Origin of the sequence: Scytonema hankhaensis NUACC26 (assembly GCF_045865695.1) — a bacterium.
In the GTDB taxonomy this organism is placed as follows: domain Bacteria; phylum Cyanobacteriota; class Cyanobacteriia; order Cyanobacteriales; family Nostocaceae; genus Scytonema.
On record NZ_BAACAP010000183.1, the window covers coordinates 1 to 56,707 of the forward strand.

Genomic DNA, 56,707 nt, shown 5'->3' on the forward strand with positions numbered 1-56,707 from the left:
TTATGAGATTGAAGGAGCAAGAGATTGTGCGATCGAATTTCGCTCCTTCTCCAAAAATGCAGGCTTTACTGGGACACGTTGTGCGCTCACTGTCGTACCAAAAACTCTCAAGGGTAAAGCAGGCGATGGTTCCGATGTAGAACTGTGGAAGTTGTGGAATCGCCGTCAGTCTACCAAGTTTAATGGAGTCTCTTATATTGTACAACGTGGAGCCGAAGCAGTTTATTCAGAAGAAGGACAGGCGCAAACAAAACAATTGGTTAGCTTCTACATGGAGAATGCCAGAATTATTCGCGAGAAACTGAGCTACGGTGGGTTAGAAGTGTACGGTGGCGCGAACGCACCTTATGTTTGGGTGAAAACGCCCAATGGTTTATCCAGTTGGGACTTCTTCGATAAATTACTGCATACCTGTAACGTTGTAGGTACACCTGGTTCTGGTTTTGGTGCGGCTGGTGAAGGTTATTTCCGCATTTCCGCTTTCAACACTCGGGAGAATGTTGAGGAAGCAATGAAGCGCATTACCGAAAAGTTTAAGGTGTAAGCGAAGGTTTTTGAGTCACAGCCTTTGCTGTTTTAGCTAAACTCAATTTGTAGGGTCAAAAGTTTGTGGTGGGCAATGCCCCACCTATTTTATCCACTACTCAAAATCTAGCTAAGGTATTGGCGGGCGATGCAAAGGAAATAAAGCAGGTAACGAGGTATATCGTAGGGGCTGAAGCATTGTAGCGAAATGCAGCTAGACCTAAGGATGAGGAGTAATTGCTAATATTGTTATCACTCCTTGACCTAGACCGTAGTACCAAAACACTCGAAATACGGCTGATGTTTTATTTTCCACATATGCTTCAAATACTTCTTCCCCGTTAGGTCCAGATAAACCATCAAATTTGTGAGTTTGCAAACCAGGATGACGGAGATTAGTTTCCATAAGTACCGGGTTTTTAATACTTTTCGATATTTTTTGGAGTCTGTTTGCTCCAAATTAGCTAAAGTATCCCTGGCTTCAGTAGAGTATTGCAGCCTGAATTGCATTTAATCATCAATCTCCAAGTCTGCATACTGAGCAAAAGAACCTAAGTCATGAACTTCTCCAGAGGCTGCTTGTTGCAAACCCCGTTGTACCATAGCCATCGCTTCTGGATTTTGCCACAGCCATCGCTGATTTTCGGGAATACTTTTTAAATCTATGGGATCTAGCAAAATTTGCCCTGCATCATTGATTAGCACTCGATAGACTTTTCCTTTAGTAGCTTCTCCTATTACTAATTCTCCTACTTCATTCGATGAAACGGCATTTTTAATCACTTGAAAATTTTGACCAGTAATCATAGATAAAAATTTGGTATTTTTTCATCTAATATTGTATCATTACGTGCGTTAACACCAGAAGCAGGTGCTACGGAAGTTGTGAACGGAAACCGTATCAAGGAACAACAGCAGATAGATACTTGGTTGGCTTCTTGGAAACGAGTCGCAGAAGATAATTTATTTACTCAAAGTTAAGTAGTTTATCTTGGCTTTACGTATTCTTTAATGACCTTGACACATAACTTGTTTGCCATGACATATAATACATTAGTATTCCTTACTCCATAGTTGATTATGGTGCAAACAATTCAAGCGAAAGATATAACTTTACTAGAATTAGAAACTTTATGGGGACTACAGCTAATCCGCGATCGACAATTCTTTCGAGAATGGCAAGATGATTTACCAGAAATTACTGAACTAGAAAAACAACAATTAGACAAAGTTCAAGCAGGATACTTTAATTTACTAAGGTATCCGCCAATGCTGGAAAATGTTGTTAAAATGTCAGTTTTAGATCCACTTTTATTTATTGGTGACTTTTATCTATCACCGTTTTACGTCAAATCGGAAAAATCTATAGAAATTTCTGTGGCAGATGAAGATATTATTATCAAGGGTAGCTTAGATGCCTTAGTTTTAAAAGAGCAATTTTGGGTAATGGTGATTGAATCCAAACAAGTAGCTTTTTCTATAGAAGCTGGAATAGCTCAAATTCTAACTTATATGTTAGCAAATCCTTATCCAGAAAAGCCTAGTTTTGGGATGATTACCACAGGAGGAAGTTTTACATTTCTGAAATTAGTTAAAGGAGACACTATACAGTATGCTACCTCTAAAGTTTTTGAACTCCGAAATCCTGACAATGAACTATACGATGTTCTACGGATTTTAAAACGTCTGAGTCACTTAGTCATTTCCTCAACGAATTAAAGAGAGATGATAATCCTAAATCATTTATAAACAATCTTAAGTATTGTAGCAATGCCCACCAAAAGACTTGGTGGTGGGTATTGCCCACCCTACGTGTATTTTATAAATCAAATAGGATTGCTATAGTAACATCACATACTATGAAACCCCTAACTCCTTACGGAGACGCTATGTGCAAGGCACATACTTCGCAAACGCGAACGGGTTCGCCAGTTGCGGTGAAGCAGGCTCGACAAACTCAGTAAATTAACTTGAAAAACCCGGTTTTTCGCAAAAACCGGGTTTTTCATAACTGGTTATGCTGCTAGTTACTGTTTAGCACCATACTCGAATACAGCGCTGCGAGTAAAATCAATGCGCTGTTCAAAATTCAAACCTTTGACGTTATTTACGAAATCTTGGGTGTTGGAGGGTAGTTGATAATCAGATGGTACTTGAATAACAGTACCATCTTCCATAGCTCTTGCCAATCTGAGCCACAAATCTAATTTAGCGCTAGAGCTTAAAGCTTTGTAAGAACGGCTGATATCGTTGTCAGCACCTGTAACGATGTCTCGCTGTGCTTGAAGTTGCTGTTCTTTGGGCAATGCACGAATGGTATCGTAGAAAGCAGCAGCAGTATCTTGTGCAGAAGTCTGGTTTGCTGGTGTTAATTGATCTTTGATATCTAAGTAGCCAAACCACAGGAGAGCTAGCTGAGTATCTGCGTCAAAGCTGCGAAACTGCTCTACAAGCTGCTTAGTTTTTGGATCTGCGGTGAAAGTCATAGTAATCTCCGATTGCTTTATTGAATGAGTTCTCTTCAGTGTTTTTGAGGTGATTTAGTATCGCCTTCTTTACAATATTTAATAAGTCCACCACCAGAGATTAACCCTGCTTGCGATAGAAATGGTATTTGTAGCGATCGCTACTGAAGACAGATGTAAGCAATACTTTATATAAGTAATACTATTTCGGATTTTAGATACGTGGATTTTGGATTGAGGAAGCTTTGTCAGGACTAGATTTTACACGACTATCTAGCGTCTTCTTTTGGAAACTTAGTATAAGTCGTCACAGATGAAGTTAATAATGGAGGTTTATTATTTGTTGCTCGATCGCTTTTGTTTGCAATCGCAGGATTAACGATAAAAGCTTATTGTTGTAACAAGATGTGATTTTGCAGTTATTTCTGGGAATTATAGGTATGTCCTTAGCAGAATCTATGTTGTTCGGGGTGCATCTACTTTTTTCAAGCCAATCGTCACTTTGCTTTGGCAGTGAGAAGCCGATAGGATGGGGTCGGGTTATTCTTGAGGAACAAAAAGATCCCTGACTTCTTCCTAAAGTCGGGGATCTAGACCTAATATCGTTACGCAGCAATGTCTACAAGCTGAATATCAAAAACTAGGTCTTTTCCAGCTAATGGATGATTGGCGTCTAGTGTCACGTTTTCGTTTGAAAGATCGGTGACGGTTGCAGGAATATATTGTCCGGGACCTTGTTGAATTTGCAACTGTAGACCAACTTCTAAATCGAAATCTGGGGGTAACTGATTGCGATCGACTTGAACTACCAATTCTGGTTGATGCGGACCGTAAGCTCGATCGGAAGGAATTTCTGCAGTTCTTGTCTCGCCTACACTCATGCCAACAACTGCTTCTTCAAATCCAGGAATAATTTCTCCCTCACCAATTGTGAACTGCAAAGGGTCGCTATTAGTAGAGGTATCAAAGACTGTACCGTCAGTTAATTTGCCCTCGTAGTGAACCACTACAGTATCACCATATTTTGCTTGTGTCATTATTATTCTCCTGACATTTTTATGTAGCAAGTGTTTAGCGATCGCTCAGATAATCAGTGACCAGTGTAGCAGTGACCAGTGACCAGTGACCAGTGACCAATGACTAGCAAATCCTCGCACTCAAATAAATTAATTTCTCTTGTTTATCAATAAACTCAGGAGCTTCTACATTAGATATAACCGCTCGTCGAGCGTTGGTCACTGGTCACTGTTAAACTGGTCACTGTTGAACTGGTTACTGGTCAGGTGATTATTTGAACGATCGCATCTACTAAGGTTTCCGGCTCAAGTGGTTTGGAGATGTGCAGCTGAAATCCCGCTTTCAATGCTTTTTGTCGGTCAATCTCCCCTGCATAAGCAGTCAGTGCGATCGCTGGAACCTGTCCTCCTTGTTCTGGTGGCAATGCTCTTACCTGGCGTAATAAAGTATACCCGTCCATGCGAGGCATTCCAAGATCGGCAATGAGGATATCGGGCTGAGTTTGATAGAACAACTGTAGTGCTTCTTCAGCAGAAGACACAGAAGTGACAACAGCACCAGATTGTTCCAGAATAAAGGTAATCAACTCCAAATTATCTGCATCATCATCGACAACAAGCACCTGGATACCTTGCAAAGCCAGTACGTCTTGCATAAAAGCCCCCTACCGATTTATTAAAGTTTGGAGACGGAATTATCAGGAAGCATCATGATAAAAGTTGCTCTCTGTACCTCTCCTAAGCTTTCAGCTTTGATGGTTTTCCCAAGCATTTCAGCAAAGTGGCATACGATCGCCAGTTCTAGCCCCATACCCCCAGAGGTTTTTGTTGTGATACTACCATCACTTGGCCGAAGTAATCGAAAACGTATGGCAAAAACCAGGCTTGATACTAATGCCCGTTTCTTTAACTAAGATTGAGACCTCACAGATTTGAGCCGAACATTGACTCAAACACCTGTAGGGTAAAGTTTACTGTTTAATAGCGAATCAGTAAATAGCAATCCGATTTTTTTGTAAAAGTGTGGAATATTTACACCAGTTTAGTTTTTGTATTAAAAGTTACATATATCCTTCTGCCCTTTGCCCCATCGGCTCTTTCTTCTGGTAAAACCCGATTGTTATTCATCCAACTGAAAACTAATGCAAACTACTGCAAGATGTTAATAACAGTTATATCTTACAAACAGGAATGGAGACCAACAAGTGCAAATTACCAAACGCAATGTTGAATTGAGAGTAGACGACAACTTATTGCGCGTTTATGTTGCAGCCCCTAAACCAGCAGGAACATACCCAGGCATTATATTCTATACGGATATTTATCAATTAGGTGAGCCAATGATTCGTTTGGTAAACTACTTAGCAGGACACGGCTATGTAGTCGCAGCCCCAGAAATTTTTCATAGAACAGAACCCGTTGGTCTAGTTATTGACCCAGATGATATTGGTAGAATGCGGGGTAATGACAATGCTCGTCGAACCCCAGTAGCTGGTTATGACGCTGATTGTCGTGCTGTCATTGAATTCCTTAAGGGGGAAGGTTCAGTAGCCTTGGGTCAAATAGGTACTTTAGGTTTTTGTATTGGCGGACATCTATCTTTCCGAGCTGCTTTCCAAAGTGAAATCAAAGCAGCAGTTTGTTGCTATCCTACTGGTATTCCAAGTGGCAAACTAGGTCAGGGAGTAGCCGATACTATTCACCGAGTGAGCGAAATTAAAGGCGAAATGCTAATTGTGTTTGGTACTCTTGACCCTCACATCCCACCACAAGACCGTCAAACAATTATCAAAACCCTTGAGAATGCGAGTGTTCCTTATCAAGTTTATTCATATGAAGCAGAACATACTTTTATGCGCGATGATGGCGATCGCTATGATTCTGCAGCTACAACCTCTGCTTGGTCTGAAATTATAGCTTTCTTGAAACGTATTTTTGCAACCTAAGTAGGTCGTCGTTGGTCATTGGTCATTTGTTATTAGTCATTTGTATCTGATTTCGATTGGTTTTAGCGGTTTCATCTTGACTCGCTATTTCTTCCTGGTAATATTCTTCTCGGAAGTAGTAACTGTAGCGCTCATTTTTTGGAATCACTCCATTCACGACTTGTCCTAATATCTTCTGACCGGATTTTTCTAAAAGTTCTTTAGCAAGAGTAACATTAACAGAATCAACCATCCCCGGACGAACGACTAACAAAACACCGTCAGACATTTGACCTAAATTAGCAGCATCCGCAGCAACAGTTAATGAGGGAGCATCAATGATAACAAAGTCGTAACTGACTCCAAGCTTGTCAATTAGACTAGCCATTCGTTTTGAGTCAAGGAGCGCTGCAGGACTCGGAGGAATGACGCCAGAAGTCAAAACATACAGATTATCCATAACTTGGTTGATAGCAGTCTTGATTTCAGCCTGCCCAACGATGATATTGCTGAGACCTTGACTATTATGTAGTCCCCAAATGAAATGTTGAACGGGACGATGCAAATCTGCATCTATCAGTAAAACTTTACGCTCTTTCTGAGCCATTGCCATTGCTAAATTAGCTGCTACTGTTGACTTACCTTCTTTGGGTACAGAGCTAGTAACAACAATAACTTTGAGTTCTTTATCAGCACTGACGTATCTTAGATTAGCCCGTAGCATACGAAAAGCTTCACTAACTGGCGAGGGAGGAGTATCTTGAACAAAAAGCGGGCAAGTACCCAATTCATATTCCTCGTTAATACGAGTAGATGTTTTAGATTTACTGAAGGAAGGAATGACGCCTAACAAAGTTAATCCAAGTAATTCTCTTGCCTCATCAACTGATTTAATTGATTTATCTGTTGCTTCCAAAAGTAAAATGGACATGATTGATGCTATTGTCGCTAGTAAAGCAGCACTCACATACCAAATCATTAAAGAAGAAGTAGGCTCTTCAGGTATTTGGGCTGGTGATATGTTACTTGCATTACCTATATTCTGATTCTCTGCAATTCTACTTTCTTGGAGCTTTTGTAGCAGAAGAGAATAGGTAGATTGAGCAGCTTCTACTTTGCGTTCCAATTGGCGTTGTTGTTGCTCTAATTTAGGCATATTTTGAAGTCGTTGTTGATAACTAGCTTGCAACTTGGATAAACTCGCGGCTTCACTAGCTAATCCCTGACGACTTGACTCTAATCTAACAAGTTCTGCAATAAGTTGTTGCTGTAACTCTCCAGTCTGTAGCTTTCCATTTTGTCTGATTTGAGTCGTTGTTCCTGCAACCTGTTTTGTTCGCTGTTGTAATATTTCTTGCAAGGCTGTTAACTTGTTTTCTAAATTAATTATTTCAGGATGCGAGTTCTGGAGAACTGTACGCCTAGCAGCAAGTTGAGACTCTAGCTGCTGAATCTCTTTGAGTACATCTTGTACTCCAGATGATTGATTGAGAGAAGCTACAGTTAGAGCTTCTTGCGAATTCATACCTAGTCGTGTACGTATTTCTTTAATCTGGGAGTTTACATCTGCTAGTTTAGACTGAGCAGTTATATTTTGCTTTTGTATTTCTGTAATAACTTCCACTCCCTTGGTGGCTTCCTCTCGAAGGGAAAGAACTTTGTTCTTTTGTTGAAACTCAGCTAATTCAACTTCTGCTTTACGGACTACTGATTCAGCTTTCGGTAGTTGTTTTTCAAGAAATTTACGAGCAGCCACTACTTCTGTTCTGCGGTGAGATACGTTGTATTCCAAGTAAGTAGCCATTAACGCATTTACAACCCGTGCTGCTCTTTGCGGAACTGTGTCTTTATAGGAAATTTTGAGAATATCAGTTTTTTCGATATCAACTATCTTGAAATTTTCCAGAAAGTCTTTATGTTTTAGTAACTCACCATTTTTGTCTCGTAACTGAAGTTTATCTATGGTTTTTTGTATAACGGGAAAAGAACTAATCACTTCTGCCTCTGTTATAAGAGGATTGCTGTTTTCTTGTGTTACTGATTCTAACTTGTTTAGCTCTGTTCCTACTCCAGTAAGGGATGAAATCTTGTTGATTCTTTCAAACAGCAATTTTCCTTCTGCCTCATATTCAGGCTTTTTTACGGAAGAAGGAAGAGAAGCTGCTAAGAAAACAGTCAAAAATGTTCCCAATGCGGCTAGCCGTCTACGCTTTAGGATTTGCCAATATGTGTCAAAGCTTAAAACAGAATCTTGTGCTTCCATAAATCTACTTTCAATAATTACCAAGTAGCTGGGTACAATTTATCAATCATGAAATTTTGTAAAATTTCAACAAATTCAGAACCGAGCTTGTAATGTAAAGTTTTTATAAAATCCTGGAAAAAGAAATTTTTTGAGTGTTCTGATGAACTGCTGAAATTGCGTTAATCACTCGCTCTAAATCCTCAGTTGTCAAGTTAGATCCAGAAGGTAGGCAAAGACCACGGGTAAATAACTCCTCAGCAACGTCACCACCAGCACACTCACATTCAGCAAAAACAGGCTGTAAGTGGAGTGGCTTCCAAACAGGACGAGTTTCTATTTGTTGTTCGGCAAGTACTAAGCGGATTTGTTCTCTATCTGCGCCAAAAGCCGCAGAGTCTATTGTCAGGCATGTCAACCAACGAGAGGCACGTCCAAAAGCAGCTTCTGGCATGAATTCTATTCCTGGTAAATGTTTCAGTGCAGAGGCATAAATTTCAAAATTGCGCCGTCTAGCTGCGACTCGCTCACTGAGGACTCGTAACTGACCGCGACCTATACCAGCTAAAACGTTACTAAGGCGATAGTTATAGCCAATTTCTGAGTGTTGATAATGAGGAGCTCGATCGCGTGCTTGTGTAGCCAAAAAACGGGCTTTTTCTACCAGTTCTGAATCTTCTGAAACCAACATCCCACCACCGGAGGTTGTGATGATTTTATTGCCATTGAAAGAATAAATACCTACACGTCCGAAAGTTCCAGGTGCTCTTCCTTTGTATGTAGCTCCCAGAGCTTCAGCTGCATCTTCAATTAAGGGAATCTCATATCGCTCGCACGCTTCCAGAATTGGTTCTATATCCGCACTTTGACCATATAAATGTACAACTATAACCGCTGATGGTAATTTTCCCCGTCGATCGCAGTGCTTAAGGGAATCCCACAATAACTCGGGATTCATGTTCCAAGAAGTGCGATCGCTATCAATGAATACTGGTTTCGCTCCTAGGTAAGTAATTGGGTTAGCGGTTGCAGCAAAAGTCAGTGTCGAGCAAAACACCTCATCCCCATATCCGACACCAACTAATTGCAAAGCCAAATGGATGGCTGCTGTCCCAGAACTCAAAGCTGCTGCATGAGGAGCCTCTATGAGTTGACAAAATTCTTTCTCGAAAGCATCTACATGAGGACCAACGGGGGCAATCCAATTCGTGTCAAACGCTTCTTTTACGAATTCTAGTTCGTCAGCGCCCATATGGGGTGTTGACAGGAGAATTTGTTCGCTCATGACTCATTAAAAATATTGGGTGAACGGTATGCTGGAAAAAACTCTGTTTGGAGTATTTTCTCAACGTCAATTTTCAAAGATTTTGCTCGTAATTCGACTAGAGAACGATATTTTTCCTGGTCTGTAATTAGGCGTAGTGTCATGAAGGCATGACTTTGTTTAGAGAAACCTGCTTTGAAATGATAGAGACTATCTTTCGCTCCTCCTACTCCTCCTCCGAGATGAAAAACGTGATTTCCCCGTTCTTTCGCCCAGAATCTCACATAATCAAACATTAGCTTGCTAGGAGCTGGTTTCAAAAAATCTGTTTTTGTACCACCTAGGTGATATTGAACTATGCCACAACATTCTGTAAACAGACCGGCAGATGCTATTTGTTCATTATATTCTACAATACCAATATGAACTTTATCACCTAATAACTCTGCAAATTCTCTTAAAAATTCTATTCCAAAATAATAATCATCTCTAGCATTTACCCGGTTCATCGTTTCTTCATATAAAGTATTAAATTCATTCATAAATTCTTTTGCAGACACCATTCTTGCTGTCAATCCCAGACGTTTACACTTATTGATTTTATTACGGTGTTCCGATCTAGTTTGATGCCAAATTTCTCGAGCATCCAGTCTTAAATCAATAGAAACTGTTGAACCATTGACTTTTAAAGAGCGATCGTCGAGCAATTGATTGACATTCTCGTTAAGTAGAGGATGAAGCCGTAAAAAAGCCGAACATACCTGCTTGTCGCGAAACACCTGTACTAGCGCCTGCATTGCCAAGCTCAAAAATTCTGGCTGACTAGCTGCTGCTTCCGAAAGTAAAAATCCAGGATAGCCATAAGGCGAGACAACATCAAAAATTTCCGGTGTCTTGAACGCGCAGTTAAATAAATCATCACCGCAACGTTGCATATAAGGCAAGAAAAAGACTTTTTCATCCTCGGTTATTAAAATAGCCTCTGGTATTGCTTTAATTCTTTTTGATTCCAAATACATATACTCAGGCAAATGATAAATATCATGATTGAGCTTTTCTAGAGTTTGTTTCCACAAGGGGTGAGTTAAATCAATGACTTGAATGTTCATCATAAAAATGTATGGTGTAAGGTGTAGGGTGGTGTAGGGTGTGACACCCCACACTCTACACCTTGTTCTTTTTAAGTTACTTGAGTTGACCTTTAAATTCTTCGGCTGAAGCATACCCTTCCTGGCTAATTCCATCTTGTTGCAAGACTTTGAATACTGTCAGAAAAAGAATCTTCAAGTCCAGCCAAAGACTCCAATTATCGACATACCAAACATCTAGTTTGAATTTTTCTTCCCAGCTTAGAGCGTTGCGACCTTTAACCTGGGCTAAACCCGTGATACCTGGTTTGACATCATGACGGCGTGCTTGTTCGCAAGTGTAGCGGTCAAGATACCTAACTAATAAAGGACGAGGACCAACGAAGCTCATGTCATCTTTAAGAATATTCCACAACTGAGGGAGTTCGTCTAAACTCGTTTTCCGCAAAAATTGACCAAAGGGTGTGAGGCGTTGTTCATCAAGAAGTAAATTCCCTTGCTCGTCACGTTCATTTGTCATTGTGCGGAACTTGTAAAAGTTGAAAATATGACCATTTTCACCAGGACGGGGTTGGGTAAAAACAAGTGGATAACCCATATGAAAATAAATAGCGATCGCAATTATTAGTATCACTGGAGAAAGAACTAACAGTGCGAGCGCTGCTACAAATTTATCTAATGCCAATTTGATAAATCTGTTATGTTGCTTGGTTAAACCGTCTTTCTGGAAAACTCCACTACTCATAAATACATCCTATCCAGTCATTAAAAAACAGCAAAGTAACACTTTATACAGAAAACTGTATAAAAACAAATTACGTCTTTGTGCAGGAAAAAGCTTTGCTTTCTTTTCTTGAAAAGCCTATATTTACGGTAGATGTTATTCTGGTTCGGTTTTAGTTAATACTTTAAAGACTAAGTATTTTAAAAATATGCACACCTAGCGAAGCAAACCTAGTATTGAAAGTTCCATCAGTAACTGGCACTACATTGTTTTCGAATAAAACAGTAGCTTGTTTAGCCTTTGGAGGAAGTCCTATAAACTTTCCGACAACAGGTTCTTGCGTAGAGTTAACAGCAATCACATAGATGTTGTTATTCCAAACTTTTGTTAGAAAATTGACAGAAGGGAAACTGATTGGCTGAGCCATATCATTAAATTTGAACTGACTTGTCTGTTGTGGTCCAGTGGTGATTTCAAATCTTACATTACGTAACTCCTTACCGTGTAGAATGACTGAACCGAGTTGGTCAGGTCCTGTAATTTGTTGTGCAGCTCGGTTGTACGTTTGCCAAACTGAATCTAAGGATGGATGATCGCGCTTGTGCCAGTAAGAAAAGATAAGAATCCCTCTTGCTCCTGAGACGATAGATTGCCAAAAGTCATGATATGCGCCTTGGCTTGTCATAATTGACTTTCCACCTTCGTAAAAGAGTTCTAAAACTGCAACAGGTGTTTTCTTACCATGAAGATAATCAGAACCTATGTCGGCATGAGCGAGATGAATGCCCTTAAGCGTAGTTTCTATCCGCCATCTAACCCATGCATGGGGCATATTTACATAAGTCGTATATACACTCGCGGGAATAATATCCAAATAAGGGACATATTGCTTGACATCCTCAGCAGTATAGTGGCCGGGAATGTACATATAATTTGGTCGCTTTTTCGGGTCATATTTGCGCGTCCAAGTAGCATAATTGGTTACTAGCGCCATTTCTCCCTTCTCCCAGTAACGTCGTTCCTCTGGGAAATCCCACCATACAACTCGATCGCTTCTAGCAAGATTTGATATCGTCTGTGCAGCTTGAGCCTCTGGGAGAGGTTCTGATTCACCAGGTAGACTTGCAAGAGCAAAAACTTGACTTTCTGCCGCAGTTTTTAGAAAAGAGGGAGTGAATTGGTAGCGGTGAACGATATTCCATCCCTTGCGTCGTACCATCCACATTTCATCAGAAAGGTGTATGGAATATAGACCAAGTGGAAATAGATTGCCTTGCGGATATACACTCTGTGGAACAACAACCTGTGCGTTTTTCGTTACAAAGACTACGTGTAGAACTACTAACCCAAAAATGATTAGTGATATTACTATATAGTATACAAATTTTTTTCTCGTCCTATATGTCTGCTTGTAAAACGTTGGTGAAGACATTGTAAACCGCTCCTAAAAATTTAACTGCTCAATAGTGGTAAGCGGTTTTTTCTATGCATGCTTGTTTTCATAAACCTGGGGTTGTACGGTTTCTTTTAAAACTTTCTGAAAAACAGTTACTAGTTTTTGGTAGAGTAATTCACGGTCAAACTCAGTATCTGCAATTTGTCTAGCTGCAGATCTAGCAGTTTGCAGACGCTCGGAACTATTTAAAAAATTTGCCAATTGAATGGCACCCTCCTCTGGATTCTCACCAGGAATGCTTATACCCGCACCAGATTGTTCAAGAAGCTCTTTCTGCCAACCACCGTAGTTAATAACAACAGGACGACCGGATGCTAGTGCATCGAAAAATTTATTAGCCGAATTGTTCTCCATTTCTCGAATGGGGAGAAATAAAGAGGTTGCAATGGTGCAAGCAGAAAAAAGTGCAGGGATTTCTACCTTGGGAATAGGTGACCACATCCAAAAGTTTTTTTCCAGAACCCCTAACTTCCGACTCTCCTCTCTCACTTCATTCTCACAGGCACCAGAGCCAACTACCAAAAACTTAGCTTCAGGCAACAAATCAAGCATATGCTTAGCTACACGAGCAAAATAGCTGACTCCATTGATATATCCTAAAGTGCCAGTATAAATAATCAACGGACCGCCAGATAATTCTGGGTGTCGGCGTAGAAATTCGACGCCAACTGACTCCGGAACATTAAAACGTTCATTATCGCAGGCATTAGGAATCACTACAACCTTTTCAGAAGGAATACCTTGCTTGATTATGCCTTCCTTCATACCGGGAGAAAGTGCAACAATCTGGGAAGCATTTTGATAAGCTAGCCGCTCCAGTTGATGAGCCAAAAATATAGCTAATGGAGAGCGTATAGCTTTAACAGCAATAGGCATTTCAGGCCAGAGGTCTCTCACTTCAAAAACATAAGGTGTACCTCTTAACCATTTTCGCAATAATGCTGGGATGGCAATAGTCAATGGGGTGCTAGTGGCAAAAACGAGATGGGCTTTTGGTTCTCGCATAACTTGTATGGAAGACTGCACTGCAAAGTTAAGAAATGCCAATATTCTTCGGGAGTAACTCATGTTGTTACTATAGTTTGAAGAAATAGTTTTTAACTGAAATTTGCCTTGGTAATTCTTAAAGAAATTTACAATTTGAGTCCCTGAGATATTATGAATTTCTGAGTCGCTACAAATCATAGAAACCTCCCAGTTATCTCGAACCAAACGAAGAGAAAATTCCCAAGACCTGATTCCACCAGATACAGATGGAACTGTAAAGTATTGATGTAAATAAATTAATTTATATGATGCCATAAAAATCCCTTAATTTTTATTCAGTAAGTTTGTATATTCTTGAAGTAATTGCATTCCAATTTGCTCGCTAGAATATTTGTTTTCAACTAAACTTCTAGCAGCATATCCTTTACTTTGAAGCTGCGATCGCGCTTGTAAAATACAAAGTAAAGTATTAGCAATTGCTTCTGGATTTGGCTCAACTGACCATCCTGCATTAGCGACAGATACTTCGGTTGCTATATTAGTACCTGGTGTCAATAAGCAAGGAATGCCATAAGCCATAGCTTCTAAAACAGCTGTTGGATGTCCTTCAAAACGCGAAGTATGAATAAACAAATCAGCTTGTTGTAAAACTGCGTGCTTGTCTAAACCTAAAATAGGGTTATGTAAATAGACAAAATCTTGAATTTGATAGTTATCAATTATGTTCTCAATAATATTTCTGCTTCCTTTGATATCAGGACCATACAAATGAATTTTAACTCTAGCTTCTCTTAAAGAATTTTGTGCAAGTGAACAAGCTTTTAGAAGTAAGTCTAATCCTTTATGATTGATATCTAATCTTCCTATGAAAACAAATTGTAATTCTTCCTGCTTTCTAGAAAAAGCAATTTTTTCTTTTGGAGGTAATTCTACACTATTACCAACTATAAAAATCGGACGTTTCCATATTTTAACATCAGTAGCTTCCAATTCAGTTAAACAATGTAATGCCACAGCATGGGTTACCATCCAGTTAAAAAACAAAATATTTCCTGCCATTTTTTTCCATCTTTTAACTTGCTGTGCGCCCTTTGTCATGCCACCATGAGGACAAATGACATAGGGTATACCCTGACAGTAGGATTGATAAGCAAGCCAAGCATGATCTGGTATATAAGTGCTGTGAAAAATAATTAAATTAGGCTGATTTAAAGGTTTTGGCATTGCTGAAATTGCAGAATATAATGGTAGCTCTCGAATGTGTACAACTGGATAAGGTTCTATGAGAGTATAAGGATTAGAAAATTCTGTGGTTAAAATCCCAGTTTTCACTCCTATCTGATGAAGTGATTTAACTACTCGTGGTATGGCAACCGTTAATCCTGTAATTTGATTATCTGCAATGGGTGCTATATGTAAGATTGAAGTCGAGCGAACTCGTTCTTCATCCAAATTATTCATACAGGTATTTCCCTCTTTAGTCACTGCTCAAAAATGTTGTTAGCTAACTTCTAATGAAATACTTTTTCTTTTAGAAGTACTACGCTCTTGTTTTTGCACCCAAATAGGAACCATAATTATCATGGTTATAATCGGATAGTTATCGTATAAAGTTCCTGAAACAAGAGAGCCTATATAAATAGGCAATAGAATGATGGTCAAAAGCTTCCAGTTACCAGTTACTTTTCCTTTAAGTAATAAAATTACATAAATAAAAGTAAAGGATAAAAGTATTAAACAGGGAAAAATACCAGAATTATACAGAATATCTAGATAAAGATTGTGAGGATAAGAATATATGTAATTGCTACCCTCTCCAAATAAAAAGTTATCTTTCATTAAGAAAGATGGCAAATTATCTAAAAAACCCTGTCTATCTTTAATAGAGCCTGACGACGCTCCACGGTCGTAAAACCAAAATCCTCTGTAATCAGAACTTAAGGTAGAAAATAATGTGTAAATAACTAATGCAAGCACAAATACTATAACAAAAATACTAACTATCTTTAGCCACTTTTGCTTAATTGATAAGATTGACATAGAGAAATATAATAACAGAAATTGTCCTACTATTGTTGCGCCTCGTGAACCTGTTTTTAATAAAATAAATAAAGAGATGAATAAAGAAATAAAAGTCATTAATAAACTATTCATTGAAGACCATAATTTAAATTTTGCCTTCACACTTTCATATTCTTGTTTGAAAAGAATAATGTGTAATAAAAAGATAGCTCCTATTATTCTGTAATAAACATTTGGGCCAAATAGAAAAGATTGCCTGGAAGAATCTCCGGAAAAACGTTGAGTTAGTACTCCAAGAATTACAATTAATACAAATGGTAGCCATTGAACTACCTTAGCTCCAGGACTATCGCTAAGCAAGCGATTAAGTGTATAGTTAGCAAAAACTAAAGCGTTCACATAAAGGATTGTAGAAAAAGCTGCAAAATAGTATTCAAAATTATATTTATAAAATTGAATTAATATTGGTAGAAAAAATACAATCAAAAAGATTTGTACTAAAACTTCTGTTTTTTGAAATTTAAAGTTTCTTCTTAAAGTAACAATAATGAGCCAAAAAATACCAAATATAGGAACTCCAAATACTTTTGTATCTCCGGAAAAAGTTATACAAAATATGAGAAGTAAATCCAACGGGATTAGGAGACCATCTTCTAAAAATTTTTGAGCACATTTTTGACTAATAACTATCTTGTTCATTTAGGTTCTTTCCTTCTATCTAAATGAAGTTTGAGCTTGCGTCAAGTAAATTTTTTCTAAATCTTTAACCCCAGTCAGAATGTTAAATAAACTTTGCTCGACAAGTCTGAGAGCTTCTATTTGCGAGATTGTTATTTTAGACTGACGGACAGCTAAAATTGCCTCTGCCCAATCGGAAGCTTTTTGAGATAAAGATAGTCGATGTACCAGAGGTTTGACTACATCTCCCTCGTTTGGAATGACATCTGATAAAAAACAAGGTAGTCCAGCAGATTGCGCTTCTAATTGCACAATTCCTTGCCCTTCATATAGAGATGGAAACAGAAATATATCCATAGCACCTCTCATCAATTTAGCAACGTCAGATCGGACACCTGTAAAGATGACACGGTTAGCTAAGCCTAGCTGAACGGCTTTGTGCTCGATATTTGATCGCAATGAACCATCACCTACTAGCAGTAAGTATATTTTCGGTTCTCTCTGAGCAATTTCTCTAATAATGTCCAGAATAAACGTATGGTTCTTAGCTTCAACAAATCTACCTACATGACCGATAACAAAAGCATCCGTCGGAATACCCAAGTGAGTGCGTACAGCAATTCGATCGATTGGATCGCGAAATACAGTCAAGTTAATGCCGCAGCAAAGATGCTTCCAACGCGGATCGGTTTCGCAAACTGACCCAAATAGATCGGCTATTGCGTTGCGATTAACTCCCAAACCAACAGTAGCATAACGGTTAATCCACCATTTTGCTAAGGTATAGTATGCACGTCTAAGCCATCCCGCTCTGGCGTCAATTGAAGAAGTATCGGTATGGGTATGAGCAATACGAACAGGTACACCAGTTTGCTGAGCTAAGCGCAGGATGTAACCACTAAATAAATGGACATGAGTGTGGACGATATCATATGGACCGTTCTCCCGTAAAATTCGCTGGAAATTGGATGCATAAGTCCAAGGTCTTGATGGATGAAGGCAGGGAATAATTCGACTGTTGAGGGCACGAATCTCATCATCATAAGCACAAGGTTCTGTTGTATGAACAAGGAAGTCCATTTGAAAACGCTCGCGATCTATGTGACGCAAAATGCCCATTAGCCAAGTTTCAATACCCCCTCGGTTCATACTTGCAACAACATGGAGGATACGTACTGGATACTTGTCAAACACAACATTTTTTTGGTTAATTGTTAGTGTATTGCTAGAAAATTCACTTTGCATACAAACTATTCCTTATAAATCTTTAGATGCGATCGCTCCCTTAGACTTGAGACAGCGGTTCCGATTCTCGATCGCCACGTCTATTGATTCTAAACAACGCATAAATAATCACGCCTAAACTCAGACCCGCCTGTACGACTGCTGCAATGAGTAACGCGATTGCGGCTCCTCGCAATCCATAATTTGGCAGCAACCACAGGCAAGCTAAAGCTAATGTGCCTGTAACTATGACAAACAAAGGTATTTGGATACGGAAATACCTCGCTGCTGACATTCCATAACCCAGAAAGGAGGAGACATTATTAATAGCTGCTGCTACCATTAACCACACAAATAAATCTTTATGCTGACCGTACTCAGATTGGTAGACAATTGTCAAAATCTCCTTACCGATAACAAGAGTGACTAAAACGACTGCTCCGCCCAAGATAGCACCAATTCCTACTAACTTAAACAGGAGTGCGCGGAATGCAGTTCCATTACCAGAGGCATAATATTTAGCAAGCATTGGAGTGGCTGATTGCCCTAGCGCTGTCACCACCATGTTTCCCAATATAGTGAGATAAGCAAGCGCCGCAAAAATTCCTAGTTCGCGCTCGCCCAATTGTCGCTCAATAAAGTAACGCGGAATGTTGCTATTGAGGGAAATAAGCATCATGACAATACCTAGTGGTAATGTAAGCCTGACTAGCTTCGTGAGTTGTTTCAAGTTCCACTGAGGTTGCACGCCATTTACAGTATTTTGTATTCTTGTTTCTTCACTATGCGGCGTTGCTTGATAATTGAGTATGTTTGTACTAGTACGAATGTCATAACAGAGTAAGACCAAAGCCCAAGCAACAGTTAATCCTACAGTTCCCCAAGTAACACTACTAGACATATAAACACCAATGCCAAGTAGTAAAAGTGATAGAGGTCCTTTAATCATCATCGATATGGCAACCCGATCCATGCGTTCGTATTTCTGGAGCAGTCCATAAAATACGTCACTGATAGACTCAAATCCTTTAGCTAAACCAATTAGAAGAATAATAAGCGATGTCTCCCAACGATACCCAGCTATCAACGTAATCAGCACAATGACTAATAGAGCTAATACTGTTGAGATGACCCGGAGACCAAGATAATCGCCAAAAAGATATTGATGGACAACGTCTGTTGCTTGAACGTGTTGCAGTTGAAGATTTGTCAACATGATTATGGGAGCAGTAACTGCAAGCCCTAATGTGAATTGCCCAACCATCTCTGGACTACCAAGTTTCGCAAGTACTACCAACATCCCCCACTGACAAGCGGCGTAAACAAGATTGCCAATAAAAGTCCAAGAGAAGTTATGATGCAGTGTGAGAGGCTTATGATGTTGCATCTGTTAAAAGTTATACCCTTTTATACGTTTGTAACAACAACTGTTCAATACTCATATACCATAGTCTCCTTGTCTTCACATAAATGTTTTACTCAAAGCTTTTTGATTCATCGCACGTAGTGGTAGTTTAATAATTTCTTTCAATTGATTCAGAATTCTAATTCTATATTGTAATTCGATACCGAAATCAAAAACAATGCGATATCCATCTACACAAGCTACCCATTTTCCTTCGATAATTTGATGAGGATCGATATTATGCATTCCAGTTTTATTCCAACCAAAGCCACTGGCTTTAAGAATTGGATTCTCTCGAACTTCTTTTTCTACGTAAGTCGTTGTTGTTAACTCAGTTATTTCAAAAGCTCTCACTTTACTACCATACAAATGTTCGTCGTCCTGTGTATATCTAAAAATTCTTTCATCATGTACAATCACTCTACCTCCTGGTCTCGCTATATTTAAATTTGCTTCTATTACAGGACTTTTAGGATGTAGAATCCAGTTTCCCATGAAATCATTAGCATAATAAAGATGTAAAACGTCACTTTTTGGTGATGTGGTAAACATCCACCATATCCCTTTGTAATTAAATATAGAAGAATCTACATAATCAGCACCATCAAGTAAAGTTTTTACCAATGACCATTTTTTGGGAAAATCAACTGCTTTGTACAAGCGGATAGAATTTGCTTCATAACTTTCAGGAATCATGTAGTAGTCGTTTTGAAATTTGAAAACATAGGGATAAGACAAGTGAAAAGGCTCATCAAGGACTATTTCCTCGTAACGCCAGTTGATACAATCCTCGCTTGTTGCCAGACCTATATCTCCTTTATTATCAGAAGCATTCAGAACTTCAAAAAACATATACCAAGAGCCATTTTCATAAACCATAAATGGATCGGCAACAAATTTGGCTGGTACATCTGTAACATCCTTTGCAGTCAAAACTGGATTGTTGATATGTTTAGGGGAATCAAACTTAAAAAGAGATTCACCTGTATAGATTCCGATTGACCAATCTCCTTTCCTTCTTATAAAACTTTTTGCCATTCTTTTAGTAAAAGCAACGTATTTCAGTTTTTCTAGATGTTTAATCATTAACTGCCCTCTCCTCTTCAAGTCATGAAATTAGTTCATCAATCTCTTTATTGTATTCCTCTGAAATACAATAAAGAGTAAAGATACTATTTATCTCAATAAAAATCTCTCGCACATTGCCTTCATTCTATCTGACTTGTAAAGCCGTTACAGCATTAACAAACACTTGGTATAACTGTAACAAGTTTATTTGTTGAATCGTTTGTGGATGGATTGTTATGAAAAGATTCTGATTTGTATCCCGTAACTATTTTTTTAAGCAGAAGCTTGATAGAAATCATATCATTTTTATCAGCCACTTTACATAAAATTTCTACAGTTCCAGCCAAATTTTCACAGATAACCCGACTAGCATTATTCACAACAAACAGTTTTTCGTGTTGTGTTCGTTCGTACTCTTCTCCTGGAATAAACAGCTCCTCATATAACTTTTCTCCAGGGCGCAAACCTGTAAATACAATGTCAATATCTTTATTGACTTCATATCCAGAAAGGCGAATGAGTTCTTTGGCTAAATCCACAATTTTGACAGGTTCGCCCATATTCATCATTAGCACTTCACCACTACGTCCAAGTACGGCAGCCTGTAAAACAAGTTGAACAGCTTCTGGAATGGTCATGAAGTAACGGCAGATGTCAGGATGGGTTACAGTTATGGGACCACCAACTGCAATTTGTTTTTTAAAAGTAGGTACAACACTCCCCCGACTACCCAACACATTACCAAAACGAACAGCCACGTAAGCTCTGCCACTTTCTTTTGCCGCTTGCAGTACTAACATTTCAGCGATTCTCTTGCTAGCCCCCATAATATTAGTAGGGTTAACTGCTTTGTCTGTGGAAATCATGACAAAATGTTTAACGTTGTATTGTAGTGCCAAATTCAATAAGTTTTTTGTTCCAAGCACATTGTTTGAAATTGCTTCTGCAGGATTTAATTCCATCAAAGGGACGTGCTTGTGTGCTGCAGCGTGAAAAATCACATCTGGTTGGAACACTTCAAAAGCCTGTTTTAGACGCTCTTGAAAGCGAATATCAGCTATGAAGGCAGACAAACGAGGGGTATGTCTTTGTCCTTTGCTGTCGTTTTTAATGGTTTGGACAGCTTGTTCAAGTTCTTGTTGAATATTGAACACAGAATTTTCTCCATGTCCTACCAGAATCATTTCAGCAGGACAACATTTGAAAATTTGACGGCAAAGCTCGCTACCAATAGACCCACCTGCTCCTGTAATAAGTACTTTTTTGCCTTGAAGAAATTGATACACCCTTTCAATATCTGTCTGTAAGGGTTCGCGTCTCAGCAAATCTTCAATCCTTACGTCCCGAATACTGTCTACTCGCACGCGACCGTTGAGGATTTCATGTATCCCTGGTAAAGTGCAGGTTTGAATTCCTGTTGCTTTACAAATATCTACGATTTCCCGCATGACTTGTCCCGGAACTGTAGGCATGGCAATGATAACCTTGTGGATATCAAGAGCTTTGACTGTATCAGGAATTTCATTGCGATCGCCTACCACAGATATACCCCGAATTCTTGCGTGTAATTTTTTAGGGTCATCATCAATGAAGGCAACAGGATAAAAACCCAGTTGAGGATTGCTTTGCATTTCTTCTACCAGAGAAACCCCTGCACTACCAGCGCCAACTATTAGTACGCGTTCTCGTGGATTTATAGTTGTACGCCATAGGCTAACTCTTTCTACTACCCTAATACTAAAACGCAGCATCACAATGAAAAGAAACGAAAGCATACCATCGATTAATGGCAGCAATTGCGGTACTCCATCGTTCATCAAGTCTCTGTAAACCAAAACATCAAATAACAAGGTTTGGCTCACTCCTGCAACTACCATCAGTATGGCTATATAGACTAATTCTTCAATACTGGCGTAACGCCAGTAACGCCTATAAAAACCAAAACTCCAAAATACACTAATTTTGGCAAATAAAAACAGTGTGGTTACTAACGCTAGCTCTGATGTGTAAGTAGCGATATTAAGATTGCCATCCAAACATAAAAGCAGAGCTAATAATGGTGTACTAGAGAAAATAATGATATCGCAAATGAACAAATGACGGTTTCTAAGTTTCAGCAATGCGCTTAATAAACTGTTTTTTGATTTTTGATTAACGGTGTGAGAAGTCATGAACCACCCTCGAACGCTTTGAAGAAAAACAATACTAACTCTAGCCTTGGAAGCTTGTCTTTATATAGGGTTAAGTGCCTGCGTCAACTATGCAAGCCTTTGAAAAGCGTAATTTACAAAAACCTAAAACACAGTGACAAAATATCTTCTTCCGACACTAGCAACTCATGCGAATTAAACTAGTCAACTGTGTTTGCACCACATATCAAGTACCCTTGTAGTTAGCAATCAAAGGGTTATATGAATCAAGGTATTTTTAGCTAGTACGCTTTGTAGTAGCTAACTTTGATAGAGAAATCAAGGTAGGTGTTCTTGAGGATTTTAAGCGATTGAAGGTAGAAGTGGTGGTGCAGCCTCGGCGTTTCTCAGTAGCTATTTAATTCTCACCCTGTCTTGTACTTTTAAACATTCAAGCTACTAAGAATAGATAGATATCGCCGTCTCTATTATTTATGGCTCTTAACCCTGGTTTAAATCGGTTTTTAAATTTACATCCACACATAAACTTACAATACTTAGAAATTCTCTCACCAGAACTTTATTAAAACATTAAATTTCAGATCTCTATCGACTTACATAAAGCGCAACTAAAATTTCCCAAACATAAGCCTTTGACATATTAAATTACTTTTACTCTTTATAAAACTTTATAAACAACCTATGAAGTAAACCTGTTGTTAACCCTTGATCTTTATAGTTTTCCTTCAATAAAAGAAAATACTGTTTGTATTTGTAACTCGATATGAAGTTCGTTGAGCTCTGTAATTGTTATAGTATTTATAGTATTGCAAAGCTAAAAGCTTACAACTACAGACTTTTAAGTCATTGCACCTCATTCAAGGGAAAAATGGTATAGCGATCGCGATAGAAAAACAGTAAGTCACTGCATTGCTACTATCAGTCATCATCTTAATATCAATCATTGAGCATACTAATAGCCCCCCAATCTCGAACATTCAGTTAGGGGGGTAGTGTTGGTTACTGTAAAATCTACCACTAAACCTTAACTTCCAAAGACTTGAGTAGCTCTGTATTCACACCAGACTCACGAGTCAAAGCAATTTTGCCAGTGCGAGCTATTTCTCTCAACCCAAATTTTTGCAACACCTGGACGATCGCTACCATCTTCCCTGGGTCTCCGACTACTTCTAAAGTAAGAGAATCCTCTGCCACATCTACCACTCTTGCTCGGAAAATCTGGGACAATTCCACAATTTCCGAACGGTTAGTGCTTGTAGCATTGACCTTAAGCAACATCAGTTCTCGCTCTACACAAGGACTCTCAGTCACATCCTGCACCTTAAGGACGTTGATGAGCTTATACAGCTGCTTGGTAAGTTGCTCGATGACACGGTCATCTCCTTGGACAACCATTGTAATTCGGGAAATACCTGATTGTTCTGCCGGACCTACAGCGAGGCTTTCAATATTAAAGCCGCGACGGGCAAATAATCCAGAAATACGGGATAGAACTCCCGCCTCATCCTCTACAAGTACTGAAAGGGTATGTTTCATATTTAACAAATTAGGGCTAGGAGACTGACTGACAGGGTAGCCTTTTATTGTAAACGGAAAGGTCACTACTGAAAATAGGGGCTGGGGATTGGGGACTAGGGACTGGGAAATTAATTGCTACTCCCTTCGGTGCGCTTATGATTACCTATGGGCGTAGGGTGGGCAGTGCCCACCAATATTCAATGGTGGGCACTGCCCACCCTACAAAAATCGGTAATTTTAGAGCCCAAAGGGAGTCATCGCCAATCGCCAATCGCTTTTTCACTTAAGTCAAACTTAGATCCTGTGGTGTATTACAGTTAAACAGCATTTCTGAATTTGGCAATGACAAAGCAAATACGTGATTCTGTTTTAGCCACCCTTGAAACGATCGCCCGCCCTCATCAATATATTTCACCAAACTTGGTAAAGAGCGACGGCGGTAAAAACCGCATAATGGTTCCCACGACTTAGTATAACACAATGCAGCGATCGCATCCTCGTCAACATATTTGAGTTCAGCCACCCACTCTTGCAACACTTCCACCTGCAACTTAGGTAAATCGCAGGCGAGTAGCAATACCCAGTCCGTTTGCACTTGTGCTAATCCTTGAGCAAAGCCAACAAGTGGTCCATGAGGTAGAGATTTATTTAAAGAAATTTCCCGAATAAACTGGATTTTAGGAGTTACTAGGTGCTGATAGCGTTCTTGCCAAGGGGTTACCACATAAATTGTATCCGCACAACTTTCTGCTATTTGACAAATTAATTGCAGGAGGGGTACACCTTGAATTGGAATCAAAGCTTTATCTTGTCCCATACGGGAACTCATCCCCCCTGCTAACACAATTGCACTTAGGTTATTTGTCATTGGTCATTTGTCATTTGTCATTTGTTATTAGCAATACCACTAACCGCTACTCCCTAACCCCTACTCCTTGTTAAACTCTTTTGCAATTGCTGTACAAACTGCTCCATACTCTCTGGTGCTGGTAAACACTTTAATCCTTGGCAAACTAATCCCACACTTCCTTCTGGTAATTTGGATGTTGAGACAAACACTGCACTGGGTAAATACGTTGGCACAAGAGATTTAATTTGTTCTTCTGACGTGCGGATTAATGTACAATTGCGATACCAATCTAAGGCAGTAAACAAGCTGGGACAAGCTTGGGGAGCGCGATTCATTACACTCCTAAAAGCATTTAATCCTTGCTCTGCTAAATCTAAATAATGAAGATCGTCGGTTAAAAGAGCAAGACGGACAAGGTTTGCGAGCGCAATTCCATTGGCAGATGGTGTAGCATTATCGGCATAACTTCGTTCGCGCACAATCAAATCTTGGCTAGCATCACTAGATGTATTGAAGTATCCACCAAGTTCCACACTCCATAGATATTCGTGAAATTCTTCTTGTAAGGCAATTGCTTTTTCCAGCCAGTGAGTTGGGGCTTGGGGCTTGGAGCTTGGGGCTTGGGAAGAATTATGCTCTATTCCTAAAGAGACTTGATGTAAATCTAGCAGTGCTTTTATAAAAAAGGCGTAGTCTTCAGATTGAGCCAATACTGTTGGCTGATTTTCGTAATTGAGACGGTGAAAGCGCCCATTGACAAACTGATTGTTCAAGATGAAATTTGCTGCTTTGCCGGCAATTTCCCAATATTCTTGTTTTTGGAATACTCCATATGCTCTAGCTAAACCAGATATCATCAAGCTATTCCAAGCAACAATCATTTTTGTATCTGTGACTGCAGGAATGCGCCCTAACCAGTTACGAGTTTTTGCTTCTTGATTGTTGCGGGCGGGGGGAAACGTAGCAACAGATGCTGTAGCGGATGTATGTGAAGCTTCATTAGTCCTGTCCGTGGCAAAACCATAACGAGCAACAAACAATTTTCCTAACGCTGTTTGTAAACTTTCACTTAACTTGCCTTGATGACGCCTTTGTAGAACGTTCTTTCCTTCAAAATTACCGTTCGGTGTGACTGTATATTCTTGTTGTAATTCTGTTAGTTCATCTGGAGTCAGCAGTTGCTGCAATTCGCTGTAACTCCAAACGTAAAATGCTCCTTCTTCAGGTTCTTGGTCTGTTGGATTTGAGAAGCTATCAGCATCTTGAGCAGCGTAGAAGAATCCCGATGGGGAGATCATCTCCCGCTTTAACCATTGAACAGTGAGAGCGATCGCATCTTCAAAAGCGGGTTCCTGAATTCCCGCACTCCACAAGTTAGCCAGATACTCTACAATTTGACCATTATCATAAAGCATCTTTTCAAAATGCGGTACTGTCCATGTGGGATCGACTGTATAACGATGAAAGCCCCCTGCTACATGGTCGAAAATTCCCCCCAGTGCCAGATCCAGACCCCTTTGAGCGGATACTTGTAAGCCATCGTAACGAGAATCTTCCCATGTAAATCGAGTTCCTCGCAGTGCCAGTTCTGCATAAGGAATCATTGGGAAGCTATTGCCGTATTGATTGGAGGTAATAATTCCAGTGCAAGTTTCCCAACCTTTGTGCAATAATTCTATATCTTGAGTTTCTGTTACGCCGCCCGATTCCAAAACGGCTGAAGTTAAGAGTGACTCAAGAATCGTAGCTTTGCGATCGCGCAGATCGTCTTTTTCTGTATCGTAATAATGGCGGATTGCTTGCAGAACTTGTAAAAACCCAGGACGACCATAGCGCGGTTCTAATGGAAAATAAGTCCCCGCATAGAAAGGCACTAAATCCTCTGGTGAGATGAACGCATTTAAAGGCCAACCCCCCTGACCGCTCATCATTTGTAAAGCCTGCATATAGATGCTGTCAATATCAGGTCTTTCTTCCCTATCCACTTTAATAGGAAGAAAATTGGCGTTCATATACTCAGCCACTGCTAGGTCGGAAAATGCTTCTCCTTCCATTACAGTACACCAATGACAACTAGAGTAACCTATAGAAAGAAATATTGGTTTATTCTGTACTTTTGCCGTTAAGAGTGCCTCATCACACCAAGGCCACCAATCAATAGGGTTTTCGGCGTGTTTGCGTAGGTAAAGGCTTTTAGCTTGAGCAAGACGATTAGTCATGAGTGAAGATGCATGAGGAAACCTTCTTTGCCCAGTCTAGCTCGTTATAGGTACAGTCATGCATTCTTCTTATATTAACACTGCCCAAGGAGTAAGTCTTAAGTCGGACACGTTATAAATTTTCGATGAATCACTCATCAATACCTTGGCTATTTTACCGCGCAGAAAAGGGGAGTGCATTTGCAACTGGTACTGGAGCGATTGTTGAAAGTTGTTCTACCTTTGTCTCGGCGATACTATTTGGGCTAAGTCCTGCAATGAGGTGCAGTAAGAAAGTGATAACGGCGGCTTGTAAAAGTTTTTCGAGCATGGCGGGCTCCTCTGGCTTTGGGGGGATGGCAATTCTTATTTAGTTTGTTAACCAAATGCACCCTGTATTAAGTATCTACTCGTAATGGTAATTCTATTCCGGAAAAGTACTTGTAAAAATGCAGACAAGTTTAATAGTTCGGGGATTGGGCAATGGGGATTGGTCACTGGTTACTGGTCACTGGTTACTGGTCACTGGTCACTGTTAAGGTTCGGGTTTTGGGACAGCCATCGGGCGTTGCAATCGATAGAATATACGTAAAATAAGTACAATCAGCTTTCATGATTCCAATTGTTATAGAACAATCAGGTCGTGGCGAACGCGCCTTTGATATCTACTCACGTCTGTTACGCGAGCGCATCATCTTTTTAGGACAGCAGGTTGATGACACTGTGGCTAACTTGATTGTTGCCCAACTACTGTTTTTAGACGCTGAAGACTCGGAGAAAGATATATATATGTACATCAACTCTCCTGGTGGTTCGGTAACGGCGGGAATGGGGATGTATGATACTATGAAGCATATCCGCCCAGATATCTGTACAATTTGTACCGGATTGGCGGCAAGTATGGGCGCTTTCCTCCTCAGTGCTGGCACAAAAGGTAAGCGGATGAGTTTACCTCATTCCCGAATTATGATTCACCAACCTTTGGGCGGTGCTCAAGGACAAGCAACTGATATTGAAATTCAGGCGCGGGAAATCCTCTATCACAAGCGCAAGCTAAATGAATATTTAGCCGAGCATACGGGTCAACCATTAGAAAAGATTACTGAGGACACAGAAAGAGATTTCTTTATGTCACCTCATGAAGCTAAAGACTACGGCTTAATCGACCAAGTGATCGATCGCCACTCTGCTGGTAGTCGTCCAATGGCTGTCGTTAACCAGTAATCGCAAACCTCCTAGCTTTTGACCTCGTTCCCAGGCTCAGCCTGGGAATGCCTCCCCAGAGGCTCCGCCTCCAATAATTTAATTTGACGATGCTGGTAAAGATTTTAGCTTAATCGGTCATTCATCCCACACTTCCCCTTCGGGGTAAGATGTGGGATGAATGACCGGGCAAAAATGGCACGTCCCCCGACCTATGTTAATCGACGATTAACGCGGGAGTGGGGTGGAATTAGGCAAGAAAAATGGGGCCAAGTGAAAAATCAGTGTATTCTAAAATAACAACGGTGCTTAGATAAAGGGGGTGAAATCCTTTGTTGCTTAACTATCAGTATCGCGCTTATCCAGATACCAATCAAAAACTAGAATTAAACGAATGGTTGCGAATTTGTCAATACTGGTAAGTAGTTATGCAAAATTAATTATATATTTTCCTCCATACTGACGAAAGATATCTTCTACGGCTTCAACTAAATTTTTCCAACTAGAGTATGCATCTATTTCTAACCATTGATATTTGATAAAACGCCATAATATCTCAATAATATTTAACTCAGGAGAGTAAGTAGGCAAAAAGAACAGGGTTAATCCTTTCTCTTTCCATTCTTCTTGCTTATCGAAGAGAGCGTTACTTGTATGGATTGAGGAATTATCTAAAACTAATACAGTTTTCTTTTCTATAGACTCACAAAATTTATCAATACAAGCTATCACCACGTCACTGTTAATACTCTTTTCAAATAAATAGACATCTAAATTATTCTTTCTATTGAAAAATCCTAGGGCATTTACCCGTTTGCTTTGTTGGGTTTTTACGATGATTTCTTCTCCTTGTTCTTGCCATGCATACGGAACATAGGAACATAAACAAAAACCCGTTTCATCTACATATCTTAAATCTATTTCTCCTCTATCTTCCTGTTTTTTCAGTTCCGATAATTCTTGCTTTTTTCTCTTGTATACCAATGGGTCTGGCTGTCCGGCTACTCCTCTTTTAATTCGGTGCCAACTCATGTCTAATAATTCTAATATTCTCTTAATTGTGTCTTTACTTACATCGATGTCCCACGCTTCTCTAATGTTTTTCCTAACTAGATCTAAATTCTTGGGATTTTGTTTAGTCCATTTCTTAACTTGTTCTTTTTGTTCATCATTTAATTTTGACTTTCTTCCCCTTCCCTTTTTATCGTATAATCCAACTAGTCCATATGTATCCCAATCATCTAGCCAATTGGTGATTGTCAAACGGCTCACATTAAATATTTGTATTAATTCATTGATTTTATATCCTTCGTAACTTAATTTAATGCATTGCGCTCGTTGTCTTACTTGATGATACTTGCTTGACTTATAAATCCGGTTTAACATCTTGATAGTTTCTTTACTTAGTCCTCTAATAAAACGCATAAATAGCCATTAGTATTTATGTTCTGATTTCCTCCATAATTATATCATAAAATGTATAAATATTTTTGCTGAAGTACTTATCTGATTTCTGGAAAAATCTCAGTACCGTAGGGTGGGCAATGCCCACCAATAGAGTTTCGGTGGGCATTGCCCACCCTACTACATATATTTCAAAAATCAAATAGGAGTCCTATATGTTCTACATGTTTGTTACGGGAGGCGGAGCCTCTAGAGAGGCATTCCCAGGCTGAGCCTGGGAACGAGGGGGATGAGGGTTGCGGCTTTTAATTTAATGACAAACTTATGTTTAGGGAATGTACCGCTCAAAATCCAGCTAACGGATCTATAGGTGTAGGCTGGGACTCCAAGTATTTTAAGAAATCTTTTAATTCTTCTGGAGTCAGTAGGTGACGCGATCGCTTTCCATAAGTTCTGACTAAATAATCGCGCCCTTGGTCTGTGTTCCAACCCAATCGTTGCATTTCAACACCTATTTTGGCAATATCATCTGAATTATCGACTGGTTCAGCTTTTTTCTTACGCTTGCTTGTTGTTGCTTGTGTCGGTATTTCCTCTGGTAAGTTGGAACTTCGTGAAGGAAATGGCGTTACATTATTGGGCGATCCAGAAAAAGAGTTGTTCTCAGTAGTGTTGGGGGAGACTATGCCAAAATTTTCTAATGCAGCATCAAATTGTTCTTCTTGCTTGTTAGTTGTTGAAAATCTACCGTTATTATCTTGAGTTTTGTTACCTAAAGTTTTGGACGTTGGAATTTCTGGTGTATCGATACCAGGAATGAGTTCGTCAAAATCGGGAGTGTGAGACTCAAAACTGTTTTCTGACTTAGGAATGGATGCGAAGCGATGGTCAACATCGGAAGTTTTGGTCTTAGAATTGCTTTCTGGTTTATGAGTGGATGTAAAGCGATCGCTAAGATCGGGAGTTTTGGTCTCAAAATCAGTTTCTGGTTTGTGAGTTGACGCAAAGCCATCGCTAAGATCGGGAGTTTTGGTCTCAAAATTGCTTTCTGACTTATTAGCCGTCGTTAAGCGATCGCTATCAGCTCGTTGTTTTGTTTCGTTGGTAGCTATTGGTGGTGGAACTACTGAAGGTGTGGTGGTAGTTACTGGTGCTTCTGTCTGAGAAGGAGAGTTCAGCACAACAGAATGTGCTTTCTCATTCAATTCCTTAGAAGCTACCGGGAGTACATTGGGCTGAACTTGCTTGGTTGGTTCTTGAGAAATAACCGTCGTCACTTCTTGAGGGAGATCTGTTATTCCCAAAACCATCAGCGCTCTAGTTCTCGCTTTATCTTCTGCATCTTCTAATATTTCTGCTGCTGCCATACCAGTGGCGCGAGTTGTGCCATCAATCTGCACGCTTGCACGGACGATGTACTTGCCGTGATAGATTTGCACTAATTCAGCAATAAGATTGCCTTGGGGGTACTTGCTCTGAAATTGAGCCAACATAATGCTTTCACCAAATCTTGCTCTGTTTAATTAAAGGGGTTGGAACAATTTATTGCACTCTCCCCCACCTAAATTCACTTAATTATAAATAGGTACTGCACTCAACGTTATTGTTTGCATCTATTTTACTAGTACAAACGCACCTGATTCGTATACATTATCATATGTTCTCAGGGGTTTATAGGTTTTAAAACAGTATAAATACTTGAAAATAGGGGTTAGGGGTTAGGGGTTGGGGGTTAGGGGTTAGGGAAATAACCACATAAACCCAATGCCCCTTGCCGCATAAGGCTATTATTAAAGAATTTTACTGAGAATGCTACCAAAATGACTCAATTAGTGTCCTACTACTATTTTCTGCAAGCACACTCTAAATCTACAATAATGTAGTAATGGTTCGTCCTCACAGCTCGTTAAGCTGCTGCCCTAATTGTTTCCGATCCTACATATGGGTCAATTAGATTTGTCAGCAGTTTCTCTTAGTTAAAAAACAGAGCCCAGTGGCGTAAAAGAACCTTCACTTGAGACAATCTAACACCTGCGGTTTCCCTAAACAGTGCTTTTGGGCAGCGTGGATTCTCCAAAGTGCGTCTTAATATAAAAACCCGTTGCGTAATTACCGAAGGGGGCAAAACACCAAACGGGCGTACTTTTGAAGATTGACTGGAGTCAAGGAACCATTGAAACCACTAAACTCTGAAATATGCTCCTGTGGTCCCCTTTATTATGGGCAATTCGTTTCCGGCTAGTGTCTGTAGTCGTGAGGGTACACAGCACGCGAACCAGATAAACAACAAATGACGTTTTGACCAAAGGTCGGTTCACTGCATGGAATTTTCAATCGCTACACTTCTCGCCAATTTTACTGATGATAAATTGGTTGCTCGTAAACTGTTGGAAAAGAAACTTGGTTGCGAAGATGAACCCAGTTTAGAAAAACTTCACATCGCCTTGGAAGTGCTCGAAAGAATCGGGATTTTGGCCAAAGAACGAGGTAAGTATCGTCGTATCTCGGAAGAAGGGGTGATTGAAGCAAAACTCCGTTGTTCCAGCAAAGGTTTTTGTTTTGCCATCCAGGATGTAGAAGGAGCAGAAGACATCTACATTCGTGAAAGTCATCTGAGCAATGCTTGGAATGGCGATCGCGTTTTGGTCAAAGTGCTCAAAGAAGGCAGTCGGAGGCGATCTCCAGAAGGAGAAGTCAAACTCATCCTAGAGCGATCGAATCACACTTTACTAGCACGGATCAAGCAGGTAGAAGGAGGCTACCGCGCCGTACCTTTAGACGATAGATTGCTTTTTGAACTTAAACTGCTCATCAATAACAATCAACTCGACCACGCCATCGATCACTTGGCTCATGTGGAGGTTTTGCGTTATCCATTGGCTCAATATCCACCATTGGGTAGAGTCGTCCAAATTCTAGGTAGCGATGCGGAAGCAGCAGCCGACATAGATCTGGTCACCTGCAAACACGATTTGGCTCGTACTTTTCCAGACCCCATTCAAGAAGCAGCTTCAAAATTACCTAAAAAGCTGCTGAAAGCAGATTTAAAAAATCGTTTGGATTTACGCCAAAAGTTTATGCTCAGCATAGTTCCTAACAATGGCGATTCCAAATTTGTAGAAAATGCTTTCTCTCTGGAAAAAAATAACGAGGGAAATTGGCGATTGGGCTTTCATATTGTCGATGCAACCCACTACATTCAACCAGAAGAAATTCTTGACCGGGAAGCACAGAAGCGGGGGCGATCTGTATATCTTGGTAATTTAGTACTGCCCATGTTCCCAGAAGTGGTTGGCGAACGGTGTTCTTTATTACCTGGAGTTGACCGATTAGCTCTATCTTTCTTAATTACTATCGATGCACAATCGGGAGAAGTAGAAGATTGGGAAATTCAACCTAGTGTTGTTAAAGTCGATACCTCAATCGGTGAATCTGAGGCAGAAATTATTCTCGCTAACAAATCCACGAAAACAAGTAGTGGCGTTGCTCAAATCGTTCAAGAACTGGAAACTGTACGACAATTATTGAAAAAGGTGCGTCTCAATCGGGGTTGTTTGCAATTGAATCTGCCACCCAATCAAAACCCATACTGCGATGAAGGTTCTTTGGGGTGTGTGGTGACCGACGATTTACCCGTAAGAGCTTTACTCACAGAGTATACATTACTGGTAAATCAATTGATAGCAACTCATTTCAATGCTCTGGGAGTTCCTGCCATTTGGCGAGTACAAGGTGCGCCCGATCCTGAAGATGTTCAAGAGATGCTAAAATTGGCGATGAATTTGGGTGTAGAATTATCCCTAGAACCAGACGTAGAAATTCAACCTCTTGATTACCAACAACTGACTAGGGTTTTTGCAGAATCGGCATCCGAGCAAGTTTTAACTTACTTACTACAAGATACCCTCAAGCAAGCTACCTACACCACAACCAAAGGTTCTCACTTTGGTTTGGCAGTACCAGAATATACCCATTTCACTTCTCCGTTGCGGCGTTATCCAGATTTGATGATGCAAAGGGTATTTTATGCACTCATCGAACACGGACGCGATCGCCGTAACACTCGTATTAAAGATCGTGTTAACCTTCGTCATTCCTCAAGCCATGGCGAAATTAACTGGAACGTTCTCCCACCAGAATTGCAAAGTGAATTGCAATCCGAACTAACGAGAATTATTGTTCAACTTAACGATCGCGAAAAAGAAGTTCAAGAAGCTGAAACAGATTTGGCTGGTTTGCAAAGAGCTTCGCTAATGAAACAACGCATTGGTGAAGTTTTCACGGGTGTGATCACGGGGGTTCAATCCTACGGTTTCTTTGTAGAAATAGAAGTTCCACCCACTGAGTCGGAGAGTGGAAATACGCGAGTTCCTTTACGGGTAGAAGGGCTAGTTCACGTAAGTTCCCTCAAAGACGATTGGTATGAGTACCGCGCTAGACAACAAGCGCTATTTGGTCGTAAAAATCGTGCTTCCTACAGATTAGGCGATCGCGTAGCCGTACAGGTCAAGAGTGTTGACTATTACCGCCAACAAATTGATTTAGTCACTGTTGGTAGTGATGGTGCGATCGTGGGCAAGGATATGAACATGATGAATGGCGAAGATTCTGGTATGTATATGCGCGATGACGATCTCGATCCTGATGACTTAGATCCCTACGCTGATGATGAATAAAACTGGTGATTAGGGATTGGGGACTGGGGACTAGCGACTAGGGATTGGGGACTAGGGACTAGCGACTAGGAATTGGGAAAATTTACCAATCTCCAATCCCCAATCCCCAATCCCAATCCCAATCTCCAATCCCCAACCCCCATTGCCCCTTATCCCCAGAGGGGGCCCCGAGTTCCCCATTGCCCCTTATCCCCAGAGGGGGCCCCGAGTTCCCCAACCCCCAATCCCCCGATCGCGTGTCAAAAACTACAAAACCTCTCATAATAGGCGTAACAGGAGCATCTGGTCTAATTTATACTGTTCGTGCTTTGAAATTTTTGCTTGAAGCTGACTATGAAATTGAATTAGTTGCTTCTAAATCAACATACCTGGTTTGGCAATCCGAGCAAAATATTCGTATGCCAGTAGAATCCCATCAGCAAGAACAATTTTGGCGACAGCAAGCCCTTGTCGAACAAGGAGGGAAACTGCACTGTCATCATTGGGGTGATGTAGGCGCTAACATTGCTAGTGGTTCGTTTCGCACTCAAGGAATGGTAATTATACCCTGTAGCATGAGTACTGTAGCAAAGCTAGCAGCTGGTATGAGTTCCGATTTACTAGAACGAGCAGCAGATGTTCAACTCAAAGAAGGTCGAAAACTCGTAATCGTTCCGCGTGAAACTCCTTTCAGTTTAATTCACCTACGTAACTTAACAGCTTTAGCAGAAGCAGGTGCAAGAATTGTTCCTGCAATTCCTGCTTGGTATCACAATCCCCAAACTATCGAAGATCTCGTTGATTTTGTTGTCGCCCGTGCTTTGGATCAGCTAGATATTGATTGTATCCCGATTCAACGGTGGCAAGGCTGAGGGATTGGGGATTGGGTACTAGGGACTAGCGACTAGGGACTAGGGACTAGCGACCAGGGACTAGTGACTAGGGACTGGGAAAATTTACCAATCGCCATTGCCCCTTATCCCCAGAGGGGGCCCCGAGTTCCCCAATCGCCATTGCCCCTTATCCCCAGAGGGGGCCCCGAGTTCCCCAATCCCTAATCCCCAATCCCTAATCCCCAATCCTTATGTCACTCATTCGTTTAATTCTTTTAGTGGCAGTATTCGGAGGAATTACACTGCTACTCGTACAAAACTGGTCTCCTGTCCTACCGCTTGTGTTTTTGGGTATGCGATCGCAACCATTACCACTGGCAATTTGGATTTTATTTAGCACAGTTACTGGTGGATTAACAACTATCCTACTAACGATTTTATTTAACTTATCTGCTTCTTTTGGAGGACAACGCCAAACTCCTTTGCGATCGTCTCCTGAAACGCCCCATCAGAATAAAACTCGTGTTGAAGAACCAACATCTCGTCCGCCTAATGCTCCATCTTCTGGGGAGCAAGAATCCCGAACCACTGACACTGTTGATGATTGGGGAACGGGTAGCGGACTTTATGAAGATTGGGAGTTTGATAAGTCTAATTCCCAAAAAACTCAAGTCCAAGACTCTAATACCTACGATCGCCCCTCAGAACCGAAAGACAAACCAAAAACTGACTCATCCTATTCCTATAGCTACCGCGAACCAAAAAATTCTGGTGTAGGGAAGACAGAATCAGTGTATGATGCGGACTATCGGGTTATCATCCCCCCCTATCAACCTCAATCGCCCGAACCAGCACAGGAGGATGAGTGGGGGTTTTTGGATGATGACTTTGAAGATGAGGATAAGCCCCCTCGTCGTTAACTTTAGAAGTTGCATGATATTGCGTCTCTACACGAGATTGCATCGTTCGCGGGATTCCTGCTTGACAACTCCCGTCATCGCCGCTTCTTGTAAAGTCATAAAAGCATTAAAGTCCTCTAAGTCATACCGAGTTGTTAGTAGCTGTCGCAATTGATTTTCTGCTTCAACAGTGAGATAGCCAGTGGCTAAAGCTTTTTTTACAACGTCTCTAATCCGTGTCATGATTGGAACCTCTAACGACCACACATAAAACACACTTATATATACGAGTTGATTCAGAGAAGATATGCAATGGTTTTGTGCTTCAACCCTTCCATTAGCAAAGTTTTTGTGTATTTCGTCAAACAATGAGTCATACTTTACACCTTGAACAAAAACACTGACTTGTCTATTCCAGCTTGTAGCAACCGATTGCTGAAGCAGTCATAACGTGTCGGTAGAAACACGGGACTGCATAAATACGTAACTTTCTCACTGACTAAGCGATCCCAATTTGAACGAAGAATGCGACAGATAATTGGTTAAAATCAAGTCCAAGCTTGACTTCCTCAATTCAAAATCCATCCATCTAAAATCCAAAATGGTATGAGTTACGCTTTGCTGATGTTGACCGATAAAGTCAAGATAAAGTTTCACTCAATCTATATAAAATTTCTGTTAAGCCTAAAGATACCTAAGTGACAATTACTAAGTCACCTAACGACTGTTATTAATTTCGTTATAAATTTATGATTTATTTAATTTTACTTTATACAAAACTCAGTATGATATTGGAAATTTGGTATTTAAAATAACGATAATGACATTTCATAGTTCAAGTCAAGTAGAAGAAGAATTTATAGAAGCTAAAAATAATTGGGAACTAGAAAAACTATATGTAGATTTAGGTTTGGCGAAAGGAAAATCCCTAACACCTGTTGAAAAAAAATTCTTGAGAGGTTTGCTTTGCGGTTTTAGCCCTGCCGAAATTGCAAGTACTGTGTATCAAAGTCGTAGTAGCAGTACCGTGAGAGTTTACCTTTCTAATGGATTGTACAAATACATAGAGGAGATGCTATCTCATCAAGCCGGATATTCAATTAAAGTAAAAAGTTGGAGCCGTGTCACTCAATTACTAGAAAAAGCAGGTTATAAAAAAGTACGACTTCAATCAGAGCCAATTGACAACCCTCTAAAGATAGATATAAAACAAGATATTGCTTCTGTAGGTACGAGGTCAGTACTAGTAGAAGATTGGGGCGAAGCACCTGATGCGAGTATTTTCTATGGAAGAGCAACAGAACTGTCTCAAATTGAACAATGGACTGTTGAAGAACGCTGTCGTTTGGTAATGATTTTGGGTATGTCTGGTGTTGGAAAAACAGCTTTTTCTGTAAAACTAGCAGAACAATTGAAGGATAAGTTTGATTATGTAATTTGGCGCTCGCTAAATTTCAATTTATCTCCCGACACTCTGCTCAATCGACTCCTCCAAATTTTATTGCCAAACCAAGAAATAGATTTTACAGAATCATTCTCAAGCCGGATTTCACACCTCATTGATTGTTTGCGTTCTTCCCGATGTCTCATTGTCTTAGATAATTTTGATTCAATTTTGTGCGATCGCTATATAGAGATTGCCGAGCCATTTCCTCCAACATCTATTAGTCAATTAAGTCAGAAAAATTCTTATCTTCTACCCCAAATAAGCTATTGTCAAGGCTATGAGACTTATGGAGAACTGCTTAGAAGAGTAGGGGACTCCCAACATCAAAGCTGTTTGATTGTTACGAGTCGGGAAAAACCGCAAGAAATTTCAGTGCTTGAAGGAAAATCCTTACCCGTGCGATGCTTGAAGTTAATAGGCTTAAGTTATGTAGAAAGTAAGAATATACTTCAAACTAAAGGTTTAATAACTTCTCAAGATGAAGTCTGCAAAACTTTAGTAGACTGGTATGCAGGCAATCCTTTATTTATTAAATTAGTTGCCACAGCAATTGAAGAATTATTTGATGGTAGCATCAATTATTTTTTAGAACAAGGGACAGTTGTTTTTGGAGATATTCGAGTCATTTTAGATAAACAATTTAATCGTTTATCTAGTTTAGAAAAACTGATTATGTACTGGTTAGCTTTGAACTCAGACTTAGTGTCGGTACGTAAGTTGCAGAGAGATATTGTCCCTCGCGTATCACAGAGATTGATTCTAGAGGCTATCGAGTTATTACAGAAACGTTCTCTGATTGAGAAAAAAGCAGCAAATTTTTCTCAAATTCCTGTATTAATAGAATATATAGGCGAACGGTTAATTGAGGAAAATTTGCAAACGATTGGTGACATAGGAGGTTCTCTGTTGATAAGTTATACAATTTTGGAGAACAAAATCAAGAACTACATTCGAGAAATGCGTCTAAAGTCTATAATCAGTGACTAGTGACCAGTGACCACCTGACCAGTGACCACCTGACCACCTGACCAGTGACCACCTGACCACCTGACCAATTACTATTAACAAATGACAAATGACAAATGACAAATGACAAATAACTTATTAAAAGGAGTCAATCTCTACTTGGTTGGCATGATGGGGGCGGGTAAATCTACTGTGGGACAAGTACTAGCACAGCACTTAGGTTATGGCTTCGTAGATACGGATACGGTAATTGAGAAAGCAGCTGGTGGGAGATCTATAACTCAACTGTTTCAAAATGAAGGAGAAGTTGGGTTTCGCAAATTGGAAAGTCAAATTTTGGAACAAGTGTGTGCTTTTACTAAGCTTGTCATTGCCACAGGTGGTGGTATTGTCCTCAAACAGCAAAACTGGAGTTACCTTCACCACGGCTTAATTGTATGGCTAGATGTACCTGTGGAGATTATCTACGCTCGTTTAGCAGAGGATACAACGAGACCGCTTTTGCAAGATAGCGATCCCAAAGGGAAACTGCGATCGCTCCTCGAACAAAGACAACATCTTTACTCACAAGCCGATTTGAGAATTACTGTCAGTGAAGGACAAACACCAGAGCAAATTGCTACACGAGTTCTAAATGAGATTCCTAGTGTTTTAAAACCAGAAGATACATAGGAATAATATAATTTTTGTATAGCTAGTAGTTTCACGATATAAATTTATATGTAACGTCAGTCACTGCAAGCCAACGACCTATGACAGTCAGCCCAACTGAGTATATCAAGCAAGATGCAGCTACCCGCGTACAAGTGCTAAGCGAAGCACTACCATACATTCAACAATTCATTGGTCGCACCATAGTTGTTAAGTATGGCGGTGCAGCGATGAAAGACACCAAACTCAAAGATAAAGTGATTCGCGATCTTGTCTTTTTATCTTGTGTTGGCTTACGACCAATCTTAGTACACGGTGGAGGACCGGAGATAAACAGTTGGTTGGATAAGTTAGGAATCGAAGCTCAATTTAAAAATGGTTTGCGAGTGACTGATGCTCCGACAATGGATGTTGTAGAGATGGTATTGGTAGGTCGAGTCAATAAAGAAATTGTCTCTTTGATCAATCAAGCGGGTGGTTCAGCAGTAGGGTTATGTGGCAAAGATGGTAACCTAATCAAAGCTCGCCCTCAAGGTGATGAAGGCATTGGCTTTGTAGGAGAAGTTAACAGTGTCAATATAAAAATTTTGGAAACACTAGTTAGTAATGGGTATATTCCGGTAGTGTCCAGCGTTGCAGCAGACGAAACAGGACAGCCGTATAATATCAATGCCGATACTGTAGCAGGAGAGATAGCTGCTGCATTAGGCGCTGAAAAGTTAATTTTGTTAACTGATACGCGGGGGATTTTGAAAGATTACAAAGATCCTTCTACTCTAATTCCTCAAGTAGACATTCAAGAAGCTAGAGAACTCATCGCCACAGGTGTAGTCAGTGGTGGGATGATTCCAAAAGTCAATTGTTGTGTCCGTTCTCTTGCACAAGGAGTGAAAGCAGCACATATAATTGATGGTCGCAATCCCCACTCATTATTGCTAGAAATTTTTACTGATGTTGGTATTGGAACTATGATCGTTGGTTCTCACCTTCAAATGACCGGCTAATAGCTATAAAACTTCTATTTAATTTTTGAACTGTACGTAGTAGGTAGGGCATTGCCCACCACATGAGATTACTAGTGGGCAGTACCCACCCTACGGTACTGAGATTTTTTCAGAAATCAGATAGGATTACTATAGCTATAAAACTTCTATTTGATTCTTGAAATATACGTAGTAGGGTGGGCATTGCCCACCACATGAGATTGGTGGGCAGTGCCCACCCTACTTAAAATTCCTCTGTGTTTTATACTAAATTTTATGAACAACAGCAAAACAATTGTTTTATTATCTAGCAGAGAACTAGAAAAAATGCGTAAAGCTGGACGCTTAGCCGCTCAGCTTTTGCGTCACCTCGAACCAATGGTTAAACCAGGGGTTAGCACTCTGGAACTCAATGATGAAGCAGAACGTTGGACGCAAGCTCATGGAGCAAAAAGCGCCCCTCTTGGTTATAAAGGTTATCCCAAGTCTATATGTACCAGTATTAATGAAGTCGTTTGTCATGGTATTCCGAATGCCAAGCAAATTCTTCGCGACGGAGACATTATTAATATTGATGTGACACTCATTGTAGATGGTTATCACGGCGATACTTCTGAGACCTTTTTGGTCGGTACACCTTCCTCTATGGCTAAAAAGCTGGTAGAGATTACAAGAGAGTGCCGTCGCCGAGGTATAAAGGAAGTTAAACCAGGAGCTTACATCGGAGATATTGGAGCTGCTATTCAAGAGTATGCAGAATCACAAGGTTTTTCCGTGGTGCGGGACTTTGTAGGACATGGTATCAGTAACATTTTCCATACCGCACCGGAAATTCCTCACTACGGTACTCGTGGAAAAGGAAAACGTCTCAGACAGGGTATGGTTTTTACTATCGAACCGATGATTAATGAAGGAACCTGGGAAGTGGAAGTTTTAAGCGATGGCTGGACTGCATTGACACGCGATCGCAAGTTGAGCGCTCAATGCGAGCATACCATAGCAGTGACGGCAGACGGTTTTGAAGTACTCACTTTACCTGAAGGAGAAGTGTTTTCTTAATCAGTGACCAGTAACCAGTGACCAGTGACCAGTGACCAATGACAACTAATTATTTAGTTTATTTGGAATTCCTTCACAACCACCGGGGATAGTCTTTCTTGTTTTTTCGCCACCCCAAGCGCAGCAATAGTATCGTGCAGATTCAGATATGCGTTGAGCGTCGGTGAAATCAGCATCTTCTACAACCGCACCAGTATACTCGCCTGTTTCATAATCTGGTGGTTCGGTGCGGCTGCGGGGTGATGCTTTCTCAACAGAACCATAGAATAGGCGAGTTCCATTGAGGTCAGCACCAATTAAATTGGTTTCAAATAAGATAGCGCGGGATAGGTTGGCTTTTACCAAATCGCAACGACTGAGATTAGCGCGAACAAAATTGACTTCAGATAAGTCAGTCCAGCGCAAATCCGTGTCAGCTAGGTCTGCGCCAGCAAGCATGACGCCCAAATCGATAACGCGCACGCCCTCAACACGGTCTTCAGCATAACCACCTGTACCATTGAGAATCGGTCTACCCAATCGACGATCGCGTTTCAAAGGAGTTAGCAGTCTAGACCTTGAGAGAAAGCGCAGGATTTTTGCTTTACCGCTTCCATCAACACTGCTTAATATGGCAGCAGTTCTACCTTCTGCGATCGCTCTTTCTTGAGGCCAATCTTCTAATAATCCTTCTTCGTCTAATACTAGGTCAGAAATACCTTGGAAATATGAGTCAATTGTCTGCTGTTGAGTAATGATGTTTTGTTGAATTGTAAGAAAATTCTGTTGAATCGTCAGGTCTTTGGAAATTACGTACTGTCGCCAAGCAACATAAACTGCGATAATGGCGATGAGAATTTGTCCCAATGCACCAAACCATTCTGCTAGTGTCCCGGAAGCTTCCCAGTTAACTTTGCGTCCCCAAGCCAGAAGGCGATCGCCAAATCCGCTAAACTTGATTGTACCAACAGTCGCTGCCACTACTCCCAAAAACGCAATAAATATGGCTCGCTCTTGTGCTGAAAACCACTGTTTTATAGCAGTTTCAACTGCTGGTAACAGTACCGCAAGAGATAGAAGTAGAGCCATCAAGATTCCGCAAGTACCTACAATTGAGTTATTAATGGTCATTCCAATAATAACGATCGCGATCGATATGAGTATAAGCAACAGTGCTCTTGGTTTAACTGTTACAAAGTTAGTAGTGCGTCCATTGACAGAAGAACGTAGTAGTTGCAGCGTGGATATTCTTTGTGGAGATTGTTGGGATGAAATTGCGGCTAAAGCCTGCTGGGTAGCAAGTTCTGTGGGGAACAAGGGATTTTCACATCGCCCATCTTCAAAGTCATCTGGCTGTTGGATGTCTTCTGAGAGGGGTTCATGTGAGTGAGCCTTGGATGAGTTGGAGTTGGATTCAATCGACATGTTTATATTTTGGCACTAGCACGCCCCAGTTTAACAGTGGTTTCATCCTAGCCGCGATATCGTACTAAAAGCAACCTCCGTAGTAAGGAAGTAGGGTCACAGTAATAACTCTGGTGGGCAATGCCCACCAGAGTTATTACTGTGGGCATTGCCCACCCTACATAATATTTGACAAATCCAATAGAATAGTTATAGGGTTATATATAATATATAATACAACTTTCTCTCAAGAAATTTCTCCAAAATAGTTTTGTAAAAAGGCTTTTTGAAAAAGATTTTTAAGATTTTCTGTAGAAAGTCAGTACAGCTTTATACTTTTTAATAAATTGATCTTGTTCTAGGATTGTAATTGTGAGTTATCTATTAACGCATGGTTCATAGGCGCTTGTTTCAAGTAACTGGCTTATTCGTAATTTTCTTCTTGTTTGGTTGTGGCAATGCAAAATCATCAGGACAATATAGCAACCAAGCTATACAAGAAGTTAATGTTTCCCAACTGTTGACAGAAGTAAACCACGATCGACAGGCAGAGGATTATTTTAATCAAGGCAATAGCTGGTTTAACACGCAACGCTACAAAGACGCGATCGCAGCTTACGACAAAGCGATATCGATTAAACCTAAAAGTGCCGAAGTTTGGAATAATAGAGGTAATGCCTTCAACTCGTTAAATCAGCATCAAGAAGCAATAGCATCTTACAACAAAGCACTTGCCATCCAACCAAACAAACATGAAACATGGTTCAATAAAGGAAATGTTTTAAGTGGATTGAAGCGATATCAAGAAGCAATAGCATCTTACGACAAAGCGATCGCAATCAAATCAAATAAGCACGAAGCATGGATTAACAAAGGCATAGCTCTGACAAAGCTACAACGCTACAAAAAAGCCATAGCATCCTACGATAAAGCAATTGCGATTCAGCCAAACCAGCACGAAGCCTACTATAACAAAGCTTGTGCTTACGCTTTGCAAAGTGATGCTAAACTAGCTGTGGCAAACTTGCAAAAAGCGTTCGCGCTCTATCCTAGGAAGTACAAAAAACTAGCAAAAACTGACCCAGATTTTGGTAAGATTCGTGGCGATAAGCAGTATCAAGCATTCATCCAGTAGAAATTGATGAAAATTTGGCAAGCTGATTTCTATCGATGTCAAGAGCCAGATGCATCTGGGCAAGTTTTATGGTATATGCTGATTTGTGATGCGAATCGCAGCTTTGAATATGAAGCTACTTGTCCGCAAGCACAAGCAAATTCGAGCTGGGTTGCTTCTCAACTTCAGCAAGCAGCCAAAGAAAAACTACCAAACGTAATTCAAGTTTTTCGCCCTCAATCCCTCAGCATCATTGAGCAGGCGGGTAAGATTTTGGGTATTACTGTAGAACCAACTCGCCACACTCTTGCATTAAAACAGTGGTTGCAAGAAAAGCAGTATCCTACAGCTTTGGATAAACCACCCCCTGCACCATTACCAGAAAATTTATGGGGAGAACAATGGCGTTTTGCATCACTTGTTGCAGGTGAAATCGTAGATGCATTTAGCGATCGTCCCATTCCCGTTTTAGAAATGCCAGAGCATCTACGACCCCTCAATTTAGGCTTGGCATCAACAGTACCCGTTCCCGGAGTCGTTATTTATGGCGGACGGCAATCCATGCGTTTAGCGCAGTGGTTGCAACAAGCCAATCCCATAGCTTTGAATTACATTGCTGGTACACCTGATGGCTTGGTGTTAGAAGCTGGTTTAGTCGATAGATGGATTGTTGCCACATTTGAAGATAAAGAAGTTACAAATGCTGCTCGTGTTTACACGCAACGCAAGCAGGAAAGTCGAGGACTGCATTTTTTAGTTGTACAACCTGATGATTCTGGCATGACTTACACGGGTTTTTGGTTACTCAGTGACTAGTAACCAGTAATTAGTTAAGAAAAAAAGCGATCGCACTCCACAAGCGATCGCTTTTTTATCTCTTCATAATTTCTTATCGAGTATTCCTGTACTATAAAAAATAGCACGGTTATCAGCTTCTACACGCAATATATGTCAAAGCCACAGCAAAGGAGAATAATTTGAGCGAAGTCAAAGCTGCTGGTCGACAACCCTTGGAAAGAAGCACTCACCGAGTATTTTGAGCCTTTTTTGCAATTTTTCTTTCCACAAGTTCATGCTCTGATTGATTGGAGCCGAACTCCGCAATCGTTAGATAAAGAATTGCAACAAATCACACCTGCGTCTGATGTTAGCTTGCGTGTTGCAGATAAGTTATATCAGGTTTGGCTATTCAACAAGCAACCAACCTGGATATTGATACACGTTGAGGTGCAAAGTCAAGAACAGACGAACTTTGCTCGAAGAATGTATATTTATAATTACCGAGCATTCGACTTGTATCAATCCCCTGTGATTAGTTTAGCGGTGTTAGGAGATGAGCAAGCGTCTTGGCGACCTTCTTACTACGGTTATTCCCTTGGCGGTTGTGAAGTCAGCTTAAAGTTTCCCATCGTTAAATTATTAGACTATCAAGCACAGTGGGAAGAGCTAGAGCAAAGCGATCATCTATTTGCCATTATAGTCATGGCACACTTAAAAACTAAAGCGACAACAAGTAACCTTGAAGAAAGAGAGCAATGGAAGTGGAGAATAGTTCGGGGACTCTATGAGCGAGGTTATCAGAGAGAGGCGATTATCAAGCTTTTGCAAATGATTGACCAGATGATGAAGCTACCGCAAGAGTTACAGCAAAGTTTTGAAGAAAAATTAAATCGTTATGAGGAGGAAAGAAAAATGCCTTTAATGAGCAATATGGAATTGAGAAGTATGGAACGTGGCGCTTTACAAAATGCTCGTGAATCAGTGATAGCAATTTTAGGTCTACGACTCGGAGAATTACCTTTAGAGTTGATAGAAGCTTTAAATAATACTTCTGATTTACAATTGTTAAAACAATTGTTGTTACAAGCAGCTACTGTCAATACATTTGATGAGTTTCAACAATTTTTGAACGATGCTCGCTCTGTAAATTGACTGCAAAGCGGAGCTAAAATACTTCCTTCGATGTAATAAAATTAATAATTTTCGTAGGTTGAAAATTAGCTATCAAAATGAAAACTTAGCAATTTTCAACCTACTCTTTTACATCTGAATTTGGTAAGAAGGATGTCATTAGCTATCAAAATGTAAATTTAGCAATTTTTACCCTACTCTTTTACGTCTGAGTCTGGCAGGAAGGATATCAAATCCTCATCTTTTTTCTCTGCGCTCTGGTGCGCCCTCTGTGGTTAAATAAATAATTTTTGAACCGCAGAGTACGCAGAGTACGTAGAGGTAAGAAGAGAGAGAGCTATTAATTTTCTGGAGTTTTTATCCATCTTGACAGGGCTAGGAATGCCCACCCTACAGTAATTAGATTTTTTTTACAAATCATTTATGATTCCTATAGGTACGTTAATATTTAGATTGCATCAAAAAGCAGATGCACGAATATTTATATTTCGGTTGTGAGGAGTAAAGTTTGTGACTAGACCACCCAGTCTTGGTATCAGCATTTTCTTGTATATTACGGGTATTTTGTTAGTAGTTTTAGCTATAATTCTTCTCCTACAAGCTTTTGGAGTGGTCAAGAACATTCCCAAAGAAGCAATTTGGGGTTTGGTACTGCTGTCGATAGGTTCGGGGATTTTATCCGCAATTCGCCGTCGTTAACTTTTAATTAACTCAGCAAGTCGGCACAATTAAAGTTAACGAGTCAGGATCGTCATTTGTCAATAGTCATTTGTCATTGGTAAGGGTTTCAGATTTATTTACATTTTGTAACGTAGTTCTGCTGATTTCCGCCTACCTACTTATCGTTTGGCTTGAGTAGCCCTTGTAGAAGCTACTATTTATTAATGTAACCATTCACTGGTCACTGGTCATTGGGTTATGTTGGGTTTCGTTCCTCAACCCAACCTACGGTTACTGCTCACTGCTCACTGCTCACTGTTATCCCATGTCAACAACTGACTTTCTCACTCACCTCAATCCAAGTCAACGCCGCGCTGTAGAACATTTTTGCGGTCCCTTACTAGTTGTTGCTGGTGCGGGGTCTGGTAAAACACGAGCGTTGACTTATCGCATTGCTAATTTGATTTCCCATCACCGTGTCGATCCGGAGAATATCTTGTCGGTTACCTTCACGAACAAAGCCGCACGGGAGATGAAAGAACGGATTAAAAAGCTGTTTGCCGAGCAGTTGGCTATGATGGAGTACGGCGAACGGTTTGATTTGCTGCCAGAATACGAACAAACGAAACTTGAATCAAAAGTTTGGAAAAAAACTGTTAAGCATTTGTGGTGCGGTACTTTCCACAGTTTATGTTCGCGGATTCTTCGTTTTGATATCGGAAAGTATGAGGATGAAAAAGGACGGCGTTGGACTCAGAATTTTTCTATCTTTGACGAGTCTGATGTTCAAAGTCTTATCAAAGACATTGTGACTAAACAACTGAGCTTGGATGATAAGAAATTTGAACCTCGTTCTGTCCGCTATGCTATCAGTAATGCGAAAAACCAGGGTTTATCACCTCAAGAATTTGAAAGAGAACAGCCTAATTATCGGGGAAGGGTTATTGCAGAGGTTTATACTGCTTATCAAAATCGACTTGCGGAAAACAATGCTCTTGATTTTGATGACCTGATTTTAGTTCCTGTAAAATTGTTTGAGCAAAACGAGCAAGTTTTGGGTTATTGGCATAACAAGTTTCGCCACATTTTGGTGGATGAGTATCAGGATACTAACCGGACTCAGTACAATTTGATTCGGTTATTAGCGACAAATGGGGAACTGGAAAAGAGTGAATGGGACTGGACAAACCGCTCTGTTTTTGTAGTAGGTGATGCGGATCAGTCAATCTATTCTTTTAGGATGGCTGACTTTACTATTTTGTTGGAATTTCAGCAAGATTTTGGTGATGGCTTACCAGATGAAGATACCAGAACGATGGTAAAGCTAGAGGAAAACTATCGTTCTTGTGAAAATATCTTAGAAGCAGCAAACCATTTGATTGAGAATAACACCCAGAGAATTGATAAAATTCTTAGGGCTACACGCGGTGCGGGGGAAGAAATTTATTGTCACAAAGCTGATGATGAGCTTGTGGAAGCTCAATTTGTTATCAATCAAATTCAGACTTTGGAACACCAACACCCTGAGTTGAACTGGGGTAGTTTTGCTGTTCTTTACCGTACTAACGCTCAATCACGCCCGTTTGAAGAATTATTGGTTCGGAATAATATTCCTTACACGGTGGTGGGAGGAATTAAGTTTTACGATCGCAAAGAAATCAAGGATGTCTTGGCTTACTTACGTGCGATCGCGAACCCTTCGGATACTGTGAGTTTATTACGAGTTATCAACACTCCCCGGCGCGGTATTGGTAAAGCTACGGTGGATTCCTTGGTCAAAGCATCTCAAGAATTAGGCACGACTTTGTGGGAAATACTGAGCGATGAGACATCAGTTAATACATTAGCTGGACGTTCTGCTAAAGCTGTTAATGGCTTTGCGGATTTGATTCGTCAATGGCAAGAACAATTGGATAAGGTTCCTGTTTCAGAAGTTGTACAAGGAGTTCTTGACGGTTCGGGTTACATCCAAGACTTGATGTCTCAAGGGACAGATGAAGCAGAAGATAGGGTGCAAAACGTCCAAGAATTGTTTAATGCCGTACTGCAATTTCAGGAAGAAAACGATGATGTGTCGCTACAATCGTTCCTTTCAAGTACTGCTTTGAGTTCCGATTTGGATAATTTGAAGGAAGGAGAAACAGCAGTTTCTTTGCTGACTTTACACGCTTCTAAAGGTTTGGAATTTCCGGTGGTGTTTTTGGTGGGTTTGGAGCAGGGGTTATTTCCTAACTACCGTTCTATGAACGATCCCGCCGCATTGGAGGAAGAACGCCGTCTGTGTTATGTCGGAATTACTCGCGCTCAAGAACGGTTGTATTTGACTTATGCGAGGGAACGTCGTTTGTATGGATCGAGGGAACCTGCTTTGCGATCGCAGTTTCTGGATGAATTGCCTGAAGAACTGATGGCGTCTCAACGTAAAAGTCAAATGGCTTATATTCAACGTGCGAGTGCTAATTTACAACAGAGTGCAGCCCGTGGGAAAAAGGAAGTGACGGAAAATTGGCAGGTGGGCGATCGGGTTCTTCACAAAACTTTTGGTATTGGGGAAATTACTCATATTTTTGGTTCTAGTAGTAAGGTTTCATTGGCTATTAAGTTTGCTAATTTGGGGCAAAAAATTATCGATCCTAAAGTAGCTCAGTTACAAAGGGCTGATTAATGGGCTTGTTGCAAAAGTTTAAGAAATTAATTATTAACCGCAGATGCACGCTGATGGACGCAGATAAAATTTGCCTAAGTGGCGATCGTGCGCCCATGACTATTTTTTAATTTGTTAGCTCGTGCCATACTTCTTTAAACTTGCTGTCCAATCTGTAAAAACCTTGGGAGAAATGTGTTTACCTCGCTCCTTGATTAATGTATCAGCCATTGTCATCACCTCTATGACTGTTTTGTGTTTAGTTTCTACCATCTCACCGAATAATCGCAGTGTCCTGGTATAGGCAATGTTGTATGCTTTACAAGTTTCAGTAACTAGCCCGTCATCACTGGCACAAATAAGCAACTGATGACGGGCAATAGCAATTGTAGATCGGTCTGCGTCACTCAACAACGGTTGTCTAGCTCCAAATTCTATAAAACTGGCGAACATTTCCTCTGTTGAGAGATTAAGCGCTGTTAGGTAAGTTTTTGCGGCTTCACGAGTGGGAAGTTCCAGTCGATCTGAATCCAAAACTTCTTGGGCAATATATAAAGGGCTGTAGTGCTTTTGTAACCATCCCCACTCGTCTAGCCAGCAAAAATCAATTAGTGCGGTTGCATCAAGAATTGTGCCATTAAGCAACTGCATAAACCTCTCTTTCTCGACGCTGCATCCGCAGTCCTTCGACAGTTAGATTGAGAAGTTCGGCTGCCTTCATTTCCGAAATTTTGCCCAATTTTAAAGTATTCCAAATCAAACATTCATAGCGTTCATTTTCTAGAAATTCCTTTGGCTCAAGCTCTGGTGGTAATTCCATTACCTCATGCAGAGATGCACCATTATTTTGCTGTTTATAAATTGTACGAATTTTGGCTGTCTCTTTTGCTAAGTCGATGACTTCCATGTCTGATAACCGGCGCAATATGACTTGATAACTCACTCTAAAATGTCGTTTGAGTTCAAGAATATTCTTAGTTTGGGCATACATCCGTTCAAATTCAGCTTGGGGAACCAGTAGATGACTGGCAAAATAATTGGCAACCTGCTCTCGTGCTTTTTCTTCTTCTTTAGTTCCCTCCTCAACTAAAGTGTCTTGGTACTCTACCCGGTGGAAAATAAGATGTCCAATTTCATGAGCCAAAGTAAACAACTGACGTTCAATAGTTATACTATCTGTATTTACTAAAACAAAAGCACCCTCAGTTTCACTACAGGCACTTAGACCAAAGAAATCTTTAATTGGAATTGACTGGCGTATAACTTTTAAACCAATTTCATCCACAGATTGAAACAGGTTGACAATGGGTGCATCTCCCAATCCCAAACGATGACGAAACAAAGCGGCAATTTCTTGAATGCGCTTTTGATTGCCTTCAACTTGGTGACAGGGTGTGCTTTCTGGGGTATAGGTCGGAAAGCCAACAGCTTGTTCTAGAGCATTGTAGGTTTGCAATATTCGTAAAACTTGGGTTGCAAACTGGGGTTTTTTGCCAAAAGATGCATGAGCGCGGAACCGGAAGTTGGGTAAACATACGCTTTGAGAGCGTAACAAATCATCAAGTGTAACGCCTAAAACACGAGCCAGAGCAGAAAGGGTTTTGCTGTCTGGTAGGGTTTTGGCGTTCTCGTAGTTGTTGATGCTCTGGCGAGTTACCCCGGCTTGTTCTGCAAGTTGTTCTTGAGACAAGCTCAAACTTTTACGGTAGCGGATCAGGTTGGTAGCGATGACCTCTTTCATGGCTGATTGACCCTTGAATCGCTAGAGGTGTTTGGGGAGGTATAGAAAATTATGTCAAAGTTTTTGACACAGATTTACTCTATTTTAACAGAAAATGTCAAAGCGGTTTGACATTAGTTGGAATAAGGATTACGAACAATCTTGTATCTTTTTTCGACTGCTGTTTTTAGACAATTTGGAAATATTCCTGGTGGTAGAGGAAAAGCGGGCGATCTTTGCATCAATGCTTCTGATTCTGTGACAATATCAGGTAGTAATTTATTAGGCTATTCCAGTGGTTTAGCTACCCTAACAGAAAGAGGAGCATCCGGCGATGCTGGTAACATTGTAGTAACTACAGGTAACTTTCGAGTAACAGATGGTGCAAACGTTATCGCCAGCACCTTTAACGACAGTAAGGGTGGTGACATTACAATAAACGCCAATACATTTGAAGTTTTGACTGGCGGACAGGTGATTACAAATACCCGTGGTAGTGGAAACGCTGGTAGTATTAGACTAAATATTAAAGATAATATTACCATTGCTAGTAACGACCCAAATTTTGCTCAACGACTAAATCGCGTTGCTGAAGGCATCAAAAATACTGGCTCTACAGACACAGTAAGTGATGTTATTGGTAACGAAGGAGCTGCAAGTGGAATCTTTGCCAATACCACTGCTGGCTCTACCGGACAAGGAGGTAGTATATTTATAGACCCTCCCAACATGACTATCCGAAATGGTACAAAAGTATCAGTCAATAGCCTTGGTTCAGGTAATGCAGGTAATATTACGGTAGAAGCAGGGATTCTCACTCTTGACGATCGAGCTTCAATTTCTGCTCAAACCGGTAGCACTCAAGGTGGAAACATTAACCTTACCGCCCAAAATTATCTACTCATGCGTCGCGGTAGCCAAATTTCTGCAACTGCAGGTACAGCCCAGGCTGGTGGTGATGGCGGTAACATCACCATTAATACTCCCTTCCTCATCGCTGTACCTAATGAAAATACTGACATCACAGCAAATGCCTTCACGGGTACAGGTGGTAATATCAACATCAATGCACAAGGAATTTTCGGTATTGAAGCGCGTCCCCAACCATCAGACAAAACAAATGATATTACTGCGAGTTCAGACTTTGGTTTATCGGGAAGTGTTGATATTAATTCCCCTGATAACAGTTCGCTTCAAAACAGTCTCACTGAACTTTCTCAAAACGTGATTGATACCAACGCACTTCTTGCCAATAGCTGCATAGTTCGCAGTCAGGAAAAACAACAAAGCAGTTTCACTATTACAGGTACAGGTGGTTTACCCAATCGTCCTGGTGACGCATCAATGTCAAATTATTCTACAGGTGATGTTCGCAATATTACAAATGAAAATACATCACCTCATTGGAAAAAAGGCGACCCTATCATCGAACCTCAAGGAGTTTATCGACTCTCTGATGGGAAATTGGTGATGAGTCGAGAGTGTCAAAATGACTGATTTTGTTACTGTCAACCCACTAAACCCAAATATGCATGTCAAGTACAATCATTGCAAAACTTCCCAATCTTCCAAAGCGATAGGTTCTGTTGGGTCATCATAACGGACTACTTTCCCACTCATTGGGTAAAGATTTGTTTCTGGTTGACTATGTGGTGTTACATTCTGCTGTAAGGTTTTAGTTTCGAGAATGATTGCCGTCATGGTGTAACTAGGGTATAACTGGATGTGTAGTAACCAAGTGCAAGACTAGCTATGAAAACTGCAATTTCACTTCCAGATTCAGTGTTTGAAGAGGCAGAAGCACTGGCTGGACAGTTAGGGTTATCACGTAGTGAACTTTATACTAAGGCATTAATAGCATATTTACGGAAATACAACCGCAATCAAACTTTGAATAAATTAAATCATGTTTATTCTGAAGAGTCCTCTGAACTAGATCCAGTTCTGGCAAAAATGCAATTTATGTCACTGCCATGTGAGGATTGGTAATGTATCGTGGAGAAATTTGGTGGGCAAATTTGCCCGATCCAGCCGGTTCTGAGCCTGGGTATCGTCGTCCGGTTTTAGTTGTTCAAGATGATACCTTTACTCAAAGTCGTATCAGAACTATTATTGTTGTAATTATTACTTCTAACATTCGGTTGAGTGATGCCCCAGGAAATGTCTTTTTACCGTGTGACGCTACAGGTTTACCCAAAGATTCTGTAGCTAATGTGTCTCAAATTTTTACTATTGATAAAACGTTTTTGATAGAACGTGTTGGAGCACTACCAACATATTTACAGGAAGAAGTAGATGAAGGATTACGAACAATCTTGTATCTTTAGTAGCACATATCGGCTATCGTTTACCCTATGTTTGGGCAGAGTTTTACAGCATTATTGATTACAAGAAATAATAAGGTGACGAACTTACTAAGGTTTGGCACGCGATCGCTCTCAAGTTCCGATGCGATAAGCTGGATAAAGCTTGCGCCGAAGCGATAAGCGAGCGATTACGGCGCTTACTGCCGTATCGCAAATCCTGAGAGGATGTTTGAAAAGTTTTGGCCTCATATAATGAGCTACTATACAAACTAAGTCCGCCTACGCGGACTAACGGAAAATCAAGATATTATAAACCACGTAGGTGGGTTTTGCTTGTATAGCCGCGATTTCCAATTGCCAAGGCTGTATTAATTGTGACTTTTTAAACAACCTCTGAGATAATGGTAAATTTCCATCACAAATATTATTGCTTTTTCATGCCAAGTCATTAGATACTCCGTATATATCGGGAGTGAGTCTAATGAAAACAAAATACTGGTTGAGTTGTTGGCAGTTAAGATTTGTAGGATTTTTTTTAACAACAATATGGCTAAGTAGCTTCACTGACAAAGCTTTGCCTCAGAGCACTCCCAGTAATATCCAAGCAGATGAGACGCTCGGCACTGAATCATCTCAAATCATACAAAATTTTCAGGGACAACCGCTTGAGTTGATTACTGGTGGTGCAACTCGTGGAATTAACTTGTTTCATAGTTTCAGAGAATTTAACGTCAGTGAGGGTAGGGAAGCTTATTTTTTCAATCCTAGTGCAGGTATCCAAAATATTCTGGCACGAGTCACAGGTAGAAATCGCTCTGAGATTTTAGGTACGTTGGGGACTTCTGGTAACTCGCAGCCTAATTTATTCCTAATAAATCCTTATGGGATTATATTTGGGGAAAATGCGAGCTTAGATGTGCAAGGTTCCTTTGTAGGAACGACTGCAAACGAAATCCAGTTTGGTTTTCAAGGATTATTTAGTGCGACAAATCCCCAAGCACCAGCTTTGTTGACAATTAATCCTTCAGCGATTTTGTTTAATCAGATTAATCGAAATGCAGCTATTCAAAATAATGCTTCAACAACAGGGTTAAACGTCGCTGAAGGTAGAAGTTTACTACTTGTTGGCGGTAGCGTCAGCATGAATGGTGGAACATTATTTGCTCCTGGTGGACGTGTTGAATTAGGAGGTTTAGCGGAACCTGGTAGGGTGGAGCTAGATGTGAATGGCAATAATTTAAGTTTGAAATTTCCAGATAATGTAATGCGAGGAGATATTTCACTGACTCATCAAGCAACTGTATTTGTATTAGGTGCTGGTGGCGGTGATATTGCATTTAATGCAAGGAATATAGATATTTTGGGAAGTAGTAGCATTTTTTCTGGTCTTCTTTCAGGTTTGGGAACGCCTGATACTGTTGCAGGAGATATTACCCTACATGCGACGGAACAAGTCAAAGTAGGACAAGGAAGCCAGATAAGAAATGCTGTACTTGCCAATGCTATTGGTAAAGGAGGAGATTTGACAATCCGTACCAAAGACTTACTTGTGCAAGATGGCGCACAGCTTAGTGTTAGGACATCTAGTGCAGGTAAAGGAGGTAATTTAAATGTTAACGCCTTCAATAAAGTAGAACTGATTGGTAGATCGGTGGATGGTCGTGCTAGTAGTGGTTTATTTGTTTCTACTGACAGCCCTAAAATTGGGGATGCAGGGGACTTAAGGATTACGACTAAAGACTTACTTGTTTACAACGGGGCACAGATAAATGCAACCACATTCGGTGCAGGCAAAGGGGGTAATTTAACTGTTAATGCTGCAAACAGTATTCAACTGATTAGTAATTCTGCAGACGGAAGTTTTATCAGTGCTTTATCTGCTTCTGCAGAAAGAAGCTCAACTGGAAACGGTGGAGATTTGACGATTACGACCAAAAACTTACTCGTGCGCGATGGAGCACAGATTGGTGCAGGTACATTTGGTGCAGGTAAAGGAGGTGATTTAACTGTTGACGCTTCTAATCAAGTAGAAGTTATTGGGAAGTCTTTAAATGGTCGTGCTACCAGTAGTTTATCTGCTCAAGCTAATTCAGGTTCAACCGGAGATGCAGGAAATCTAACGATTACAACCCAAGATTTAGTACTACGGGATGGGGCACAGGTGGGTGCTGGTACATTTGGTACAGGTAAGGGAGGAAATCTAACTGTTAATGCCTCTAATAAATTGGAATTAATTGGTATCTCAGTGGATGGTCGTGTAGGTAGTGGCTTATTTACTCGTGCAAATGGACGTTTAACCGGAGATGCAGGAGATTTAATAATTAACGCTCACAATGTACTTGTGCGAGATGGGGCACAGGTCAGCACTGATACGTTGGGTGCGACTAAGGGAGGCGATTTGACGATAAACACTCAAAATTTACTGATACAGGGTGGGGCACAGGTAGGTGCTGGTACCTTTGGTGCGGGTAAGGGGGGAAATTTGACTGTCAACGCCTCAAATAAAGTGGAAGTGATTGGTAGCTCTTCGAATGGTCGCGTTGCCAGTGGCATATATGTTCAAGCTAACTCAGTTTCAACTGGGGATGCAGGAGATTTGAAAATAAATACTCAAAGTTTAACAGTACGGGATGGGGCACAAGTAAGTACTGCTACGCTTGGAAGAGGAAAAGGAGGTAATTTAAGTGTTAATGCTTCAAATAAAGTGGAAGTGATTGGTAGGTCTACGGATGGTCGTGCAACCAGTGGATTGTTTACTTCGACGGATATAAGATCAACCAAGAATGGAGGAGATTTGACAATTAAAACTCAAGATTTAGTAGTGCGTGATGGGGCACAGGTGAGTACTGCTACATTTGGTACAGGTAAGGGAGGTAATTTAAGTGTCAATGCCTCAAATAAAGTAGAAGTGATTGGTAGATCTGTAGATGGTCTTGTTGGTACTGCCTTGGGTTCTTCTACTGAAGACTCAACTGGAAATGCTGGAGATTTGACAGTTAACACTAAAGACTTTTTTGTGCGCGATGGAGCATTTATTACTGCTGGAACATCTGGTGCGGGTAAGGGAGGTAATTTAACTATCAATGCCTCTGGTAAATTAGAAATGAGTGGCACGTCTGTAGATGGTCGCTTTAGCAGTACCTTGTTTGCTTCTGCAAAAAGAAGCTCAACTGGGAATGCAGGAGATTTAACAATTAATACCAACCAGTTATTACTCATAGAAGGAGCAGAAGTATCTGTAGAAAGTCTTGGAATGGGTAACGCGGGTATTATGACTATCAACGCTGACACCATCCGCTTAGACAATCAAGCCTCCCTCAACGCCAACACGCGCAGTCCTAACAAAGATCCCAATCGAGAACAAGCAACCATCAACCTCAACACCCAAAATTTGACCCTTCGCCGCAACAGCAGTATCACCACCAACGCTAGTGGCGAAAATGTCATTGGTGGTAACATCAATATCAAGACAAAATTCTTAATCGCTCCAGAAAATAGCCGCATCAGCGCCAACTCTGATAATTCTCGCGGTGGTCGAGTGAGAATTAATGCTCGAGGCGTATTTGTTGGTACTAAACTCAGCGATGTTTCTAACTATATTACAGCAACTTCTGGAGTCGGCTTATCGGGAAGTGTTGATGTGAATTCTCCTGATAACAGTTCGCTTCAAAACAGCCTCACCGAACTTTCGCAAAACCTGATTGATACCAACGCACTTCTTGCTAATAGCTGCATAGTTCGCAGTCAGGAAAAACAACAAAGCAGCTTCACTATCACAGGTACAGGTGGTTTACCCAATCGTCCTGGTGACGCATCAATGTCAAATTATTCTACAGGTGATGTCCGCAATATTACAAATGAAAATACATCACTTCATTGGAAAAAAGGCGATCCTATCATCGAACCTCAAGGAGTTTATCGACTCTCTGATGGTAAATTGGTCATGAGTCGCGAGTGTCAGTAGTCAAAAGAAATAACTACAGCGATCGCAAGTCTATTTTTTTCTACTAATTTGGCGATTTCCTAACAAGAAACAATACTTACTCCCAAACCCTGAGATTGAT

Annotated in this window: 50 protein-coding genes; 21 read left to right on the forward strand and 29 right to left on the reverse strand. The window is 40.5% G+C overall.

Features of this window, described 5'->3' with window-relative positions; translation table 11 throughout:
• Positions 1–544, forward strand: a 544-nt coding sequence (locus tag ACKTT2_RS17620; protein ID WP_407889189.1) for an aminotransferase class I/II-fold pyridoxal phosphate-dependent enzyme, incomplete at its 5' end; no start/stop codon positions are given.
• Positions 545–745: 201 nt separating this feature from the next.
• Here ACKTT2_RS17620 and ACKTT2_RS17625 read toward each other — a convergent pair.
• Both ACKTT2_RS17625 and ACKTT2_RS17630 read right to left on the reverse strand, forming a co-directional pair.
• The gene (locus tag ACKTT2_RS17625; RefSeq protein WP_407889191.1) at positions 746–931 is read right to left on the reverse strand and encodes a hypothetical protein; all 186 of its coding nucleotides are present in this window, start codon (positions 929–931) and stop codon (positions 746–748) included.
• Positions 932–1,035: 104 nt separating this feature from the next.
• Positions 1,036–1,332 (reverse strand): hypothetical protein, encoded by a 297-nt coding sequence (locus ACKTT2_RS17630; protein ID WP_407889193.1) that lies wholly within the window; start codon positions 1,330–1,332, stop codon positions 1,036–1,038.
• Between the two features lie 273 nt (positions 1,333–1,605).
• On the opposite strand from ACKTT2_RS17630, the gene ACKTT2_RS17635 reads away from it, so the two are divergent.
• Positions 1,606–2,244, forward strand: coding sequence for a restriction endonuclease subunit R (locus tag ACKTT2_RS17635; RefSeq protein WP_407889195.1), 639 nt, complete (start codon positions 1,606–1,608; stop codon positions 2,242–2,244).
• Between the two features lie 308 nt (positions 2,245–2,552).
• Here ACKTT2_RS17635 and ACKTT2_RS17640 read toward each other — a convergent pair whose 3' ends face one another.
• From ACKTT2_RS17640 to ACKTT2_RS17655, 4 genes are all read right to left on the reverse strand, one after another.
• Complete coding sequence (locus ACKTT2_RS17640; RefSeq protein ID WP_407889197.1) at positions 2,553–3,011, reverse strand: orange carotenoid protein N-terminal domain-containing protein; 459 nt, start codon at positions 3,009–3,011, stop codon at positions 2,553–2,555.
• 584 nt (positions 3,012–3,595) lie between these two features.
• On the reverse strand, positions 3,596–4,027 hold the full coding sequence (locus tag ACKTT2_RS17645; RefSeq protein WP_407889199.1) for an FKBP-type peptidyl-prolyl cis-trans isomerase: 432 nt from the start codon (positions 4,025–4,027) through the stop codon (positions 3,596–3,598).
• Between the two features lie 242 nt (positions 4,028–4,269).
• Positions 4,270–4,662: a response regulator gene (locus ACKTT2_RS17650; RefSeq protein ID WP_407889201.1), complete on the reverse strand. Its 393-nt coding sequence runs from the start codon at positions 4,660–4,662 to the stop codon at positions 4,270–4,272.
• A 20-nt stretch (positions 4,663–4,682) separates the two neighbouring features.
• Complete coding sequence (locus ACKTT2_RS17655; RefSeq protein ID WP_407889204.1) at positions 4,683–4,817, reverse strand: hypothetical protein; 135 nt, start codon at positions 4,815–4,817, stop codon at positions 4,683–4,685.
• A 394-nt stretch (positions 4,818–5,211) separates the two neighbouring features.
• Here ACKTT2_RS17655 and ACKTT2_RS17660 point away from each other — a divergent pair, with 394 nt between their 5' ends.
• On the forward strand, positions 5,212–5,952 hold the full coding sequence (locus ACKTT2_RS17660) for a dienelactone hydrolase family protein (RefSeq protein ID WP_407889206.1): 741 nt from the start codon (positions 5,212–5,214) through the stop codon (positions 5,950–5,952).
• Positions 5,953–5,974: 22 nt separating this feature from the next.
• On the opposite strand, the gene ACKTT2_RS17665 is transcribed toward ACKTT2_RS17660, so the two are convergent.
• The 16 genes from ACKTT2_RS17665 to ACKTT2_RS17740 form a co-directional block, all read right to left on the reverse strand.
• The gene (locus ACKTT2_RS17665) at positions 5,975–8,194 is read right to left on the reverse strand and encodes a GumC family protein (protein ID WP_407889208.1); all 2,220 of its coding nucleotides are present in this window, start codon (positions 8,192–8,194) and stop codon (positions 5,975–5,977) included.
• 103 nt (positions 8,195–8,297) lie between these two features.
• Complete coding sequence (locus ACKTT2_RS17670) at positions 8,298–9,458, reverse strand: DegT/DnrJ/EryC1/StrS family aminotransferase (RefSeq protein WP_407889210.1); 1,161 nt, start codon at positions 9,456–9,458, stop codon at positions 8,298–8,300.
• Complete coding sequence (locus tag ACKTT2_RS17675; protein ID WP_407889212.1) at positions 9,455–10,549, reverse strand: GNAT family N-acetyltransferase; 1,095 nt, start codon at positions 10,547–10,549, stop codon at positions 9,455–9,457. The genes ACKTT2_RS17670 and ACKTT2_RS17675 overlap by 4 nt, the downstream gene beginning before the upstream one ends.
• A 73-nt stretch (positions 10,550–10,622) precedes the next feature.
• Positions 10,623–11,270, reverse strand: coding sequence for a sugar transferase (locus ACKTT2_RS17680; protein ID WP_407889214.1), 648 nt, complete (start codon positions 11,268–11,270; stop codon positions 10,623–10,625).
• Between the two features lie 163 nt (positions 11,271–11,433).
• Positions 11,434–12,468 (reverse strand): hypothetical protein, encoded by a 1,035-nt coding sequence (locus tag ACKTT2_RS17685; protein ID WP_407889216.1) that lies wholly within the window; start codon positions 12,466–12,468, stop codon positions 11,434–11,436.
• Between the two features lie 264 nt (positions 12,469–12,732).
• Positions 12,733–14,007 carry a glycosyltransferase family 4 protein gene (locus ACKTT2_RS17690; protein ID WP_407889218.1) on the reverse strand — a complete coding sequence of 425 codons (1,275 nt, stop codon included), beginning with the start codon at positions 14,005–14,007 and terminating at the stop codon, positions 12,733–12,735.
• Positions 14,008–14,016: 9 nt separating this feature from the next.
• A complete protein-coding gene (locus tag ACKTT2_RS17695; RefSeq protein ID WP_407889220.1) occupies positions 14,017–15,153 on the reverse strand; it encodes a glycosyltransferase in 1,137 nt (378 codons plus the stop codon).
• Between the two features lie 39 nt (positions 15,154–15,192).
• Complete coding sequence (locus ACKTT2_RS17700) at positions 15,193–16,413, reverse strand: O-antigen ligase family protein (RefSeq protein ID WP_407889222.1); 1,221 nt, start codon at positions 16,411–16,413, stop codon at positions 15,193–15,195.
• A gap of 15 nt (positions 16,414–16,428) precedes the next feature.
• Positions 16,429–17,637: a glycosyltransferase family 1 protein gene (locus tag ACKTT2_RS17705; RefSeq protein ID WP_407889224.1), complete on the reverse strand. Its 1,209-nt coding sequence runs from the start codon at positions 17,635–17,637 to the stop codon at positions 16,429–16,431.
• 40 nt (positions 17,638–17,677) lie between these two features.
• Positions 17,678–19,003, reverse strand: coding sequence for a lipopolysaccharide biosynthesis protein (locus ACKTT2_RS17710; RefSeq protein WP_407889226.1), 1,326 nt, complete (start codon positions 19,001–19,003; stop codon positions 17,678–17,680).
• A 75-nt stretch (positions 19,004–19,078) separates the two neighbouring features.
• Entirely contained in the window at positions 19,079–20,107 is a 1,029-nt protein-coding gene (locus tag ACKTT2_RS17715) for a glucosamine inositolphosphorylceramide transferase family protein (RefSeq protein WP_407889228.1), read from the reverse strand.
• A 155-nt stretch (positions 20,108–20,262) separates the two neighbouring features.
• Positions 20,263–22,260, reverse strand: a complete 1,998-nt coding sequence (locus ACKTT2_RS17720; protein WP_407889230.1) for a polysaccharide biosynthesis protein — start codon at positions 22,258–22,260, stop codon at positions 20,263–20,265.
• A gap of 996 nt (positions 22,261–23,256) precedes the next feature.
• Entirely contained in the window at positions 23,257–23,775 is a 519-nt protein-coding gene (ilvN, locus tag ACKTT2_RS17725; protein WP_407889232.1) for an acetolactate synthase small subunit, read from the reverse strand.
• 265 nt (positions 23,776–24,040) lie between these two features.
• Positions 24,041–24,625: a molybdenum cofactor guanylyltransferase gene (locus tag ACKTT2_RS17730; RefSeq protein WP_407889234.1), complete on the reverse strand. Its 585-nt coding sequence runs from the start codon at positions 24,623–24,625 to the stop codon at positions 24,041–24,043.
• Positions 24,626–24,678: 53 nt separating this feature from the next.
• Positions 24,679–26,826, reverse strand: a complete 2,148-nt coding sequence (locus ACKTT2_RS17735; RefSeq protein ID WP_407889236.1) for a thioredoxin domain-containing protein — start codon at positions 26,824–26,826, stop codon at positions 24,679–24,681.
• Between the two features lie 154 nt (positions 26,827–26,980).
• Positions 26,981–27,136: a QAALIT motif small membrane protein gene (locus tag ACKTT2_RS17740; protein WP_407889238.1), complete on the reverse strand. Its 156-nt coding sequence runs from the start codon at positions 27,134–27,136 to the stop codon at positions 26,981–26,983.
• A gap of 281 nt (positions 27,137–27,417) precedes the next feature.
• Here ACKTT2_RS17740 and clpP point away from each other — a divergent pair, with 281 nt between their 5' ends.
• Both clpP and ACKTT2_RS17750 read left to right on the forward strand, forming a co-directional pair.
• Positions 27,418–28,029, forward strand: a complete 612-nt coding sequence (gene clpP / locus ACKTT2_RS17745) for an ATP-dependent Clp endopeptidase proteolytic subunit ClpP (RefSeq protein WP_407889240.1) — start codon at positions 27,418–27,420, stop codon at positions 28,027–28,029.
• Between the two features lie 314 nt (positions 28,030–28,343).
• Positions 28,344–28,430 (forward strand): helix-turn-helix domain-containing protein, encoded by an 87-nt coding sequence (locus ACKTT2_RS17750; protein WP_407889288.1) that lies wholly within the window; start codon positions 28,344–28,346, stop codon positions 28,428–28,430.
• Positions 28,431–28,434: 4 nt separating this feature from the next.
• Here ACKTT2_RS17750 and ACKTT2_RS17755 read toward each other — a convergent pair whose 3' ends face one another.
• Both ACKTT2_RS17755 and ACKTT2_RS17760 read right to left on the reverse strand, forming a co-directional pair.
• Positions 28,435–29,433 carry an IS630 family transposase gene (locus tag ACKTT2_RS17755; protein ID WP_407889242.1) on the reverse strand — a complete coding sequence of 333 codons (999 nt, stop codon included), beginning with the start codon at positions 29,431–29,433 and terminating at the stop codon, positions 28,435–28,437.
• Positions 29,434–29,756: 323 nt separating this feature from the next.
• Positions 29,757–30,905, reverse strand: a complete 1,149-nt coding sequence (locus tag ACKTT2_RS17760; protein ID WP_407889244.1) for a slr1353 family protein — start codon at positions 30,903–30,905, stop codon at positions 29,757–29,759.
• 828 nt (positions 30,906–31,733) lie between these two features.
• On the opposite strand from ACKTT2_RS17760, the gene ACKTT2_RS17765 reads away from it, so the two are divergent.
• The 3 genes from ACKTT2_RS17765 to ACKTT2_RS17775 all read left to right on the forward strand — a co-directional run bounded on the left by ACKTT2_RS17765 (position 31,734) and on the right by ACKTT2_RS17775 (position 35,820).
• Positions 31,734–34,088: a ribonuclease R family protein gene (locus ACKTT2_RS17765; RefSeq protein ID WP_407889246.1), complete on the forward strand. Its 2,355-nt coding sequence runs from the start codon at positions 31,734–31,736 to the stop codon at positions 34,086–34,088.
• 236 nt (positions 34,089–34,324) lie between these two features.
• On the forward strand, positions 34,325–34,939 hold the full coding sequence (locus ACKTT2_RS17770; protein ID WP_407889248.1) for a flavin prenyltransferase UbiX: 615 nt from the start codon (positions 34,325–34,327) through the stop codon (positions 34,937–34,939).
• 212 nt (positions 34,940–35,151) lie between these two features.
• A complete protein-coding gene (locus ACKTT2_RS17775; protein WP_407889251.1) occupies positions 35,152–35,820 on the forward strand; it encodes a LapA family protein in 669 nt (222 codons plus the stop codon).
• Between the two features lie 27 nt (positions 35,821–35,847).
• On the opposite strand, the gene ACKTT2_RS17780 is transcribed toward ACKTT2_RS17775, so the two are convergent.
• Positions 35,848–36,042, reverse strand: coding sequence for a hypothetical protein (locus ACKTT2_RS17780; RefSeq protein WP_038075116.1), 195 nt, complete (start codon positions 36,040–36,042; stop codon positions 35,848–35,850).
• Between the two features lie 577 nt (positions 36,043–36,619).
• Between ACKTT2_RS17780 and ACKTT2_RS17785 the strand changes: the two genes are divergently transcribed.
• The 4 genes from ACKTT2_RS17785 to map all read left to right on the forward strand — a co-directional run bounded on the left by ACKTT2_RS17785 (position 36,620) and on the right by map (position 40,905).
• Positions 36,620–38,233: an NB-ARC domain-containing protein gene (locus tag ACKTT2_RS17785; RefSeq protein ID WP_407889253.1), complete on the forward strand. Its 1,614-nt coding sequence runs from the start codon at positions 36,620–36,622 to the stop codon at positions 38,231–38,233.
• Between the two features lie 102 nt (positions 38,234–38,335).
• Positions 38,336–38,884 (forward strand): shikimate kinase, encoded by a 549-nt coding sequence (locus ACKTT2_RS17790; RefSeq protein WP_407889255.1) that lies wholly within the window; start codon positions 38,336–38,338, stop codon positions 38,882–38,884.
• Positions 38,885–38,964: 80 nt separating this feature from the next.
• Positions 38,965–39,867: an acetylglutamate kinase gene (gene argB / locus ACKTT2_RS17795; RefSeq protein WP_407889257.1), complete on the forward strand. Its 903-nt coding sequence runs from the start codon at positions 38,965–38,967 to the stop codon at positions 39,865–39,867.
• 255 nt (positions 39,868–40,122) lie between these two features.
• A complete protein-coding gene (gene map, locus ACKTT2_RS17800) occupies positions 40,123–40,905 on the forward strand; it encodes a type I methionyl aminopeptidase (RefSeq protein ID WP_407889259.1) in 783 nt (260 codons plus the stop codon).
• A 45-nt stretch (positions 40,906–40,950) separates the two neighbouring features.
• On the opposite strand, the gene ACKTT2_RS17805 is transcribed toward map, so the two are convergent.
• Positions 40,951–42,309, reverse strand: a complete 1,359-nt coding sequence (locus ACKTT2_RS17805; protein ID WP_407889262.1) for a pentapeptide repeat-containing protein — start codon at positions 42,307–42,309, stop codon at positions 40,951–40,953.
• A 370-nt stretch (positions 42,310–42,679) separates the two neighbouring features.
• Here ACKTT2_RS17805 and ACKTT2_RS17810 point away from each other — a divergent pair, with 370 nt between their 5' ends.
• The 5 genes from ACKTT2_RS17810 to pcrA all read left to right on the forward strand — a co-directional run bounded on the left by ACKTT2_RS17810 (position 42,680) and on the right by pcrA (position 48,638).
• On the forward strand, positions 42,680–43,423 hold the full coding sequence (locus ACKTT2_RS17810; RefSeq protein ID WP_407889264.1) for a tetratricopeptide repeat protein: 744 nt from the start codon (positions 42,680–42,682) through the stop codon (positions 43,421–43,423).
• A 6-nt stretch (positions 43,424–43,429) separates the two neighbouring features.
• Positions 43,430–44,218, forward strand: a complete 789-nt coding sequence (locus ACKTT2_RS17815; RefSeq protein WP_407889266.1) for a Tab2/Atab2 family RNA-binding protein — start codon at positions 43,430–43,432, stop codon at positions 44,216–44,218.
• 231 nt (positions 44,219–44,449) lie between these two features.
• Positions 44,450–45,334: an RpnC/YadD family protein gene (locus ACKTT2_RS17820; RefSeq protein ID WP_407889268.1), complete on the forward strand. Its 885-nt coding sequence runs from the start codon at positions 44,450–44,452 to the stop codon at positions 45,332–45,334.
• Positions 45,335–45,823: 489 nt separating this feature from the next.
• Positions 45,824–46,012, forward strand: coding sequence for a hypothetical protein (locus tag ACKTT2_RS17825; RefSeq protein ID WP_407889270.1), 189 nt, complete (start codon positions 45,824–45,826; stop codon positions 46,010–46,012).
• A gap of 286 nt (positions 46,013–46,298) precedes the next feature.
• Positions 46,299–48,638, forward strand: a complete 2,340-nt coding sequence (pcrA, locus tag ACKTT2_RS17830; protein WP_407889272.1) for a DNA helicase PcrA — start codon at positions 46,299–46,301, stop codon at positions 48,636–48,638.
• Between the two features lie 114 nt (positions 48,639–48,752).
• On the opposite strand, the gene ACKTT2_RS17835 is transcribed toward pcrA, so the two are convergent.
• Together ACKTT2_RS17835 and ACKTT2_RS17840 are read right to left on the reverse strand one after the other, a co-directional pair.
• The gene (locus ACKTT2_RS17835; RefSeq protein WP_407889274.1) at positions 48,753–49,268 is read right to left on the reverse strand and encodes a PIN domain-containing protein; all 516 of its coding nucleotides are present in this window, start codon (positions 49,266–49,268) and stop codon (positions 48,753–48,755) included.
• Positions 49,255–50,358, reverse strand: coding sequence for an ImmA/IrrE family metallo-endopeptidase (locus ACKTT2_RS17840; RefSeq protein WP_407889276.1), 1,104 nt, complete (start codon positions 50,356–50,358; stop codon positions 49,255–49,257). Before ACKTT2_RS17840 ends, ACKTT2_RS17835 begins: the two co-directional genes overlap by 14 nt.
• 141 nt (positions 50,359–50,499) lie before the next feature.
• Here ACKTT2_RS17840 and ACKTT2_RS17845 point away from each other — a divergent pair, with 141 nt between their 5' ends.
• Positions 50,500–51,834 (forward strand): hypothetical protein, encoded by a 1,335-nt coding sequence (locus ACKTT2_RS17845; RefSeq protein ID WP_407889278.1) that lies wholly within the window; start codon positions 50,500–50,502, stop codon positions 51,832–51,834.
• Between the two features lie 48 nt (positions 51,835–51,882).
• On the opposite strand, the gene ACKTT2_RS17850 is transcribed toward ACKTT2_RS17845, so the two are convergent.
• Positions 51,883–52,038, reverse strand: coding sequence for a hypothetical protein (locus ACKTT2_RS17850; protein ID WP_407889280.1), 156 nt, complete (start codon positions 52,036–52,038; stop codon positions 51,883–51,885).
• A 51-nt stretch (positions 52,039–52,089) separates the two neighbouring features.
• Here ACKTT2_RS17850 and ACKTT2_RS17855 point away from each other — a divergent pair, with 51 nt between their 5' ends.
• The 3 genes from ACKTT2_RS17855 to ACKTT2_RS17865 all read left to right on the forward strand — a co-directional run bounded on the left by ACKTT2_RS17855 (position 52,090) and on the right by ACKTT2_RS17865 (position 56,607).
• Positions 52,090–52,326: a hypothetical protein gene (locus tag ACKTT2_RS17855; protein ID WP_407889282.1), complete on the forward strand. Its 237-nt coding sequence runs from the start codon at positions 52,090–52,092 to the stop codon at positions 52,324–52,326.
• Complete coding sequence (locus tag ACKTT2_RS17860) at positions 52,326–52,664, forward strand: type II toxin-antitoxin system PemK/MazF family toxin (protein WP_407889284.1); 339 nt, start codon at positions 52,326–52,328, stop codon at positions 52,662–52,664. Before ACKTT2_RS17855 ends, ACKTT2_RS17860 begins: the two co-directional genes overlap by 1 nt.
• Positions 52,665–53,124: 460 nt before the next feature.
• Complete coding sequence (locus tag ACKTT2_RS17865) at positions 53,125–56,607, forward strand: two-partner secretion domain-containing protein (protein ID WP_407889286.1); 3,483 nt, start codon at positions 53,125–53,127, stop codon at positions 56,605–56,607.
• The last annotated feature ends 100 nt before the right edge of the window (positions 56,608–56,707 follow it).

What these genes read in the sequence shown, in the direction of transcription:
- ACKTT2_RS17625 (WP_407889191.1), bottom strand. Translation starts at nt 931, where the DNA reads ATGGAAACTAATCTCCGTCATCCTGGTTTGCAAACTCACAAATTTGAT.
- ACKTT2_RS17630 (WP_407889193.1), bottom strand. Translation starts at nt 1,332, where the DNA reads ATGATTACTGGTCAAAATTTTCAAGTGATTAAAAATGCCGTTTCATCG.
- ACKTT2_RS17635 (WP_407889195.1), top strand. Translation starts at nt 1,606, where the DNA reads ATGGTGCAAACAATTCAAGCGAAAGATATAACTTTACTAGAATTAGAA.
- ACKTT2_RS17640 (WP_407889197.1), bottom strand. Translation starts at nt 3,011, where the DNA reads ATGACTTTCACCGCAGATCCAAAAACTAAGCAGCTTGTAGAGCAGTTT.
- ACKTT2_RS17645 (WP_407889199.1), bottom strand. Translation starts at nt 4,027, where the DNA reads ATGACACAAGCAAAATATGGTGATACTGTAGTGGTTCACTACGAGGGC.
- ACKTT2_RS17650 (WP_407889201.1), bottom strand. Translation starts at nt 4,662, where the DNA reads ATGCAAGACGTACTGGCTTTGCAAGGTATCCAGGTGCTTGTTGTCGAT.
- ACKTT2_RS17655 (WP_407889204.1), bottom strand. Translation starts at nt 4,817, where the DNA reads ATGGGGCTAGAACTGGCGATCGTATGCCACTTTGCTGAAATGCTTGGG.
- ACKTT2_RS17665 (WP_407889208.1), bottom strand. Translation starts at nt 8,194, where the DNA reads ATGGAAGCACAAGATTCTGTTTTAAGCTTTGACACATATTGGCAAATC.
- ACKTT2_RS17670 (WP_407889210.1), bottom strand. Translation starts at nt 9,458, where the DNA reads ATGAGCGAACAAATTCTCCTGTCAACACCCCATATGGGCGCTGACGAA.
- ACKTT2_RS17675 (WP_407889212.1), bottom strand. Translation starts at nt 10,549, where the DNA reads ATGATGAACATTCAAGTCATTGATTTAACTCACCCCTTGTGGAAACAA.
- ACKTT2_RS17680 (WP_407889214.1), bottom strand. Translation starts at nt 11,270, where the DNA reads ATGAGTAGTGGAGTTTTCCAGAAAGACGGTTTAACCAAGCAACATAAC.
- ACKTT2_RS17685 (WP_407889216.1), bottom strand. Translation starts at nt 12,468, where the DNA reads ATGGTACGACGCAAGGGATGGAATATCGTTCACCGCTACCAATTCACT.
- ACKTT2_RS17690 (WP_407889218.1), bottom strand. Translation starts at nt 14,007, where the DNA reads ATGGCATCATATAAATTAATTTATTTACATCAATACTTTACAGTTCCA.
- ACKTT2_RS17695 (WP_407889220.1), bottom strand. Translation starts at nt 15,153, where the DNA reads ATGAATAATTTGGATGAAGAACGAGTTCGCTCGACTTCAATCTTACAT.
- ACKTT2_RS17700 (WP_407889222.1), bottom strand. Translation starts at nt 16,413, where the DNA reads ATGAACAAGATAGTTATTAGTCAAAAATGTGCTCAAAAATTTTTAGAA.
- ACKTT2_RS17705 (WP_407889224.1), bottom strand. Translation starts at nt 17,637, where the DNA reads ATGCAAAGTGAATTTTCTAGCAATACACTAACAATTAACCAAAAAAAT.
- ACKTT2_RS17710 (WP_407889226.1), bottom strand. Translation starts at nt 19,003, where the DNA reads ATGCAACATCATAAGCCTCTCACACTGCATCATAACTTCTCTTGGACT.
- ACKTT2_RS17715 (WP_407889228.1), bottom strand. Translation starts at nt 20,107, where the DNA reads ATGATTAAACATCTAGAAAAACTGAAATACGTTGCTTTTACTAAAAGA.
- ACKTT2_RS17720 (WP_407889230.1), bottom strand. Translation starts at nt 22,260, where the DNA reads ATGACTTCTCACACCGTTAATCAAAAATCAAAAAACAGTTTATTAAGC.
- ilvN (WP_407889232.1), bottom strand. Translation starts at nt 23,775, where the DNA reads ATGAAACATACCCTTTCAGTACTTGTAGAGGATGAGGCGGGAGTTCTA.
- ACKTT2_RS17730 (WP_407889234.1), bottom strand. Translation starts at nt 24,625, where the DNA reads ATGACAAATAACCTAAGTGCAATTGTGTTAGCAGGGGGGATGAGTTCC.
- ACKTT2_RS17735 (WP_407889236.1), bottom strand. Translation starts at nt 26,826, where the DNA reads ATGACTAATCGTCTTGCTCAAGCTAAAAGCCTTTACCTACGCAAACAC.
- ACKTT2_RS17740 (WP_407889238.1), bottom strand. Translation starts at nt 27,136, where the DNA reads ATGCTCGAAAAACTTTTACAAGCCGCCGTTATCACTTTCTTACTGCAC.
- clpP (WP_407889240.1), top strand. Translation starts at nt 27,418, where the DNA reads ATGATTCCAATTGTTATAGAACAATCAGGTCGTGGCGAACGCGCCTTT.
- ACKTT2_RS17755 (WP_407889242.1), bottom strand. Translation starts at nt 29,433, where the DNA reads ATGCGTTTTATTAGAGGACTAAGTAAAGAAACTATCAAGATGTTAAAC.
- ACKTT2_RS17760 (WP_407889244.1), bottom strand. Translation starts at nt 30,905, where the DNA reads ATGTTGGCTCAATTTCAGAGCAAGTACCCCCAAGGCAATCTTATTGCT.
- ACKTT2_RS17765 (WP_407889246.1), top strand. Translation starts at nt 31,734, where the DNA reads ATGGAATTTTCAATCGCTACACTTCTCGCCAATTTTACTGATGATAAA.
- ACKTT2_RS17775 (WP_407889251.1), top strand. Translation starts at nt 35,152, where the DNA reads ATGTCACTCATTCGTTTAATTCTTTTAGTGGCAGTATTCGGAGGAATT.
- ACKTT2_RS17780 (WP_038075116.1), bottom strand. Translation starts at nt 36,042, where the DNA reads ATGACACGGATTAGAGACGTTGTAAAAAAAGCTTTAGCCACTGGCTAT.
- ACKTT2_RS17785 (WP_407889253.1), top strand. Translation starts at nt 36,620, where the DNA reads ATGACATTTCATAGTTCAAGTCAAGTAGAAGAAGAATTTATAGAAGCT.
- ACKTT2_RS17790 (WP_407889255.1), top strand. Translation starts at nt 38,336, where the DNA reads ATGACAAATAACTTATTAAAAGGAGTCAATCTCTACTTGGTTGGCATG.
- argB (WP_407889257.1), top strand. Translation starts at nt 38,965, where the DNA reads ATGACAGTCAGCCCAACTGAGTATATCAAGCAAGATGCAGCTACCCGC.
- map (WP_407889259.1), top strand. Translation starts at nt 40,123, where the DNA reads ATGAACAACAGCAAAACAATTGTTTTATTATCTAGCAGAGAACTAGAA.
- ACKTT2_RS17805 (WP_407889262.1), bottom strand. Translation starts at nt 42,309, where the DNA reads ATGTCGATTGAATCCAACTCCAACTCATCCAAGGCTCACTCACATGAA.
- ACKTT2_RS17810 (WP_407889264.1), top strand. Translation starts at nt 42,680, where the DNA reads ATGGTTCATAGGCGCTTGTTTCAAGTAACTGGCTTATTCGTAATTTTC.
- ACKTT2_RS17815 (WP_407889266.1), top strand. Translation starts at nt 43,430, where the DNA reads ATGAAAATTTGGCAAGCTGATTTCTATCGATGTCAAGAGCCAGATGCA.
- pcrA (WP_407889272.1), top strand. Translation starts at nt 46,299, where the DNA reads ATGTCAACAACTGACTTTCTCACTCACCTCAATCCAAGTCAACGCCGC.
- ACKTT2_RS17835 (WP_407889274.1), bottom strand. Translation starts at nt 49,268, where the DNA reads ATGCAGTTGCTTAATGGCACAATTCTTGATGCAACCGCACTAATTGAT.
- ACKTT2_RS17840 (WP_407889276.1), bottom strand. Translation starts at nt 50,358, where the DNA reads ATGAAAGAGGTCATCGCTACCAACCTGATCCGCTACCGTAAAAGTTTG.
- ACKTT2_RS17850 (WP_407889280.1), bottom strand. Translation starts at nt 52,038, where the DNA reads ATGACGGCAATCATTCTCGAAACTAAAACCTTACAGCAGAATGTAACA.
- ACKTT2_RS17855 (WP_407889282.1), top strand. Translation starts at nt 52,090, where the DNA reads ATGAAAACTGCAATTTCACTTCCAGATTCAGTGTTTGAAGAGGCAGAA.
- ACKTT2_RS17860 (WP_407889284.1), top strand. Translation starts at nt 52,326, where the DNA reads ATGTATCGTGGAGAAATTTGGTGGGCAAATTTGCCCGATCCAGCCGGT.
- ACKTT2_RS17865 (WP_407889286.1), top strand. Translation starts at nt 53,125, where the DNA reads ATGAAAACAAAATACTGGTTGAGTTGTTGGCAGTTAAGATTTGTAGGA.